Annotated in this window: 57 protein-coding genes (2 of these 57 running past the window's edge); 19 read left to right on the forward strand and 38 right to left on the reverse strand. The window is 43.0% G+C overall.

What is annotated here, in order from left to right:
• Nucleotides 1–72: the start of an inorganic diphosphatase gene (locus tag P0M28_RS00605; RefSeq protein ID WP_302207406.1), read on the reverse strand. 429 nt of this gene lie to the left of the window's left edge; only the first 72 of its 501 coding nucleotides appear in the window; it begins with the start codon at nucleotides 70–72; the stop codon falls past the left edge of the window.
• Nucleotides 73–208: 136 nt separating this feature from the next.
• Between P0M28_RS00605 and P0M28_RS00610 the strand changes: the two genes are divergently transcribed.
• From P0M28_RS00610 to P0M28_RS00625, 4 genes are all read left to right on the forward strand, one after another.
• Nucleotides 209–1,015, forward strand: a complete 807-nt coding sequence (locus tag P0M28_RS00610) for a hypothetical protein (RefSeq protein ID WP_302207407.1) — start codon at nucleotides 209–211, stop codon at nucleotides 1,013–1,015.
• Nucleotides 1,012–2,064 (forward strand): S41 family peptidase, encoded by a 1,053-nt coding sequence (locus tag P0M28_RS00615; protein ID WP_302207408.1) that lies wholly within the window; start codon nucleotides 1,012–1,014, stop codon nucleotides 2,062–2,064. The genes P0M28_RS00610 and P0M28_RS00615 overlap by 4 nt, the downstream gene beginning before the upstream one ends.
• A 39-nt stretch (nucleotides 2,065–2,103) precedes the next feature.
• On the forward strand, nucleotides 2,104–3,186 hold the full coding sequence (locus P0M28_RS00620) for an o-succinylbenzoate synthase (protein ID WP_302207409.1): 1,083 nt from the start codon (nucleotides 2,104–2,106) through the stop codon (nucleotides 3,184–3,186).
• A gap of 265 nt (nucleotides 3,187–3,451) precedes the next feature.
• Complete coding sequence (locus P0M28_RS00625) at nucleotides 3,452–4,822, forward strand: DUF6600 domain-containing protein (RefSeq protein ID WP_302207410.1); 1,371 nt, start codon at nucleotides 3,452–3,454, stop codon at nucleotides 4,820–4,822.
• Nucleotides 4,823–4,963: 141 nt separating this feature from the next.
• Here P0M28_RS00625 and P0M28_RS00630 read toward each other — a convergent pair whose 3' ends face one another.
• The 3 genes from P0M28_RS00630 to P0M28_RS00640 are packed head-to-tail and all read right to left on the reverse strand — an operon-like array spanning nucleotide 4,964 to nucleotide 7,524.
• The gene (locus tag P0M28_RS00630; RefSeq protein WP_302207412.1) at nucleotides 4,964–6,055 is read right to left on the reverse strand and encodes a cytochrome-c peroxidase; all 1,092 of its coding nucleotides are present in this window, start codon (nucleotides 6,053–6,055) and stop codon (nucleotides 4,964–4,966) included.
• Between the two features lie 4 nt (nucleotides 6,056–6,059).
• Nucleotides 6,060–6,599, reverse strand: a complete 540-nt coding sequence (locus P0M28_RS00635) for a hypothetical protein (RefSeq protein ID WP_302207413.1) — start codon at nucleotides 6,597–6,599, stop codon at nucleotides 6,060–6,062.
• Nucleotides 6,600–6,654: 55 nt separating this feature from the next.
• Nucleotides 6,655–7,524, reverse strand: a complete 870-nt coding sequence (locus P0M28_RS00640) for a helix-turn-helix domain-containing protein (protein ID WP_302207414.1) — start codon at nucleotides 7,522–7,524, stop codon at nucleotides 6,655–6,657.
• 309 nt (nucleotides 7,525–7,833) lie between these two features.
• Between P0M28_RS00640 and P0M28_RS00645 the strand changes: the two genes are divergently transcribed.
• Nucleotides 7,834–8,880 carry a DUF2157 domain-containing protein gene (locus tag P0M28_RS00645; RefSeq protein WP_302207415.1) on the forward strand — a complete coding sequence of 349 codons (1,047 nt, stop codon included), beginning with the start codon at nucleotides 7,834–7,836 and terminating at the stop codon, nucleotides 8,878–8,880.
• Nucleotides 8,881–8,884: 4 nt separating this feature from the next.
• Here the strand turns inward: P0M28_RS00645 and P0M28_RS00650 are convergent, their stop codons facing one another.
• Entirely contained in the window at nucleotides 8,885–11,161 is a 2,277-nt protein-coding gene (locus tag P0M28_RS00650) for a sodium-translocating pyrophosphatase (RefSeq protein ID WP_302207416.1), read from the reverse strand.
• Nucleotides 11,162–11,333: 172 nt separating this feature from the next.
• Here P0M28_RS00650 and P0M28_RS00655 point away from each other — a divergent pair, with 172 nt between their 5' ends.
• The gene (locus P0M28_RS00655; RefSeq protein ID WP_302207418.1) at nucleotides 11,334–11,480 is read left to right on the forward strand and encodes a hypothetical protein; all 147 of its coding nucleotides are present in this window, start codon (nucleotides 11,334–11,336) and stop codon (nucleotides 11,478–11,480) included.
• On the opposite strand, the gene P0M28_RS00660 is transcribed toward P0M28_RS00655, so the two are convergent.
• The 7 genes from P0M28_RS00660 to P0M28_RS00690 all read right to left on the reverse strand — a co-directional run bounded on the left by P0M28_RS00660 (nucleotide 11,481) and on the right by P0M28_RS00690 (nucleotide 16,517).
• Nucleotides 11,481–12,509, reverse strand: a complete 1,029-nt coding sequence (locus tag P0M28_RS00660; protein WP_302207419.1) for a ligase-associated DNA damage response exonuclease — start codon at nucleotides 12,507–12,509, stop codon at nucleotides 11,481–11,483.
• A 501-nt stretch (nucleotides 12,510–13,010) separates the two neighbouring features.
• Nucleotides 13,011–13,649, reverse strand: a complete 639-nt coding sequence (locus P0M28_RS00665) for a flavin reductase family protein (protein WP_302207420.1) — start codon at nucleotides 13,647–13,649, stop codon at nucleotides 13,011–13,013.
• 3 nt (nucleotides 13,650–13,652) lie between these two features.
• On the reverse strand, nucleotides 13,653–14,102 hold the full coding sequence (locus P0M28_RS00670) for a hypothetical protein (protein WP_302207421.1): 450 nt from the start codon (nucleotides 14,100–14,102) through the stop codon (nucleotides 13,653–13,655).
• Between the two features lie 28 nt (nucleotides 14,103–14,130).
• Complete coding sequence (locus P0M28_RS00675; protein WP_367281891.1) at nucleotides 14,131–14,406, reverse strand: hypothetical protein; 276 nt, start codon at nucleotides 14,404–14,406, stop codon at nucleotides 14,131–14,133.
• A gap of 258 nt (nucleotides 14,407–14,664) precedes the next feature.
• Nucleotides 14,665–15,375 carry an SDR family NAD(P)-dependent oxidoreductase gene (locus P0M28_RS00680; protein ID WP_302207423.1) on the reverse strand — a complete coding sequence of 237 codons (711 nt, stop codon included), beginning with the start codon at nucleotides 15,373–15,375 and terminating at the stop codon, nucleotides 14,665–14,667.
• The gene (gene folE, locus P0M28_RS00685; RefSeq protein ID WP_302207425.1) at nucleotides 15,365–16,096 is read right to left on the reverse strand and encodes a GTP cyclohydrolase I FolE; all 732 of its coding nucleotides are present in this window, start codon (nucleotides 16,094–16,096) and stop codon (nucleotides 15,365–15,367) included. The genes P0M28_RS00680 and folE overlap by 11 nt, the downstream gene beginning before the upstream one ends.
• 10 nt (nucleotides 16,097–16,106) lie before the next feature.
• Nucleotides 16,107–16,517 (reverse strand): 6-pyruvoyl trahydropterin synthase family protein, encoded by a 411-nt coding sequence (locus P0M28_RS00690; protein ID WP_302207427.1) that lies wholly within the window; start codon nucleotides 16,515–16,517, stop codon nucleotides 16,107–16,109.
• Nucleotides 16,518–16,751: 234 nt separating this feature from the next.
• On the opposite strand from P0M28_RS00690, the gene P0M28_RS00695 reads away from it, so the two are divergent.
• Nucleotides 16,752–17,153, forward strand: coding sequence for a DUF1987 domain-containing protein (locus P0M28_RS00695; RefSeq protein WP_302207429.1), 402 nt, complete (start codon nucleotides 16,752–16,754; stop codon nucleotides 17,151–17,153).
• 123 nt (nucleotides 17,154–17,276) lie between these two features.
• On the opposite strand, the gene P0M28_RS00700 is transcribed toward P0M28_RS00695, so the two are convergent.
• Complete coding sequence (locus tag P0M28_RS00700; RefSeq protein ID WP_302207430.1) at nucleotides 17,277–17,723, reverse strand: DUF2147 domain-containing protein; 447 nt, start codon at nucleotides 17,721–17,723, stop codon at nucleotides 17,277–17,279.
• Between the two features lie 70 nt (nucleotides 17,724–17,793).
• Here P0M28_RS00700 and pdeM point away from each other — a divergent pair, with 70 nt between their 5' ends.
• Nucleotides 17,794–18,522, forward strand: coding sequence for a ligase-associated DNA damage response endonuclease PdeM (gene pdeM / locus P0M28_RS00705; protein ID WP_302207431.1), 729 nt, complete (start codon nucleotides 17,794–17,796; stop codon nucleotides 18,520–18,522).
• A 26-nt stretch (nucleotides 18,523–18,548) separates the two neighbouring features.
• Here the strand turns inward: pdeM and P0M28_RS00710 are convergent, their stop codons facing one another.
• Nucleotides 18,549–19,136, reverse strand: a complete 588-nt coding sequence (locus P0M28_RS00710; protein WP_302207432.1) for a DUF6567 family protein — start codon at nucleotides 19,134–19,136, stop codon at nucleotides 18,549–18,551.
• 270 nt (nucleotides 19,137–19,406) lie between these two features.
• On the opposite strand from P0M28_RS00710, the gene P0M28_RS00715 reads away from it, so the two are divergent.
• A complete protein-coding gene (locus tag P0M28_RS00715) occupies nucleotides 19,407–20,735 on the forward strand; it encodes a GntP family permease (protein WP_302207433.1) in 1,329 nt (442 codons plus the stop codon).
• On the opposite strand, the gene P0M28_RS00720 is transcribed toward P0M28_RS00715, so the two are convergent.
• The 11 genes from P0M28_RS00720 to P0M28_RS00770 all read right to left on the reverse strand — a co-directional run bounded on the left by P0M28_RS00720 (nucleotide 20,728) and on the right by P0M28_RS00770 (nucleotide 32,478).
• Nucleotides 20,728–21,513, reverse strand: a complete 786-nt coding sequence (locus P0M28_RS00720) for an SDR family NAD(P)-dependent oxidoreductase (protein WP_302207435.1) — start codon at nucleotides 21,511–21,513, stop codon at nucleotides 20,728–20,730. The genes P0M28_RS00715 and P0M28_RS00720 overlap by 8 nt on opposite strands.
• 24 nt (nucleotides 21,514–21,537) lie before the next feature.
• Nucleotides 21,538–21,906: a phytanoyl-CoA dioxygenase family protein gene (locus P0M28_RS00725; protein WP_302207436.1), complete on the reverse strand. Its 369-nt coding sequence runs from the start codon at nucleotides 21,904–21,906 to the stop codon at nucleotides 21,538–21,540.
• A gap of 21 nt (nucleotides 21,907–21,927) precedes the next feature.
• Nucleotides 21,928–22,293: a phytanoyl-CoA dioxygenase family protein gene (locus tag P0M28_RS00730; protein ID WP_302207437.1), complete on the reverse strand. Its 366-nt coding sequence runs from the start codon at nucleotides 22,291–22,293 to the stop codon at nucleotides 21,928–21,930.
• 608 nt (nucleotides 22,294–22,901) lie between these two features.
• Entirely contained in the window at nucleotides 22,902–25,124 is a 2,223-nt protein-coding gene (locus P0M28_RS00735) for an alpha/beta hydrolase (RefSeq protein ID WP_302207438.1), read from the reverse strand.
• Nucleotides 25,125–25,148: 24 nt separating this feature from the next.
• Nucleotides 25,149–25,571 carry an iron-sulfur cluster assembly scaffold protein gene (locus P0M28_RS00740; RefSeq protein ID WP_302207439.1) on the reverse strand — a complete coding sequence of 141 codons (423 nt, stop codon included), beginning with the start codon at nucleotides 25,569–25,571 and terminating at the stop codon, nucleotides 25,149–25,151.
• Entirely contained in the window at nucleotides 25,568–26,797 is a 1,230-nt protein-coding gene (locus tag P0M28_RS00745; RefSeq protein WP_302207440.1) for an aminotransferase class V-fold PLP-dependent enzyme, read from the reverse strand. The genes P0M28_RS00740 and P0M28_RS00745 overlap by 4 nt, the downstream gene beginning before the upstream one ends.
• Before the next feature lie 118 nt (nucleotides 26,798–26,915).
• Nucleotides 26,916–27,518 carry an HD domain-containing protein gene (locus P0M28_RS00750; protein WP_302207442.1) on the reverse strand — a complete coding sequence of 201 codons (603 nt, stop codon included), beginning with the start codon at nucleotides 27,516–27,518 and terminating at the stop codon, nucleotides 26,916–26,918.
• 104 nt (nucleotides 27,519–27,622) lie between these two features.
• Nucleotides 27,623–28,711 carry a WD40 repeat domain-containing protein gene (locus P0M28_RS00755; protein WP_302207443.1) on the reverse strand — a complete coding sequence of 363 codons (1,089 nt, stop codon included), beginning with the start codon at nucleotides 28,709–28,711 and terminating at the stop codon, nucleotides 27,623–27,625.
• Between the two features lie 92 nt (nucleotides 28,712–28,803).
• Nucleotides 28,804–29,268, reverse strand: coding sequence for a CBS domain-containing protein (locus P0M28_RS00760; protein ID WP_302207444.1), 465 nt, complete (start codon nucleotides 29,266–29,268; stop codon nucleotides 28,804–28,806).
• Nucleotides 29,269–29,389: 121 nt separating this feature from the next.
• On the reverse strand, nucleotides 29,390–31,510 hold the full coding sequence (locus tag P0M28_RS00765) for an ATP-binding protein (protein ID WP_302207445.1): 2,121 nt from the start codon (nucleotides 31,508–31,510) through the stop codon (nucleotides 29,390–29,392).
• Nucleotides 31,511–31,815: 305 nt separating this feature from the next.
• Nucleotides 31,816–32,478 carry a protein-L-isoaspartate(D-aspartate) O-methyltransferase gene (locus tag P0M28_RS00770; protein WP_302207447.1) on the reverse strand — a complete coding sequence of 221 codons (663 nt, stop codon included), beginning with the start codon at nucleotides 32,476–32,478 and terminating at the stop codon, nucleotides 31,816–31,818.
• 214 nt (nucleotides 32,479–32,692) lie between these two features.
• Between P0M28_RS00770 and P0M28_RS00775 the strand changes: the two genes are divergently transcribed.
• The 3 genes from P0M28_RS00775 (at nucleotide 32,693) to P0M28_RS00785 (ending at nucleotide 35,877) form a co-directional block, all read left to right on the forward strand.
• Nucleotides 32,693–34,018, forward strand: a complete 1,326-nt coding sequence (locus P0M28_RS00775) for an FAD-binding oxidoreductase (protein ID WP_302207449.1) — start codon at nucleotides 32,693–32,695, stop codon at nucleotides 34,016–34,018.
• Complete coding sequence (locus tag P0M28_RS00780) at nucleotides 34,015–34,749, forward strand: SDR family oxidoreductase (protein WP_302207450.1); 735 nt, start codon at nucleotides 34,015–34,017, stop codon at nucleotides 34,747–34,749. The genes P0M28_RS00775 and P0M28_RS00780 overlap by 4 nt, the downstream gene beginning before the upstream one ends.
• A gap of 129 nt (nucleotides 34,750–34,878) precedes the next feature.
• Complete coding sequence (locus P0M28_RS00785; protein WP_302207451.1) at nucleotides 34,879–35,877, forward strand: bestrophin family protein; 999 nt, start codon at nucleotides 34,879–34,881, stop codon at nucleotides 35,875–35,877.
• Between the two features lie 5 nt (nucleotides 35,878–35,882).
• Here the strand turns inward: P0M28_RS00785 and P0M28_RS00790 are convergent, their stop codons facing one another.
• Together P0M28_RS00790 and P0M28_RS00795 are read right to left on the reverse strand one after the other, a co-directional pair.
• Nucleotides 35,883–36,677 (reverse strand): COG4315 family predicted lipoprotein, encoded by a 795-nt coding sequence (locus P0M28_RS00790; protein ID WP_302207452.1) that lies wholly within the window; start codon nucleotides 36,675–36,677, stop codon nucleotides 35,883–35,885.
• Nucleotides 36,678–37,073: 396 nt separating this feature from the next.
• Nucleotides 37,074–38,783, reverse strand: a complete 1,710-nt coding sequence (locus tag P0M28_RS00795) for a tetratricopeptide repeat protein (RefSeq protein ID WP_302207453.1) — start codon at nucleotides 38,781–38,783, stop codon at nucleotides 37,074–37,076.
• A 219-nt stretch (nucleotides 38,784–39,002) separates the two neighbouring features.
• Between P0M28_RS00795 and P0M28_RS00800 the strand changes: the two genes are divergently transcribed.
• Both P0M28_RS00800 and P0M28_RS00805 read left to right on the forward strand, forming a co-directional pair.
• Entirely contained in the window at nucleotides 39,003–39,449 is a 447-nt protein-coding gene (locus P0M28_RS00800; RefSeq protein ID WP_302207454.1) for a ferritin-like domain-containing protein, read from the forward strand.
• A gap of 105 nt (nucleotides 39,450–39,554) precedes the next feature.
• On the forward strand, nucleotides 39,555–40,595 hold the full coding sequence (locus P0M28_RS00805; RefSeq protein ID WP_302207455.1) for a nucleoside hydrolase-like domain-containing protein: 1,041 nt from the start codon (nucleotides 39,555–39,557) through the stop codon (nucleotides 40,593–40,595).
• 8 nt (nucleotides 40,596–40,603) lie between these two features.
• On the opposite strand, the gene P0M28_RS00810 is transcribed toward P0M28_RS00805, so the two are convergent.
• Both P0M28_RS00810 and P0M28_RS00815 read right to left on the reverse strand, forming a co-directional pair.
• A complete protein-coding gene (locus tag P0M28_RS00810) occupies nucleotides 40,604–41,047 on the reverse strand; it encodes a GreA/GreB family elongation factor (RefSeq protein ID WP_302207456.1) in 444 nt (147 codons plus the stop codon).
• 27 nt (nucleotides 41,048–41,074) lie between these two features.
• Nucleotides 41,075–41,755, reverse strand: coding sequence for a glycoside hydrolase 64/thaumatin family protein (locus P0M28_RS00815; RefSeq protein WP_302207457.1), 681 nt, complete (start codon nucleotides 41,753–41,755; stop codon nucleotides 41,075–41,077).
• Nucleotides 41,756–42,007: 252 nt separating this feature from the next.
• Here P0M28_RS00815 and P0M28_RS00820 point away from each other — a divergent pair, with 252 nt between their 5' ends.
• The 5 genes from P0M28_RS00820 (at nucleotide 42,008) to P0M28_RS00840 (ending at nucleotide 49,286) form a co-directional block, all read left to right on the forward strand.
• Entirely contained in the window at nucleotides 42,008–42,568 is a 561-nt protein-coding gene (locus tag P0M28_RS00820; protein ID WP_302207458.1) for a Crp/Fnr family transcriptional regulator, read from the forward strand.
• A gap of 71 nt (nucleotides 42,569–42,639) precedes the next feature.
• Nucleotides 42,640–43,452, forward strand: a complete 813-nt coding sequence (locus P0M28_RS00825) for an alpha/beta fold hydrolase (protein WP_302207459.1) — start codon at nucleotides 42,640–42,642, stop codon at nucleotides 43,450–43,452.
• Nucleotides 43,453–43,563: 111 nt separating this feature from the next.
• Nucleotides 43,564–45,309: an arylsulfatase gene (locus P0M28_RS00830; RefSeq protein WP_302207460.1), complete on the forward strand. Its 1,746-nt coding sequence runs from the start codon at nucleotides 43,564–43,566 to the stop codon at nucleotides 45,307–45,309.
• A gap of 97 nt (nucleotides 45,310–45,406) precedes the next feature.
• Nucleotides 45,407–47,320, forward strand: coding sequence for a 3-keto-alpha-glucoside-1,2-lyase-like domain-containing protein (locus P0M28_RS00835; protein WP_302207461.1), 1,914 nt, complete (start codon nucleotides 45,407–45,409; stop codon nucleotides 47,318–47,320).
• Between the two features lie 13 nt (nucleotides 47,321–47,333).
• Entirely contained in the window at nucleotides 47,334–49,286 is a 1,953-nt protein-coding gene (locus P0M28_RS00840) for a c-type cytochrome (RefSeq protein ID WP_302207462.1), read from the forward strand.
• Nucleotides 49,287–49,471: 185 nt separating this feature from the next.
• Here P0M28_RS00840 and P0M28_RS00845 read toward each other — a convergent pair whose 3' ends face one another.
• The 9 genes from P0M28_RS00845 to P0M28_RS00885 form a co-directional block, all read right to left on the reverse strand.
• Nucleotides 49,472–50,194 (reverse strand): DNA alkylation repair protein, encoded by a 723-nt coding sequence (locus P0M28_RS00845; protein WP_302207464.1) that lies wholly within the window; start codon nucleotides 50,192–50,194, stop codon nucleotides 49,472–49,474.
• Nucleotides 50,195–50,518, reverse strand: a complete 324-nt coding sequence (locus tag P0M28_RS00850) for a DUF1801 domain-containing protein (protein ID WP_302207466.1) — start codon at nucleotides 50,516–50,518, stop codon at nucleotides 50,195–50,197.
• Nucleotides 50,519–50,688: 170 nt separating this feature from the next.
• Nucleotides 50,689–51,117 carry a DUF1801 domain-containing protein gene (locus tag P0M28_RS00855; protein WP_302207467.1) on the reverse strand — a complete coding sequence of 143 codons (429 nt, stop codon included), beginning with the start codon at nucleotides 51,115–51,117 and terminating at the stop codon, nucleotides 50,689–50,691.
• Complete coding sequence (locus P0M28_RS00860) at nucleotides 51,110–51,583, reverse strand: GyrI-like domain-containing protein (protein WP_302207468.1); 474 nt, start codon at nucleotides 51,581–51,583, stop codon at nucleotides 51,110–51,112. The genes P0M28_RS00855 and P0M28_RS00860 overlap by 8 nt, the downstream gene beginning before the upstream one ends.
• A gap of 4 nt (nucleotides 51,584–51,587) precedes the next feature.
• On the reverse strand, nucleotides 51,588–52,349 hold the full coding sequence (locus tag P0M28_RS00865; protein WP_302207469.1) for a helix-turn-helix transcriptional regulator: 762 nt from the start codon (nucleotides 52,347–52,349) through the stop codon (nucleotides 51,588–51,590).
• Nucleotides 52,350–52,503: 154 nt separating this feature from the next.
• Nucleotides 52,504–54,762: an amidohydrolase family protein gene (locus tag P0M28_RS00870; protein WP_302207470.1), complete on the reverse strand. Its 2,259-nt coding sequence runs from the start codon at nucleotides 54,760–54,762 to the stop codon at nucleotides 52,504–52,506.
• A gap of 146 nt (nucleotides 54,763–54,908) precedes the next feature.
• Nucleotides 54,909–55,574, reverse strand: coding sequence for an SH3 domain-containing protein (locus P0M28_RS00875; protein WP_302207472.1), 666 nt, complete (start codon nucleotides 55,572–55,574; stop codon nucleotides 54,909–54,911).
• A gap of 187 nt (nucleotides 55,575–55,761) precedes the next feature.
• A complete protein-coding gene (locus tag P0M28_RS00880) occupies nucleotides 55,762–56,859 on the reverse strand; it encodes a S41 family peptidase (protein WP_302207474.1) in 1,098 nt (365 codons plus the stop codon).
• A gap of 232 nt (nucleotides 56,860–57,091) precedes the next feature.
• Nucleotides 57,092–57,671, reverse strand: partial view of a DinB family protein gene (locus P0M28_RS00885; protein ID WP_302207475.1) — the 3' portion only. The gene runs 26 nt beyond the window's last position; the window shows 580 of its 606 coding nt (coding positions 27–606); its start codon lies off the right edge, out of view; it ends in the stop codon at nucleotides 57,092–57,094.

A 57,671-nucleotide genomic window follows, 5' to 3' on the forward strand; every position in this document is an offset into this window, starting at 1 on the left:
TTCGTATTTATTCCGACTTCCTTTCGGAATCTCTACAATCACATCAAAAGTAAAATTTTCAGTAGCTTCCATAAAGAGAAAAGTTATGGTGAAATGGTAAGCCAAAGCTACGAATAAAAACAAAAAATATAGTGGACTCGCTGCTTGCTTTTACCTAAAATAATTTAGTATTTACAGATGAACAGTTTGTATCTACCTACTATTTTTTATGATGAATATAGTACTACTCCTTGCTATTCTTTTATGCACCACCAGTGTGCATCTTTTTGCTCAAGAAGTTACCCCGTCGCCACCGCGCCATCAGTTTGAAATAGGCATAACCCAGGCATCCGGCTACTGGAAGGATATAGCTTATTCGCCATTAAACTACCGAGTTCAGCGTACATCTTACCAGATTAGCTACTGGCGGGAGAACCAACCCGAAACAGCCATCTTCCGGGCGGCTGCGTTTTTTGGAACCGGGCAAGTATCCCCCTCCCGTTCAGAGCTCAGCCTCTTCACTTCGGACTACACCGCTGGCAATATTGCCTTCGACTACCTAAAGCGGGTTCCCGAAAAAGTTGAACGCCTTCGTGTATTTGTAGGCCCCCAGTATCAGCTTTACGTAGGCTATTTTGACTTTCAGGGACAGGATAGTTTTTCGTTTATTGCTTCTCACACCCTAAATGCCGCAGCCCTACTCCAGTACTCCCTCGGCAACCGCCATACCATTGGTTTAGATGCTTCACTAGCACTGGCGGGGTGGCTGGTTCGCCCTCCTTACGCGGGCTATAACACCCGTCTACTAAATAATTTTGAGGAGCACCCAGTGCGACTCGTCTTTGATGGCGGCCGGTTTTCTTCACTGCACAACTACTACTTCACGCGTTGGAAAATAGATTATCAGTTTGCGCTTATTTCTAGGGTCAGCGTAGCCCTGAATTATACCTTTAACTACCAGCGGGTATCCGATCAATATCATCCTTTCACCCAAGCAACCAATCAGATTGGGGGCGGTTTAATCTTTACACTATGACCACCAAAAGCTATTGCACCTTATTCGTTATTGGGCTATTGTTTGTCTCCTGCGAAGAAGCATTCTTAGGCTCCGATGTAGCCAACAACCCCGAACAAAACTTTGAACTACTGTGGGATGACTTAGATCAGCACTATAGCTTATTTACGGTACGTAACCTTAATTGGGACAGCATCTACCAGGTATATCGACCTCAGGTCACTGCCCAAACTACCAATAAAGAGCTGTTCAGGATTATGGCTGATATGATAGAATACTTAGATGACTCTCATACCTGGATAAGAACGACTGATTGGAGCCTCTATCATAGTTCGGGGTACACAGAGAATGCAAAAGCCCACGGAGAATTTAGCGAACTACTGGTAAGGGATTTCTATTTGGAATACGCGACCTACCCTGACAGTAACCAAGCATTGTACTACGGAAAAATTATGGATAAAGACATCGGCTATATCTATCTGGCCGATATGAAGCGGGGAGCTAATGGCGCAGTGATTGATGCGATACTGGAAAATATTGGTCATTATCAGGCTATTATTTTTGATATCAGAAACAATGGTGGGGGTAGTACTACTTTACCCCAGCGAATAGCTGGTGCTTTTGCCGATGAGCGCCGCTTAGTGTTCACGCACCAAACCCGTAATGGCCCCGGACACGATGACTTTGAAGAAGCGGCTCAGCTTTATGCCGAACCGCTGGGTAGCCAAAATTATAGTAAGCCAGTGATAGTGCTGGCCAATCGGGCAACCATTAGTGCCAGTGAACAATTTGTTTTATATATGCGAGCCAGCCCCAACGTCACTTTATTGGGAGATACCACAGCAGGAGACTTTGGCTACCGCAGCAATTATCGCTTTTTGCCGAACGGCTGGATATACGCCTACTCCATTGGGCGGGTACTCCTTCCGGATGGTTCTAGCCTGGATGGAGTCGGGCACATCCCGGACATATACGCGAGAAATACACCAGAAGGTGTTTATCACGAATACAAAGATGGAGTACTAGAAACAGCCATTGAGCACCTTTCCCAAGAATATGGTATAGAATAGGCACAAACAATTGGCTACCATTAGCTTGTTTTCTATTTTATGCCACTTTCAACCAGTTTCACTAAGCACACGCTACAGTTTACCTTCCGAGCGGGCACTTCCCGAGGAACGCTCACTGAACACAACACCTATTTTCTGCTGCTGGCAAGCGGCGATACTGTCGGCATCGGGGAATGTGCTCCGCTGAAAGGGCTAAGCCCCGACTACCGCCCGGATTTGGAAAAAAAAATTCAGGATGTTTTAAGTAAGATAGAGGGCTCACCTTTACCAGAAGATGAAGAAGCGATTAGCAGTTTTATTGATAAGCACATTCCTCCCAACTTTCCCGCCCTTCGGTTTGGACTAGAAACCGCTCTACGCGATCTGCTCTACGGCGGTCAGCATAAAATCTTCCCTTCGGTCTTTCAAAACAATAGCTTCTACCCTATCCCGATCAATGGCTTGGTTTGGATGGGCGATCGAGAATTTATGAAGCAGCAGATTGATGAAAAACTGGCGCAGGGGTTCAACTGTATAAAACTAAAAATCGGAGCAATTGACTTTGCGACCGAACTGTCGTTGCTGGCTTATATTCGAGAGCACTATTCTGCCGAAGAAATAACGATTCGGGTAGATGCCAACGGAGCTTTTTCACCGGAGGAAGCCCCAGCAAAGCTTCAGCAGTTAGCTGAGTACGACTTACATTCTATTGAGCAACCTATCGCTTCTGGTCAGATTGAAGAAATGCGGCAGCTTTGTAAAGTCACCCCGTTGCCCATTGCCCTAGACGAAGAACTCATCGGGGTTTATGATCTTACTTCAAAAACTGAACTGCTCGACCAGATTCAGCCTCAGTACATTATTCTAAAACCTACCTTGCTGGGCGGACTAGCAGCTACCGCGCAGTGGATTCAACTCGCCGAAGCGCGAAGCATTGACTGGTGGATGACTTCTGCCTTGGAATCTAATATTGGATTAAATGCCATCGCCCAATTTGCCGCCTATAGACAAGTAACTATGCCTCAAGGGTTGGGCACTGGAAAACTCTACCATAATAACATCTCATCCCCACTTCACATCCAGCAGGGTAACCTGCATTACCTTCCCGATCAGCCCTGGGATTTATCCCCTATCATTTTGTAAGTTTTTGGTTTTAGGCGCCAGATACCTATCCTAATTTTTACCTTTTTTTGGTGGTTGGCAGTCTAATTTGAAAAAAGTATAGCTTTTTCTCAAAACTGTAACTTTCTGATATATAGCTATATACATTAGTCATTCATTTAGGTTTAACGAGCTTTCTTTAAAAATTCTTTAACACAGGCATGATTTTAGCCTCTGTATTAAGAGAATGTAAGTATTTACCGCTTTTTGGCAAAATACTTCAATGTGCAATATAAATTCTCTGATTATGAAAGCTCTCCATAGATTTTTCCGAATAAGTTTGATACTAGGGCTATTCAGTTTAGTAGCTCCCGTATCGGAAAGTAAAGCGCAAGGGCATGTTTCTTTCGATATTTTCTATAATGAGTTATCCCCCTACGGTGATTGGGTTTATAACAATCGCTACGGTCAGGTGTGGGTTCCTAATGTGCGACGAGGTTTTCGGCCTTACGTTACCCGAGGGCACTGGATTATGACCGATTATGGTAACACTTGGGTTTCTGATTACAGTTGGGGATGGGCGCCGTTTCACTACGGACGATGGTACCTGGATGACTTTTACGGCTGGGCTTGGGTTCCGGGTTATGATTGGGGACCAGCTTGGGTAGCTTGGCGTTCGGGCGGTAACCACTACGGCTGGGCACCACTTTCGCCCGGATTAAACATAAATGTTTCCATCAATATCGGTCGACGAATTCCTAGTAATTACTGGGCGTTTGTACCTCATCGTTACATTACCAGCCCTCGGATTTACGATTATTGTTTACCGCGTCGTCGGGTAAGAAATGTTTATCATCAGACGACGATTATCAATAATACCTACGTGTATAATGACCAGCACCACTACTATAGTGGCCCTCAGGTTCGGGAAATTGAGCGAGTAACTCGTCGTCGGGTGGCGGTTCGCCAAGTGCGACCCGCCCAGCGACCGGGTGCTCCAGCATTGCGAAGCAATTCAGTAACAATGTACCAACCACGCACTAGAAGTAGCCGTAGTTCTAACTCAAGAGTTAGTTCAGGGCGAATTCAGACAAACCGAAGTAGCTATCGAACTAGCTCGCCCAGTCGTTCTTCGTACGATCAGGCTACTCGATCCTCCGCGACCCGATCATCGTCACGATCATTGTCGACACCGAATACGCGCAGTCGGGCTGATTACTCTACTGTAAATCGGGCTAATAGATCAAGTAGTACTAGCACTCGGGACGCCAGTCGCTATTCTCGCTCTGGCAGTCGGGAAGCTCGTACCGAACAGAGTGCTCATAGTAGAACTACTGCGCCTCGGGAACGCTCTTCGGTTAATAGTCGGAGCCAGAGCAACCGTTCTTCAGCTCGGTACAACCGAAGTTCTACTCAGCGATCTCCGACGGTGCAGTCAGGTAGTTCAGCGAAGACGAACCGACGATCATCCGTTAGCTCAAGTCGTTCATCGGCACCATCGAGCCGAACGAATGTTAGTCGCTCTCGTTCGTCACAGAGCAGTAGCAATCGTTCAAGCGTAAACCGCTCTTCCTCTTCGCGAAGAAGTACCGGCTCTAGTGTTGGTCGTTCTAATTCTTCAACAAACAGAAGTTCTCGTTCAGCAACGACGCGTTCTAGCCGAAACCGACCGAAATAGAAAGGAGATCCCGGAATTCGCATTCGCTCATCCGGGGATGCCTTACTTTTCGCAAAATTGTTGTACACTCGTACGCTGACCCTATTGGTTGGCGTACTTTTTTAGTTTTGCGCTTAACCTTCTTCGCCAATACAAGCACGCTCATTCCACTGGTAAGCCACTGGGCACCTCTGCGGGAATAGATTGATCGAAAGTAGGATCATCCAGTGTTCTTAAAAACGCAATAATCTCATCTTTTCTAGACTGGTCAAAAGGGGTCATATTTAAATCTCTGAATTCAGCCGCTAATTCTTCATCCGACACAGCAGGGTTTTCACTATTCTTCTGCTCATAAAAAGTCATTACTTTCTCTAACGACTCGTGGGTGCCATTGTGCATGTAGGGTGCGGTAAATGATAGATTGCGGAGGGTGGTTGTTCTGAATTTATAGTTACCGTCCCCCTCATCTGGTAGTGCTAGTCCCGGATGTTCACCCACTCCTAAAGTGTGTAATTTAAAATCTGAAAACATAGGACCCGAGTGACAGGTATTACAACCAGCATCAATAAATGCTTCCAACCCTCGTATCTCTTTCGCATTGAGAGCCGTGTTATCGCCACGAGCAAACCGATCAAACGGGGAATTGGGAGTAATAAGTGTTCTTTCAAAAGAAGCCAAGGCTTTGGCAACCGTTTCAATGGTAATTATAGAGTCGCCGTACGCTTGATAGAAAAGCTGCTGATACGCTGGTATCGCGTTTACCTTTTCTTCTAAAACGCGTATGTATTCTTCTTCTGTAACATTAGGTCCCATCATTTCAATCGGACTCAGTAGAGGGCCAAAACACTGTTCCTCAAGTGATTGGGCTCGATTATCATAAAACATGGGTGCATCACTGGGAGCATATTTTCCGTCGGAATCCATGCCATTAAACGCCGCGTTGAGTACAGTAGGCGAATTACGACTGGTTTTCTGTGTTTCTCCAAACCCATTGGATAGTGCTAGTCCGTCGGCATACCCTTGGGATGGATGATGACACGATGAACAAGAAATCCTATTATTAGCCGAGAGCACCGGATCATAAAAAAGCAACTTACCTAAAGCGGCTCTTTCGGGTGTATTCTGATTGTTTTTTGGCGACATCACTTGCTTGGGGAGTGCCCCAAACCCAAAATCTTGGAGGGGTTCAACTTCAGCTTGCTGACAAGCAACTAATCCAATAATGATGAATATGATGTAAGTGAGTTTTTGCATAGCATTATCTTTTAAAGAAGGAATACGCTACTAAAAAGCCCAACGAGGTTCTTTTCTCAGGAATTACTTCCAGATAAAGACCGGCAGAGACATTTTTTGAAAAGCTTCGAGCAGCTTCTAAGGCGATTAGCACATCGAGGTTGTTGATTTCCCCGACGACTTTATTTTCGTTGAATTGGAAAGCATAGTTTTCCCAAGCGTATTCGCCTCCTAGAGAAAGAAGAGCGGTATACGGTGAACTTCCTTGCGTAAAACGGTGCTTCACGCCTAGCATTCCTTGTAGGCCACCTAGCTTAAAGTTACGGTTATACGGAGCAAGCAGATAAGCAATTGATGACGTTAGTGCCCAGGGTTGAGTGACCTGTCTTTGATACGTTAGTTGCAGCCGATGTATTCCGTTATAGGTAGCATTTTGCTCGCCCACTACTGCTTGAGCAGCTGTAGCACTTATTAAGAACTGATGGCTTTCTTGCGTTGGAGCTTCTTGTGCGTACCCCAGGGACACTAAACCGATGGCCAACACGAAGGTAATAATTAGTTTCATAGTACAAAGAAACCGAAGAATCTTCGTACAGTAGATACGAGATGAGTAGTGAAAACTACGACTTTAGTAGTTTACTGGCTTTACCTGGGGTATGCCCAAAGTGCTTGGTGTAGGCAGCGTTAAAGCTATTGGGATTGGAATAGCCTAGTAATTCCGCCACCTCAGTGACGGAGTAGTTTTTAGAAACTAACTTGGTTTGAGCGTAATTCATCCGAAACACAGTAATCCAAGTGTGCGGAGGTTGACTGAAAAGCTGTTTAAACCCTTGCTTCAGAGCAAATGTATTGAGGCCAATTTGCTTGCTTAATTGCTCAATAGTAGGCGGGGCATTGAAGTTTTTTGTTAAAATATCCCGGGCTAAGTACAGCTTATCAATAGTAGCTTTGTCTAGCGCAGCCGAAGTAGTAAGCTGCAACTGATGGAAGCAGAGTATTGACAATATTTCCAGACACTGCGCCTCCAGATACATTGTTCTAAACTCGCCTGCTAATTTGCACTCCAGAATTTTCATAATGGGGCTTAGCAACTCCTGAGTAACCGGAGATTGCTGCTGATTAACGTAGATATTATCGGGATAGACGAAGCGACGCAGTAACGAATTCTCAAGACTACTATCAGTCAATTTCTGTTGTAAGTATCCTATCGGCACCAGTACGGTCAGTTGAGATAGTTCAATACCTTTAGGCAGCTCTCGGTAAATACTACCAACCTCGGCAGAGGCGAAAAACACCGACCAATTCATACTAGTTTTTGTGCCGACTTCACGATCAGTACTGCTAATTATTCGCGCTTTTCCTTTTTCGTAAAAAGAGAAACCCAATACGCTCTGGGTGATTTTTCCTTGAATAACCTCCGGCTTAACCGTGTTGCCAAAGTTCTGAATAAGGGTGAACGAGCCTACCGTTTCTACTTTAGAACTTAGCATAAAATAAAACCTTACCGCGTTGACAGAAATACCAGCAACATTGAGTACTATTACTCAGATAATCGATCAAAATAGGAAATATGAGAGAAAAGAAAAAACGCTTGCTCCCGTACATGATGGCTTCGGTTACTGTCATCCGCTGGACAAGAATTTTTTACTAACATTTGGCTACGCATTTTTAAGTAAAATGAAACTGAATTACAAAATCGCAGTAGTCATAACTCACTCATGGTAAACCTAAAAATGTACTACCGCTTTGGTCGGCCATTGATGATTCTAAAATAATTCTTTCGGTTTGTATATTGCGGTATGCAATTTACTGAGGAGCAGCATCGGACGTTACAGCAGGCTATTCGGCAGTGGGAGGAACAACAGCTTATCAGTACCGCTACCGCTGAAGCCCTGCGACAGTCTTATCAAATTAAGGAAAGTACACCCCGCTTTGATTGGAAGAACTTATCGCTCATTGCTTTCTTTTTCGCTATTGCCTGTATTGTACTAGCCACTGCTCTATTTCTGGTAGATGACTGGTTGATGAGTGTGGTGAACCGGGTACTAGGGGCTTCGGCACTAACCAAGTGTGCCCTTTTCCTGATTTTATCGTTGGTAACATTCATGCTGGGCGTTCGGCGACGAAGAAAGTATCCGTCGCAAAAATACAGCAACGAAGCCCTCTTGATCTTTGGGGCTATTTTTATCGCTTTTTTCCTAACGTATCTTAGCGAAGCCCTCCAGATGGAAGAAGGTAATTTTCCGGTATTTGTTGGGTTGGCCACTATCGCTTACGGAGCTATCGCTATTTATTTGAAAAGCCACCTATTGTGGGGCATCAGTTTAACCGCATTGGCTACCTGGTACGGAATAGAAACATTTTATTTGAGCAACGAAGCGTCGTACTTCTTGGGCATGAACCTTCCGCTTCGTTATGTTTTCTTCGGATTGTTACTCATTGCGGGTAGCATATTCGTTAAGAAGGTTACTGCTACTCGAGCCTTCTTTTCGGTTACGTACTACTCAGGCATGTTAGTACTGTTTTCATCCCTTTGGCTGCTGTCCATCTTTGGCAATCAAACGGATTTGTCGGTTTGGGGCAATACTCCTCAGTATCAGTTTTGGTACGCTACGTTGCTGCTATCAGTTTTTTCGTTGGGAGCTATTTGGTGGGGTCTGAATCGGCAGGAGCGGCTTACCGCCGAAATCGGTATTCTGTTTTTTCTACTAAATATTTACACCCGCTACTTTGAGTACGGCTGGGACAGTCTACATCGGGTTATATTCTTCGGGTTACTCGCTCTTTCGTTCTGGTTTATAGGCAAAAAAGCCGAAAGTATCTGGAATCGGTTGGAGAAGGATTAAGCCACTATCGCACCTCAACCACTTGCTCAGTGTCACCCTTAATTTGCTCTAATGCACCGGTCTCTTCCATTTTCACAGTATTAATCTTAATTTCTACCGAATTCACTTCGGCTTGATCAGAACTTGTTTCGGCTTGGCTGGAGTGAACTCCATCTACCGCAATATGAGGGGCAATAATTAGGGCTACAATAGAAGTAAGTTTGATTAGGATATTCATTGATGGACCGGATGTATCTTTAAACGGATCGCCTACCGTATCTCCGGTTACTGAAGCTTTGTGAGGCTCCGATCCTTTATACTCCATCTTACCATCAATCTCAACTCCTTTTTCAAACGACTTTTTGGCATTATCCCAGGCTCCCCCCGCGTTGTTCTGAAACATTCCCATGAGTACCCCTGATACAGTGATACCTGCCAGCAAACCACCTAAAATTTCAGCTGAAGAGGTTTCAGCAAATACTCCTTTAAAGCCAAACCCAATCAGAATCGGTGTAAGCAAAGCAATGGCTCCCGGTAAGATCATCTCCCGAATAGAAGCTTGGGTCGATATTTCCACACACTTCTGATACTCCGGGGTAGCCTTGTGCTCCATAATACCCGGAATCTCCCGGAACTGACGGCGCACTTCCTGTACCATGTCCATCGCTGCTTTTCCTACCGCTGCAATCGCCAACGATGAAAAAATGAAAGGGATCATGGCTCCCACAAATAATGCCCCTAACACGGGGGCCTTATATAAATCAATAGAATCAATTCCAGCTACTCCCACAAAGGCTGCAAACAGGGCTAAAGCTGTTAAAGCTGCCGAAGCAATGGCAAAACCCTTTCCGGCAGCGGCGGTGGTGTTTCCTACGGCATCTAGGTTATCCGTTCGTCCCCTTACTTCTTCGGGTAGACCGCTCATTTCAGCAATTCCCCCGGCATTATCAGCAATTGGGCCGAAAGCATCGATAGCGAGTTGCATAGCCGTAGTGGCCATCATGCCCGCCGCAGCAATGGCTACTCCGTACAATCCGGCAAACGAATAGGAAAAAATAATTCCTAAGGCCAATACAATTGTGGGCATTACCGTAGATTCCATCCCAACGGAAAGACCACCAATAATGTTGGTAGCGTGACCAGTGGAAGACTGCTTAATGATGCTGTTCACCGGACGACGGCCCATTGCAGTGTAGTATTCGGTGATAATACTCATTAATGCCCCGACAATTAATCCGATGAAAATGGCCCAGAATACATCCAGGCTACTGAACGCTACTCCCCGAATCTCCAGATTATTGGGGAGTAAGTAATCTACTATAAAATACGAAGCAATAACGGTGAGAATAATAGAAGACCAGTTACCGATGTTCAGTGCTTTCTGTACGCTATCGGTTTCGTGGCTAATACGAACAAAGAATGAGCCGACAATTGAGAAGATCAGCCCCACCCCGGCGATAAGCATCGGTAGTAGTATTGGCGCAATTCCACCGAAAGCATCATCCGATACAATTTCCCGGCCCAGCACCATCGTTGCCAGAATAGTGGCTACGTACGAGCCAAATAAGTCAGCTCCCATACCAGCTACATCGCCTACGTTATCACCTACGTTATCGGCAATAGTAGCGGGGTTTCGCACATCATCTTCTGGAATACCGGCTTCTACTTTCCCTACTAAGTCAGCTCCAACATCAGCCGCTTTGGTGTAAATTCCTCCGCCAACGCGGGCAAACAATGCAATACTTTCCGCTCCAAGCGAAAAGCCCGCTAGTACTTCTAAGGCTTTCTCCATGGCTACCCCATTTACATCCGCTCCCGCTACATTTAAAACATATATCTGGTAGAAAACAATGAATAGTGATCCCAAACCTAGCACAGCTAATCCAGCTACTCCTAATCCCATCACCGTACCCCCGGCAAAAGATACTTTCAGTGCTTTAGCCAAACTGATGCGAGCTGCTTGGGTGGTACGTACATTAGCTTTGGTAGCTACCCGCATTCCGATGTATCCGGCAACTGCCGAAAAGACAGCACCGATAATGAATGATACTGCAATAATTGGACTGGAAGTTTCTACGGTAGTGCCCGACCAAGCCAGTAAAATTGCGGCGATAATGGCAAAATAAGTAAGTACTTTCCATTCTGCTTTCAAAAAAGCCATCGCTCCATCCGCAATGTAGCTCGCTAATTCTTTCATATTTTCTTCCCCAGCATCTTGCTTAGAAATCCAGGCTGACCGGATAAACATGAAGATTAATGCCACAACTCCAAATACTGGCACGAGGTAGACTAGACTATGCATAAATTGATTTTTTTGTACCTAGATAAATTGCGGTGCAAATATAGGGGTTGCTTTTTGTTTAAAAAACTCTTTTGGAGCTTTGTTCTAGGTGGCCAGTGCTGGTAACGTAATGCTATTCAGCGTACCAAACAATTCAAATGAAGGCGGGGTTAAGAAGGAAATAACCGTGACTATGAATACCTCAATACTTAGAATACTACTCAGTTTAGCCGCCAGTGTGATTGCCTTTCGGGTTATCACTGTAAAACCAATTCGTAACTACTTACTTACGGCTCTACTCAACGGAGCTGTTTTCTTGATAAAGCGCAAGCTTCGCTAATTACGACGATTCATTAGCTACTGCGGCTTCGTCACTTTCTTCGGTTTCTCCGCTGTATAGCGTTTCTACTTCGTAAGCTTGCTTGCCTTTTTCCCGCAGCCAGCGGCTGAATACTGAGGTGAAACCGTGGGTAACGTAAATAGTGTCGGCTCCGGTAGCCTCTACCGCTTGGTTTAATCCGGGCCAGTCGGCGTGGTCTGACATGACGAATCCCCGATCGGCGGCCCGGCGACGTTTTGCCCCGCGAACCATCATCCAGCCCGAAGCAATTCCAGTACTGAACGGACGAAAACGATTTACCCAAGGGCTATTCAATGCTGAAGAAGGGGCAATCACTAGTGATTTTCGTAAATCTTCCTTAGAGACTTCGGCTGATACCTTGGGTAATGTTGGCAACGGCGCGCCTCCAGCTATAAGCGCATTGTTCACATTGAAGACCGCTCCGTGCAAGTAAACCACACCGATAGAACGGTCTAATTGATGAATAATTCGCTGAGACTTACCCAATGAGTACGCAATTAGCAAGGAGGTTTTGTTCTGGGCTTGATTGCTTTGCCACCAAGCGTGAATTTCTTCCATTACCGTAGGTTGTGGTTTCCAAGCGTAAATAGGTAACCCAAATGTTGACTCGGTAACGAATGAGTGACAGCGCACTGGTTCAAACTGACCACTAAAACCGTCATCTTCCAGCTTGTAATCACCGGATACTACCGCAATTTGCCCCTTATGCTCTAAACGAATTTGAGCTGACCCAAAAATATGGCCAGCCGGATGTAGTGAAACTTTCACTCCCGAAATATCAATTGCTTCATTATACGCTACAGTTTCCAGTGAAATATCCTGCCCTAGCCTTAATCGAAGAATATTTTCTGAGTCGTGGTGAGCCAGGTAATGCTTCATACCCCAGCGAGCGTGGTCGGAGTGCGCATGCGTGATTATAGCCTTGTCTACCGGTTTCCAGGGATCGATGTAAACATTGGCCGGAGGGCAGTACAAACCGCGGTCGGTAAATTCAATAATGGGTTTCATCCAACCTTATGACTGCCCCCAGAGGAAATTGTTTAGAGAGCGGCCCCTTGATCAGGTTGTGGATTACTTAGTCAACTGCGATAACGTTCTGAAAGAATATGGTAACGCCAGTAACCAAATTGAAGCCAACGACCAGATTAAGCTAATCATCATTAGCTTGAAAAGATCGGTCTGATAATGATGGTAGATTATAGATACCATCCCTAAATAAAAGGTCAAGCAACCCAGAATTCCTGCAACCCAGCGATGGTTCATCTTTTTGTAGAATTTAGACGAGAGAATTGATATTGTCGGCACTAATACGAACCAAAACAAAAGTGATGAGAAAATATTCCACCCGATCAGTAAGGAGTATGGAATTAGCAAAACTACTAAGGATAGTAGTACCAGAAATACTGATAGTAGTAAATTGCTTCTAAGGCGGTTAACGTTGATCGTTCGCATAATTAGATTTAGTGGTTAGTTAAATCTAATATACTTACTGCGGAGCAGTAGATCAATTTAATTGTCAATTGTTACAACGGGTTGGCTTGCCTTAGCGTAGGCAAAACGAACCGGGCTTGCTACCTGATGGTAGGCATCTAAACCACTACAAGTAATGGTTTCTGCTTTTACTAAATCAATAAATCCGTCGGAGCCAACACAGTACTCGGGGAGAATAATCTTTTGAATTTCACCTACTAAAAACACCGTTTCGTTGCACCGCAATGTATGGTGCTCAACGTAAGAAAGCCCAACTTTAACCGAAGCTTCAGACACAAAGGGAGCCAAAAGATCGTCGGCATAATCAGGGGTAAGACCAGTACCTTCAAACTCGGAAATCTCCCAGCGAGCACTGGTATGGTGGGCTTTCTCAACGAAGTCTCTCCGAATATGATTGATTGAAAAGTGTTTCGTGGCTAATATATTTTCCAGTGTATGGCGAGCCACTGTATGAGGACGAAATAAAATGCCAATTAAAGGTGGATTAGCCCCAACATGAATAATTTGAGAGAATATTGCTAAGTTAGTACTACCTTCAGTGGACTGAGTGCCGATGAGCGCTACACTTTTAAATCCGGTAAGTGAGTTAATAAGATTGGTACGAAATCGCTTCTCCAGTGCGCTTAACTGAGCATTTGAGTAAGTTTGATTAGCCATACACTATATCTCAATGGCTTCTTCTATTGATTTGCAATAACGTATATCTAACTTATCAACAATGTTGTCAGGATAGTTCTGAACAATTTGACTTTTAGCAATTTCTACTGACTTTCGGAACCAAGGCTCGTCGGGTAGTATCTTGCGATGCACGCTCAGGCCGTACTGATACATTTCTTTCTTCCAAACAATGAAATACCACTCCATAGAAGGCTGGTGGAAGGCTCGCAATGCCCGCTTATCAAAGATAAACTTTTGACTCACTCCCTGTTTAACCAATTCCGATATTCTTAAGAAAATATCTTTAAAGTGCTCGATGGGAACATACTCTGACTTGAGTTCACAGACAATAATACCTGACCTTTCGTGATACGATACCCTAGCGAATCTAGCATCAAAGTGATCCTGAAACTGCGATATTTCAGGTGACTGGGTAAGCGTAGAATCTTTCATGATGTAAAAAATTAAAAATCACTCCAATTTAATGAAAACTTCCTTTTCTCCGCTTCTTGCCTTCTTCAATTTGACTATGAAGACCATTAATCTCACCTTCTAAACGGCTAGCGTAGTTTAAGGTTGTTTTTATCATTTGCTGTTGTGAAGTGATTTGTTCCTTAAGGTACGACAATTCTGAATTCATGTCCCGTAACTTCGCTTGATATTCTTCTTTCAAACGCTGCTTATCTAGCTCTGCTTTCTTGAGCTCTTCCTTAAATATTAGGTATGCCTCCGGAGGGGTTTTTATCAAATCTGCCATGTTAATAGTCACCTAAGCATTTACACTGTTTTTACTTACCTTAGCTCAGCAGCCATCTCGTATTTTCACTATTCTAATAGATATGCACACATGGCTTATCCTAGAATTAAACAGTAAGATACTTACTATAGTATTAGAACAACACGCTATTTGCCCTTAAAGTTTTTACTTTGTTTAATTTGATATAAACAAAAGTTAAATTCTGCCTACGTAGCGAGTAAGTTGTGAACGGTTTAAGAACAATCTTTAGACAGGATTCTATAAATGTTTTACCGATGATAACCCGCCGTCGATGTGAAGCACTTGTCCGGTTACCCAGCTACTGTCATCAGAAAGCAGGTAAATCACCGCCTGGGCAATATCGTCTGGTTTTCCGTAACGCCCGAGCGGATGTCTTTTATTAGAAGCCTCTTTTTTCTCCTCAGTAGACAGCAAATTATCGGCTAAGGGTGTATCCGTTAGAGAAGGGGCAACCACATTAACGCGTACATTTTTATTCGCTAATTCGGCCGCCAACGCCCGTCCCAGACCTTCTACAGCCCCTTTGGCCATAGCTACCGCGGTATGAAAATTTAAACCCAATTGAACGGCTACGGTGCTAAACATTACTACACTGGCTCCTTTGGCAGCCCGCAAATTTTTCAAGGCCGCCTGAATAACTTTTACTGCACCAATGGCGTTTAGTTCAATTTCTCGCTGAAAATCAGCGGGTTTTAACGACTGAAAAGGTTTTAATGTGATGGTGCCGGGCGTGTAAACCAATCCATGCAACTGTTCGGGTAACGAATTCAGTTCGTCGGTCATTTCTAACACATCTAATGAAATATGGGTAACATTATCGTGGGTGGGCGGTTCTTGCCGAGAGGCTACGGTTACTGATGCTCCTTCTTCTAAAAGAATATCCAGCGTAGCTTTCCCAATTCCTGAAGTGCCACCAATCAATAATATATTTTTTTCTTTAAATTTCATGTGTACTTTTTAAGCTGATATAGTTCAAAAACTCTTTTTTCTTTTCCTCATTTTCCTGGAACACCCCGCAGTATTGTGAAGTAACGGTCAGGCTATTGACATCTCGTACTCCCCGGGAGGCAACACACATGTGGGCGGCATCAATCACTACTGCAACGTCTTCCGTTTGTAGTACTTCTTTTAATTCGTTAGCAATTTGAACCGTCATACGCTCTTGCACCTGCGGACGCTTAGCATAGTACTGTACAATACGATTAATCTTCGATAAGCCAATCACATGGCCGTTAGAAATATAAGCCACGTGCGCTTTACCGTAAATAGGCACAAAATGATGTTCACAGTTAGAGTAAAATGTAATATTTTTCTCTACCAGCATTTCATTGTACTTGTATTTATTCTCAAACAGGGCAATATTAGGTTTATTTTCAGGTTTTAGTCCACTAAATATCTCCTGTACGTACATTTTACCTACCCGACGTGGAGTCCCTTTTAAGCTATCATCTTCCAGGTCTAGCCCTAAAATGAGCATGATTTCCTTAAAGTGCTTAGCAATCAGTTCTATCTTCAAGTCATCATCTTTCTCGAAGGCGTCTGGACGCAGTGGAGTATCGTAAGAAGTACCTACGTGGTTTTCACCTATTTCATCGGAGAGTTGATGTCCGTTATTACTGTGCCCATTAAGATGAACTCCATTATTGTTTTTTGTGGTATCGTTAATCATTAGTCTTTAATTAAGCGGGGTATTCAACAAAATTTCTTTCTGTCTCAAATAGTACAACTTTTAAATCACATTCTTCATTTATCCGGGGACGGATTAGATTCCAGATTACTACCGCAATATTTTCGGCCGTAGGGTTTACCTTTCTGAATTCTTCAGTATCTAAGTTTAAATTCTTATGATCGAAGCGTGAAGTCACTTCTTCCCGAATTATATCTTTAAGCTTTTTCATATCGTACACATAGCCTGTCTGAGGATCGGGATAGCCACTTACCTTCACAATTAAATCATAATTATGTCCGTGGTAATTCGGTAGGTTACACTTTCCAAATACTTGCTCGTTTTGCTCATTAGACCACTCAGGATTATGAAGACGATGGGCGGCGTTGAAATGCTCTTTTCTACAGACTGTAACTTTATTCATAAAATATTCTTGAAGTTTTTTTGTTTAAGTTTTTGTTAGAAATAATTTAACACAGTAAAGGCAATGGATTAACGCGCTTATCTCTTAAAAGTTATCAGTTGGAAATATTATTAAAAAAAATTAGATTACTGTTTACGTTTTACCTTTTGCTTACACTAAGGATAAAAGATACGTAGTGGGTTTACGCTATGGCAACGTTTTTGTTCACTCCTATTCTATTATCCTATGCTTGTGATGACAAATCTATATATTCCTCGTACCACTAAGACCCCAGATATTTTTTTCGATCTGGAAATGGGGAACTTCGAGATTAAAGGACGATCTATACCCGAAAACTCGGTAGATTTTTATTCTCAGGTGATGCAGTGGCTAGATGAGTACGAGATAAACCCCAGCAATACTACCAACCTTAGCGTGAAGCTAGAGTATTTCAACACTTCTTCTTCCAAGTGCTTGATTGACATTTTCCGCCGTCTGGAGAAGCTGCACAACATTAGTACCCAAGTTGAAGTGCACTGGTACTACGAAACTGAAGACGACGATATGCGAGAATCCGGCGAAGATTTTCGTGATTTAGTTAGAATGCCCGTTATCCTCCACGAAATAGCTAATGACATTTCTGAGCAGATAAGTTGAGGCAGGGTGCAAATTTCTTTTCTTTCTTATCTCCCAACAAACTGATATGTTTTCTTCTAAACCACCCAACCTTATACTTCCTATCTTTTCATATTTTATATCTCACATCTCACATCTCATATTTCATTTTGCTCTTATCCACTTTTCTGAGCGGCCGACTAGCGAGATGCCAACGTAACCCCGTACTTCAAGTTCGTTGCCACCTTTTTTGAGGCGCATTAAGCAGCTGTAGGTTTTGCCTGATTCAGGATCGTAAATCTCACCGTCTTCGTATTCCCCCTCACCTTCATAGGTTAGATCTTCCAAAATATTAATTCCAACAATAGTGCGCTCTCGTAAACTTTCGTTGGGATTTCCTTTGTCAAGTATAGGAGTACCATCCGTATTTTCTGGCTCTTTCAACCATACTATTTTACCGCAGAAGGTATCACCGCAGGGGTAGACTTCTACTTTTCCTCGCTGGTCGGTCGTATACCAAGTACCCACCACCGCTTCCGCCGACTGAGCTAGAGAGACTGCATAAGCATTGAATGCTAAAAAAATTCCTATCAGGATTGATTTACTAATCATATGCGTTGTATTTTCAAGGTTTATTTAAAATAAATTGCTTGCAGGAATAATTGTTTTCTAGTTTATCCGAATGCCTAACACCGCCCCTACCCGCAAATTACCTACTCAAATCAGAATCAGCTTGCGGGAACAGCAACTTATCCTGTTACCCCAACGAGCTATCTGGTGGGAGGAGCAACGCTTTTTATTACTGGCTGACTTGCATTTAGGCAAAGCCGGACACTTCCGAAAAAATGGTTCACCCATTCCGGCAGCAGTTCACTGGCAAGACTTGGTGGTGCTAGGCACGCTCATCGAAACTTATCAACCCGAGAAAGTAGTGCTACTGGGCGACTTGTTCCATAGTGACCTAAATAATGAGTGGCTGGATTTTGCTCAGTGGATGCAGCAGTATCATCCGCTTCCGTTTGTGCTAGTGAAAGGCAACCACGACGTGCTACCCGATGCGGCTTATGACCTACCTCAACTAGAGGTAATTCCCGAGCAATGGCAAGTAGCCCCATTTCTATTTTCCCACAAACCCATTATTGAACCAAAAAACCAACGAGGTGGCTGGGCATTCCCATCATTGCCCAAGCCAGAGACTGATTTTTACAATCTGGCCGGGCATATTCATCCAGGAACTACGGTACGTTTGGGATTGGGACAGAGCCAGCGAATGCCCTGCTTTTTTTTCGGCTCAACAATAGGTTTACTTCCGGCCTTCGGGCAGTTTACGGGCTGTGTGCGAATGAACATCCAATCTCAATATCAGGTTTACGGGGTTGTAAGTGAGCGAAGTATTACTCGGGTAAGGTAGTAGTTAACCCAATAAGTTCTATCTGGTTAAGGGTTACTTGAAGGTGCCCCTTGGTTTGCCCTGAGTTTTTTCAAGGGTATGCTCTTGGTTCTGAATTTGCCTCTTAGGTCTATATATCCCACAATTGCCTTTCCCTTTTTGAGTACAATAATTTCGGCTTTCACTACCCGACTTTCAGTGTCATCAAAAAACTCAATGTCCTGCCCCAACACAAAACCGATATACTCCGAATTTGCCTCCTTCTTAAGCTCTGCCAGAAAATCAGAATCACCTGCCCCAACTACTTCGGCCGTGATGATTGCGGTAGTAGTATAGATTCCCGGAAAGTAGAAAGCATCCTTCATGTCTAGTGTGTAATTAGTAAAATATTGACCTTCCTCGAGAGGATATTTTGCAAGCAAATTCCTTCTAGCATCAGCAACTAAGGCATCCGTACTATTTCCGCCCAAAAACCAGAATCTGCTAACTTTTGCGTAGCCATGAACAATGTCCACAATGTTTGAGTCACTATCCATTTTGGTACCTTCGGTGAGTAGACCATGATGATAGGCGGTGCACGCGTTGAGTAGTAAAAATACTGATAGAGCCAGTTTAATTCTAAAAAAATACTTCATGATAAGGTTATGGTTAAGTGATTACTTAAATATAGTTAATATCGCTTGAGAAAGTCATCTATTTTGAAGTTTGGCGGGTGGAAAATCAGGCTTTTCCCCAAAGTTAACGAGGATTGTCAATCGCCTTGGGTAAGCAGACTCCAGCCAATTCGTTGCTTGGTTCACTTGAAATAGCGTATACTTTGGTTTTAAAGAAATAATCCGCTATTTACCAGATAAATTATATCGCTAACTGCTAACCACCAACTAACCGCTACCGAACCAACCTCTATGCTCACTATTCTGATTATTTTACTCACCCTGGCACTCATCATTGTTGCCATTATTAAGTTTGATATTCATCCGTTTCTGGCGTTGCTAGTCGGAGCCATTCTGTACGGATTATTAGCCGGAATGTCGCCTGAACTGATTGTGCAGTCTATCTCTGAGGGTTTTGGAGGGGTGTTGGGAAGTATTGGCTTACTGATTCTGCTAGGAGTGATTATTGGTACTTTTCTAGAGAAAACAAGTGGAGCATTTGTCATTGCCCAAAAAATACTGGCTTGGATCGGAGAGAAATCAGTGATGCTAGCCATGATGATCACGGGCTATATTTTGTCTATTCCGGTATTTGGGGACAGCACCTTCATCATGCTCAACCCCATTAACAAATCACTTTCATTTAAGGGTAAACTACCGTTTGCTGCCACCACTATCGCCCTAACAATGGGTATCACCGCGAGTCACTCGCTAGTCCCTCCTACCCCGGGGCCCATTGCTGCTGCCGGAATTTTAGATGCTGACTTAGGAATGGTTATCTTTTGGGGACTGATTATTAGCTTGTCCTCACTTATTCCTTGTTTCTTATATGCCAAATACGTTGCTTCCCGCATCAAGCTAACCCCTCAGTTTGCCGAAGAAGAAAAAACGACCCAAGAAAAGAAGTACCCCTCTCTCGGAAAATGTTTTTTGCCAATTATTGTTCCCCTCTTACTCATTGTTTTGAATTCTATTGCGAAGTATCCCACTCAGCCTTTTGGGGAGAATACTTTTACTACAATTCTGTCCTTTTTAGGTAGCCCCGTGATTGCGTTGTTGATCGGAGCGTTTCTTTCGTTTATGCTTCCGGCAAAATTTGATAAATCGCTACTATCAGCCAGCGGTTGGTTTGGTGAAGCAATCATTATTGCCGCTCCGGTCATTCTAATTACCGGAGCCGGAGGGGTTTTTGGTAAGATGCTACAGAACTCCGGCATTGCCGATTTGGTAAGTGATGGTATTAGCGGAGGTAATCTCAGCTTATTCTTACCTTTCGTGATGGCTCTGGCATTAAAGGGAGCCCAAGGCTCTTCTACGGTTGCTTTGGTTACTACCGCTTCTATCGTCGCTCCGCTGCTACCGTCTTTAGGATTAGATACGCCAACGCTTCGGGTGTTTACCGTACTGGCTACCGGAGCCGGGGCAACGGCACCCTCTCATGCCAACGACAGCTTTTTCTGGGCGATGACCCAGCTCACCGGAATGAATATTAAGCAAGGGTACCAATCGCATAGTGTAGGCACACTTATTCTGGCTACTACGGCAATTAGTCTCATTTTTCTGATTACTACCTTTATCTAGCCGTCCAACCCCCATCAACGGTCAGCATCGAGCCGACCATGTAACTGGCAGCATCGCTGGCGAGAAAGATAGCCGCTCCCTGAACCTCCTTTAGTTTGCCCCAGCGGCCTAAGGCGGTAGCCCCTACAATAAACTGCTTGGCTTCTTCGGTTTCGGCAATGGATACATTCATTTCGGTGAGAAAGGGACCAGGGCAAATAGCATTGACGTTGATGTTAAACGATGCCAGCTCCAGTGCCAAAGCACGAGTCATTTGCACCACTGCTCCTTTACTGGCGGTGTAGGGTGTTCGGTTGGCTAAACCCACTAGTCCTAGCGTACTCGCCAGATTGATAATACTACCCCGCTGCTGCTTTTTCATATAAGGTGTCACCGCCCGACAGCAAAGCCAGGTACCGGTAACATTCACGTCCATCACCTGCTTAAACTCACTCTCCGTCAACTCATCAATAGCTCCCCGAATATTAATTCCTGCGCTATTAATCAGAATGTCTATCCGCCCAAAAGCATCTAAGGCAGCCTGCGCCATTGCTTCGGTTTGATCTTTAACCGTTACATCAGCCGAGAAAAAGGTTGCTTTGGTTTCATATGTATCGTTGAGTTGTTTGGCAGCCTGTTCACCTTCCTCAGGGTTACGATTGACCAACATAACGTTGGCTCCGGCAGAGGTCAGTCCGGCTGCCATTGCAAAGCCCAGCCCTTTTGAACCTCCGGTAATGATAGCGGACCTTCCGCTCAAATCGAATTGACTAATTCCAGGAAGTTTTTTCTCACTCATTTTTGATTATTTTTTTGTAGAAACTCAGCGATTTGCCAGGGTAGCCCGCACCTCACAATTACCCGTATGATCGTAACCCTGCTCGCGCTCCAAAGCGATCATAGCCTTGGGACGAAAGTTGGTAATAAATACTCGGCGACGCAGATCAGTACTATTCCCCCTACTGTAGTGGAGGGTGCCACCGTGGTGCAGAACGCATTCACCCGGCTGAAGTTCTACCGCTACTCCTTCTTCCTCAGTAGCTTGACATTCCAGGGCACCACCACCTTTGCCCGCTGGTTGGTGCGGGCGCACTGGCTGAAGATGGGAGCCCGGCACATACCACATACAACCATTGTCCAGTCTAGCTTTGTCTAAGGATACCCAACAGCTCACCGCCCGCTTATCTGGCATATCAATCCAGTAGGCACAGTCCTAATGCCAGGGAGTTGGTGTATTAGAGAAAGGGGCTTTATCAATCAGCATATCAAAGTCCAGAGCCATATCGTCGCCCATCAATTGTTTGGCTAAAGCATCCGTTTTAAGGTGCAACGCCTTACTCAATAAATCCGGTAAAACACGGGAAGGTACTATAATCTGAGTAATACGCTCAGTAGCCGTGGACGTATTATCATTGGTGTGACCACCTAAATCCGAACGATAACGGCTGGCGTCAATCCGGTTAGATAGAAAATCTTCATAGAGGTTTTGATAATAAATTACCTCTTCATCGGTAAGGAGATTCGAGATTTTCAGATAACCGTTTTCCTCAAAGAATTGGCGTTGCTCAGGAGTAATCATTAGGTTATGTTTAGGTTTATAACAAAAATAGGGAGTACGGGTGATTTGATAAGTAGGAAAATGGTTAGTGAGCCTTTTGCGCTACCCTTCGGGTGAACGACTGTTTTGCAAAAAGTAAGGTATCCCGCGCCCCGGCGAAGATCAGATCGCCGAAGCGACTGCACGCACCCGGCGTTGGGCGGGGTTTCCTTCTTACGATGTGGAAGATTCCACGCCACGGTGGCTGGAATTCACCGAGCGTCGGGCGCAAAGTATTATCCGGCAAGGCAATACGCGAAATTGTCGTACACCCCCACCCTTCCTCTGTTGGAAATTTATAGTATAAGTTTTGTGGTTTGTATTGTTAGTGCTCTGCCAAGCCTAAAACTTTGGGTAAATTTTAAATACTGACAGAGTACTATCTCTGTTTCTTAAGAAGCAAAGGTTCTAGATAATTTTATGTGGTTACAGAAAAAGATCGCTTTACTGGCTGTGGGAGACCTTCGAAGTTTCGATCTCTGCTAAAAAGGCACTTCGTTACTCAAACCTTCTGAAGTCTTTTCCGATATTACCGACCGCCAACCACATAGATGCACTTAGAAGCCAACAGCACAAAAAATGGTGACAAATTACGGCTGACGGCTAAACCCGATATCATCAACTACCAAAACTCCTGAAGTATTCTGATCAAATACCAGGGAAATTGCACGAAGCTGCTGGACATCAAAGGCAGAACTATCTGTTTGAAACGATTCCAGTGGAAAATAAAAAGTTTCGGGTTGCACCTCCCATTCGGTTCCGATCATTTCTCGGTCTAGCAAAGCTAGTTTGGTGAAGCGGGTTTTAAGTCGGGGCGCAATAGGTTTAGTATCGCTAATACGCAACTGCGCGCTATGCCCATTTCGGTCGGTCAACTTAATGGTAGCATCGGGCGGTAGCTCTTCCCGAGCTTCCTCATCAGGCTGTTGGCTTTCTTTCTGGTTCAGCCACTGAGGGTTCCCCGATGCTAAGGTAATTACCATACTACCTAAACTATCTACATCTACTGAATCAGAAAACACCACCTTAAAGGAAGCCAGAGAGTCAGCATTAATGTCCTCTCCGTAATTCCAACCTAGTATTACTACATTATTTTCCTGACTGCCTTGGTCGCGGGTGCCCAGGTTTTCTTCCCGCCAAGTGGTCAAATTTTTTGCTTGAATAACTCCTTTATTGCCGGCTGTCGTCAAATTAATATCTTCTTCAAAATCCACCAAAATATCGGTCTGAGCACTCTGAAAGTGGGTGAGATAATAATTATCCGGAAGCCAGTCGCGCGCGGCAGCTATGTTTTTAAACAGGGGAAGGTATTGTTGATTTTGGTGTAGCGTTGCTTCAGCAAAAGCAGTGATGAACACCTGGGTGGCTTGCTGTTGCTCTTTACCCGATAGCAGGGGCGCGGTATTAAGTAGCCAGGCCATCGTTCCGCCAAAGTCAGTTCTTCCCCAGGTGGTATTAAACTGTCCGTGGTTGGCCCGGTGCAGATAAACTCCGGCCTTAAACGCTTTACTATCCAGGCTAAAAATCAGGCGACGGTAGGGTCGCATTCCCCAAAAGCTTACCTCGTCTGAGTCGTAGGAGCCTTGCAACGACAGATAACTAATGTCTTTTAGCGTGATTTGGCGATTGTAGCGATAATCAGTAGGAGCTAAGGTAACTATCCCTTTTATTCCGAAATTGAAGTCGAAAACTTCTTGGGCATCGTCAGGGAAGCGGGGCAGCTGGTTGAAGGCCGCCGCAATAGAAACAGCTTCACCACCCCGAGAATGACCCATCAGCAGCACCTTGTTCAAATCAGCTTTTCCGGCTAACGGATGCGTGGTCGTTTGATTCCAGCTTCGCCACTGTTCGAGGTGCTTGAGCAACAGCCATCCTCGTACCGGCATCTCTTTCCCCCGAAAATCCCCCGACCAGTGCCCATTAATAAAGTTCTCATCAACTGATACGGTGATAAAACCTCGCGAGGCTAATAGCTCACCCAAGTATCCGTAGCCATCATCCGAATAATCAAGCATGCTATGGTTGCCATGTACTACCAGAATAACCGGGAATGGCCCGGTACCTTCCGGCATATACACCCGTCCGTTCAGTGGAAAATTCGCTACCCCAAACCCCCAGTAGCGTTCCCGCCACTTTTTCTTCTTCCCTTTCCAGTCGGGCAGCAACCGGGAAGCATCTACTGTTTGAGTTTGGTAGACAACTCCTTCGGCATACTCTTGGCGTTGCTGATCGTGTCCGCTGCCGTAGGTAAACGTAATTACTTCATAGTTTCCTGGAGTGGTGGGATCAACCAACCCCTGGCTGCTTAGCGTAGCAACATTGGTTGAGGAAAAAAGCGGTGGCAGGTTTTCAGTAAAGGGATCGCGACCTTCTTGTTGTAGCCAGAAAAAGCTACCAGCCAAAAATACCAGGGTGACTGCGATACCCAACCAAGCCCAACTACTTTTAGGAGAGAGGGTGACTTGTTTAACGCTAAAATACAGCAGCATTGAAAATAGAATGGTTAGAAGTGCAGCAGGATAGAAGACCAAATCAGGCCAACGAAACGCGGTGAATTTCACCAGCACCAACGCAGCTATAGTTCCCAATACGGCAGCATTAAATTTCAACGGCAGTTTATTAACTAGCTTCCCTAATAGTCGAAAAAGAACATAAAACAGCCAAGCTGCCCCTGCCCCCAACGAAGCTCCAATAAGCATCATCAGTACCGGAGGAATAAACGTTTGAAAATGATAGCCCGCAGTGCCGGATACCACGGCGCATAAAATGAGAAAAAAAGGAAGCGGCGTGGCGGTAAAGAAGCGTTGACGCATGATAGGCAGTTTTGCAAAGAATTTTTAATTGGTATTCGTACGCTCTTTAAAATAATCGAGCAGAGCTTTCCAGGGAAGCGTGATACAGTCCATTCGTCCTTCAAAGTGCTTTAGGGCAGCCAGTACGGCTAACTCATCGTCTGGCACTGGCTCATCTTGAGCTAAGGCTTGCAGAAATTGTTGGCAATAATCGGCCATCTCAGCGTCAGACATTCCCTCAATTCGCTGAAGCAATACTGAGGTGGAAGCCTGAGAAATAGCGCAGCCAATTCCCTGAAAGTAGCCTTGCTGATCCCCACTAATTTGAATATGGTATTTGTCCCCACAAAAGGGGTTGTAAGCTAGCACTTCGTGCCTATGCTTTTCAATACTTTGAAAATGATAGGGATTGCGCTGATGAGGCACAATCTTTTCTTTAAATAGTTGCCTGAGTTCTTCCTTAGTCATGTCCAAAAAGATTTCATTGCCTGCATTGAACCAACTAATTTATCAATATCGGACGGAGTATTATAAATGGACAGCGAAACGCGCACGGTAGCGGGTACACCCAAATGGTCTAACAGTGGCTGAGTGCAGTGTTGCCCCGCTCGTACCGCAATATGGTCTTCATTCAGAAAACTAGCAATATCGTGCGGATGCATTCCGTCCAGGCTAAATGACAGAAGGCTGCTGCTCAGAGCTGGGTTTCCGAGCAACGAAAGCCCTTCAACGCTAGCTAGCTTCTGGCGGGCATCGTTGGTAAGCTGGTGGAGTTGCTTCACAAGGCTCGTTCGATCTAGTGTTTCAATGAAGCGGATGGCTTCGGCCAAACCAATTACTCCGGCTACGTTGGGGGTACCTGCTTCCAGAAGATACGGATAGGATAAGAACTCCGTCTCCTTCACGGTTACCGAACGGATAATTCCTCCGCCGTAGTTGTAGGGCTGTACCTGCCGATGGTAGCGTGGGTGCACGTATAAAATTCCTACTCCGAACGATCCAAACATTTTATGAGCAGAACATACCATAAAATCACAATCCAAATTTGTGAGATCAATTGGGTAAAGGGCTGCACTTTGCGCTGCATCTACCAGTACCGGAACTTCTCGTTGGTGGGCCGCTGCGATAATTTTCTCAACGGGGTTGATGGTACCCAGGGTGTTGGAAATATGCACCACGGCCACTATCGCGGTGCGAGCATCAATCAGCGTATCTAATTCGCTCAAATCAAGATCACCCAACTCGCTTACCGGAATTATGCGAAGCTCAGCACCATTAGCCTGACACAGCATTTGCCAAGGAATAAGATTGGCATGGTGTTCCATTAGGCTCACCACTACATTATCGCCGGGTTTGAGCGTTGCTTCAATAATGGAGCGAGCGACTATATTCACCGATTCGGTAGCTCCCTGCGTGAAGGCAATACAATTTTCTTGTGGAGCACGGAAAAATTTTGCCACCGCTGACCGAGCCGCTTCAAACTCTTGGGCAGCCCGAGCCGAAAGCCGATAGACTCCCCGACGGATGCTGGCATTCTCTCGCTGATGAAAGTTATTGACTCTATTGATGACCGACTGGGGTCGCTGAGTGGTAGCAGCATTATCCAAATAGACCAGTTCTGGGAATTCCGAGAAAATCGAAAACTGCTGTTTTATGTCAGTAGGATCGTTTAGTAACTTTTTGCTTTCTACCACAACCAATATTCTTTAATAACTGATGAGTAATGATTGATGAAGTTACTATTAGTCTCTAATCTTCCACCTTTTCCTTTCACTTCTCACCATTCATCAATCATTAATTGTTATACATTATTCATCGCACTTCTGCTTGGTGCTGAATAACAAACGTGATTAGCTCGGTGAGGTCAACTCCGGCTCGTTGGCTGGCATCTTGAATATCTTCCCGAGAAACCTGAGCAGCAAATGATTTATCTTTTAATCGCTTCTTCACACCTTTAGGCTGCATACCTTCGTAACCCGTAGGCCGCATTAGTGAGTAGGCATGAATGAGACCCGACAGTTCGTCGAAGGCATACAACATCTTATCCATCTTGCTTTTTGGCTCTACTCCGAAGTAGCTTGGCCCGTGGGAGGCAATTGCTCGGATTATGCTGGGAGCTACCTGTCGGTTTTCTAGTTCCTCAATAATTTTACGACAATGCTGGTCGGGCCACTGATCCCAATCGGCATCGTGCAGTAGTCCAGCTACCTCCCACTTTTGTTGCTCTTCCGGAGACACGTTCTCTTTCTCCTCAGCCCACGCTCTCATTAGGGTACCAACTTGGCGCATATGCCGTTTCAAGCTATCATTCTTTATCCAGTCATTTAATAATTCCTCCGCCTCTGCTTTGCTAGGTACGTTGTTTTCATTAGCCGGATTACCAAACTCCGTTCGGTTAAGAGATAGTAGATTCATAGAACAATAATTAATGGACGCTTAATCGTATGCAATGGACTATCATCCGTGGACTGTGGACTAATAACCAATTAGACAATTTAACCGTTGAGTCATTTAGTCTTTCACTTCGGCTTTAGGTCTCGATTATTCAGTTGTTGATCGGCTATCTCGTGGTAATTGCCTCGTTGTTGAGTATTCGATAGCATCATGTACAGCGATAGCAAGCCACTATCCTCGTGGGAGGTAAGCAGCAATCGTCCGTCGGCGGAGAAGTCCAGGTACTCAGTGCGAGGAGCGGGTAATTCGTAGGCTAGTTGCCCGTCGTTTAATCGGTAAAATGAGATTTTTAGCTGATGTCCACCCGTAGTCAAATACTGTCCGTCGCCGGTAAAAGCTACTGCTTCTACCCGCAAAGGTTCTTTAAAAGCATGAAGCAGCTCACCCGTTTCAACGTTAAAAACCCGAGCGGTGCTATCGAAGCTTCCTGTGGCAATCATGGTTTCGTCAGGTGATATCCGGACAGACTTGACCGAAGCAGCATGATCGCCATAGCTACGGATTACTTTTTGTTGAGCTACGTCAACCAGTTTGGCAAAACCTGTGTAAACTGTTTTACCCGTTTCAGCATCGGGGGTCTGGATATTCCCCCCCACTAGCAGCAGAGAATCGTTTTTAGTAAAATGAAGGGAGTTGATGGTAGAACCAGTGTTGATTTTGCCCAGCATCTCGTAACTACTAGCATCCCAAAGAAAAGCATCGCCTGCTTCGGAACCAGTAGCTAATATCTGCCCATTATGCGACCAAGTGATTCCGTCTAATCCACTGTCGTGTTCCCAGCTAGCAAGCTCTTTTCCAGTATCCACATCCCAAATTCGGACATAATAATCTTCTCCTCCGGTAGCAATTCGCTTACCATCGGGAGAAAAAACCACACACTCCACTTCTGATTCGTGAGCTGCTTCCCACAGTAATGCTCCGTCGGCAATACGCCATAGCATTACCTGATAACCAAACTTAGCACCAGATACGGCTAATCGGCCATCGGGAGAAATTTCGGCAGCTTCTACCGAACGAAGTACGGGTGAATAGTCAGCCACTCGGTGCCAGAGCGGAATAATTTCGGGTTGTTCACTGTTATAAATATTGGTTTGCCCGTAGCCATACGCTGAGAGCAGAAGAAAAGCCGAGAAAATGAAATGAAAGTATTTCACAGGTAAGAAGTTAGGTTAAACCAGTAAATTACGGATAATATTTATCCGAAAATAACCTTCTTCCTAAAAACATAAAACTTTGGAGGTTGCTTCTAGCGCCAGGTAGCGCTTTTTAGCTTTAAAACCGCCTTCATCACATCTTTTTGGCTTACTTGGCCGACCAGCTTTCCCTCCCTGAGTACGGGAAACCTTCGGATATGGCGATTCAGAAACATGTTGGCCGCTTCAAAAATATTGGTGTCAGCATTGATGCTCACCACTCTCGACGACATGTGATCACGGACTTTACCCGAAAAAATGGGGAGATTATCGTACTTTCCCTTTACCACTTCCTTGAGGCAGTCACCCTCCGAGATTACTCCAATCAGTTCTCGTTGCTCGTTCACTACCGGTGCCCCGGATATCCGCTTTGCCAGCAGAGTACGAACAACTTCTTGGATTGTCTGGTCGGGAGTGAAGGTTATGAGATGAGTAGCCATGTAATCAGCCACCACTAGAGAGGGTAATTTTGGAACAGTCGCTGTATCTTGAGCAATGCCCCGGTAACTTTTAACCATAGTAGTTTAAGATTGTTGGTTACTTAATGTAGTGATTTATAACCAATTAAACAAACACGCAAATCTAAGCTAGCGACAGAAGAGGTTTCCGGGCATTTGAATATTCTCAGCGCACAGATAGTTAGATTATATTAGGTGCGGCTTGGGAAACAGCATTTGGCTGAGGGTATGACTTAGGGAAAGTAATGATAAATTCGCTTCCCCGGTTAGGTTCGCTGATTAGCTCAATGGACGCTTGTAGCCGAATTGAAAGAACTTTGACGATCGATAAACCTAGTCCGTGAGAACTTTCTCCGTTAGTGGGACGAGCACTTAATTTCTTAAATTTCTGGTAGAGGTTCCTCTTATCTTCATCGCTAAACCCTGGCCCTTCGTCTTTTACCGAAATATGAATCACCTTCTGGCTTTCGGTTGTGGCCAGTAAGTGGACATTAGACCCGTTTGGAGCGTACTTAATAGCATTAGAAACCAAGTTGGTAATTATCTGACCCAGCACCAACGGGTCTGTTTCAAGCGTTGTTGATGATTCTACATTCAGATGCAATGCAATTGATTTACTGATTGCTTCATTTTCAAAACTATTAAGTAATTGCCCTAGCAGCGACGACAGGTTTACCTCCTCTAAGTTCAGTTTATCTTGCTTCTCTATCAGGCTGTTATTCAGCAGATTGTTCACCAGAGAACTCCCCGATTGAGAAGTGTTTTTAATCAGATTAATGTATTTTTTAGTTTCTGAAGGGTCTACACTTAAATTCATCGTCAAAATCTCGGCTAGGCCACTAATCCGCTGAAAAGGTGCTTTCAGATCATGGGTCACCATGCTCATTAGAGTCTCTCTTTCATCACCAATTTCCTCCAGACGGGCATTTTTCTCACTAAGTTCTTTGTTTTGCTGAATGATTTGGGTGTTCTGAGAAATGATTTTCTCATTTTGCTCCTCAATCTGCCGCTGCTGCTGTTCAAGAAACCGGTTCTTCTGACGAACTCGGTAGTAAAATGCCAGCAGCGTTAGCAATAGAAGAAAAACCAGCAACAAAATAATATTTTTAGCAGCAATCTTTATTCTGGCCTGCTCCAGCACCTCCCGATTACGAGCTTCGTCAGCTTTTAGTAGCTCGTACTCCTTTTCTTTTTCTTCAATCCGAAGCCTATTTTCCAGCCGCTCAACGGTAATAGCTTTGTCTACATTGTATAAAGAATCTTTAGCCGCTACAAACTGCTGATATCGCTTTAGTGCCAAAGCATGCTCACCATTCATCTCGTTGATCTTTGCCAAGTAATAGTAAGCCTCTTTTTTCTGCTTTAGGCCATTTTCGGTAGAATTATCAACAATATCTTGCAGGTATAATCGGGCTTTATTGTACTGACGGCGCGCGTAATAATTCTTAGCCAGCAGTAGATTAACTGACGAAATAAACCGTACGTTTTCAAAGACATCGGTAGCACTGATTGCTCTACGTAGGTACTGCATAGAGCGAGAATAATCAGTTTGCCCGTAGGCAAGGTTCGCTAAAGAAAGATTAATCTCAGCAATAGTCATTTCATCTTTTATCTGCTGACTTAAACCCATAGCAATTTGTAAATAGTGGTAGGCTTTGTTATACGGCCCACCTTCCTGATAAAAAGCCGCTAACTCCTGGTAAGTTGATATTTGCCCGCGTATATCATCTATTTCCTGACGAATTTTTAGGGCTTCGTGTAGCAGAGCAAGCATTCTGGTAGTATCGTTCTGCAGGGTGTAGAGCTGTACTAAACTTTTATAGCAATAAGCCACTCCGGTTTTATCATCTAGATCTTTAAAGATAGCTAGGGCTTGGTTGATATAAGTATGCGCCTTCAGACGATCTCCCTGCGAAAGTAATAGCCTGCCCAAATTATTATACGAATAAGCCAGTTGGATAGAATCTTGAGCATGTTGAGCAGTATCCAGAGCCTGGCGATGACTTGCAAAAGCGTCGGCATAATTTCCTTTGTATACCAAGGCAATTCCTTGAAAGTTAAGGGCTTTAGCCTTCTGATGGGAAGAAGCTACCGAATTCAGCACTAGGCGGCTGTAGTAAATAGTGCTATCAGGATACGACAGACGATAAGCCCACCCTATTTCATTGTATATATTCCACACATGATCGTCTTCGGCAGCTTCTAGTGCAGTATGCAAACTATCTATTTGCTGGTAATTCTGAGCCGAAAGATTTCCGAAAAGCGGTAGAATAATTAGGAAAGCGACAATCCTAAATTTCATAGCTAAAGGCTGTTATATTGTTGGGTTCGGTTGATTAAGAATTTCTTAGTATGATTTAAAACTGAGTACAGCTAATTTTAGACTAAATAGCGATCCAATAGTACTTAATCTAAATATACTAAGGCAGTAACTATGTATTCTCATACTGCACTTACTGAGATGGTCGACCACAGTAGGTGATTTTGACTAGGAAGTTACGGATTTTTACGGGACTTACCGAGTAGAAGGCCGGAATGATAGGAATACTACGATAAATTGTAGGGATAGTGAAATAAACCTTCGTCTTCCTGTAACTTAATGGCATTTTAAGGTTGCACCCAACCGTCTTGGCCTAACAAAGGCACAAAACTGAACAGCTCGTAAGCAGACCGCTGAATTGTTTCATCATCGCCTTTTTCTAACAACAGCATTTCTTGACGATTACGATCTCCTACGGGAATGACTAAGCGACCATTTGTGGCCAATTGTTCAATGAGCGCAGTAGGAACGCGAGGTGCCCCAGCGGTAACTACAATACGATCGTACGGAGCATGAAGCGCCCAACCTTCGGTACCGTCGCCACACGTAAGTTGGGCGGTATAACCCAGCTTGTTTAGTAGCTCTTTCGCCCGGCTGTGAAGTATCTGGTTGTATTCAATTGAATAAACCTGACCTCCCATTACCGAAAGCACCGCACACTGGTAACCCGAGCCAGTACCAATTTCCAGTACCTTCATCCCCGGCTCAAGCTGAAGCAATTCCGACTGAAAGGCGACGGTATACGGCTGAGAAATTGTTTGCCCTTCTCCAATCTGAAAGGCTTTGTCCTGGTAAGCATGATTAACGAAGGCAGAATCCATGAAGGCGTGTCGAGGTATTTGCTCCATGGCCCGAAGCACCCGTTCATCCCTAATCCCCTTATGATAAAGCTGTTGTATTAGTGCCCTACGCATTCCCCGATGCTTGTACCCTTCAATGAAACTACTCATCCGTTCTAATTTGCCCCAAATTTGGCAGAATATGGGATATTTACCAATCTTATTGGGCAAATTAGGTCACTCTTCAGGTAGAATAAATGACGTAGCACTACAAATTTTTTTGAAGTAGTAGCATGAACTGAAAATTTCTATTCTTAAAATAATTAAATTTTTCCGATATAAATTATTAAATTGCATTGATATTCAGTACTTCTTACTTGTTATAATGAAAACTACCGTTTCGAACTGGAGCAACTATCCGGTGAAAGATACTACACTAACTCACTGGCGAGGAGAAAGTATACCTGCCGATCGCAAAAATTGGATTGCCCGAGGCCTAGGCCGTTGCTACGGTGATGCCGCACTTTCTGACCAGATACTCTCGACGGTAAAACATAACCATATACTAGAATTCAACCCCGAATCAGGGGTAATTTGCTGCCAGTCGGGCGTTAGCCTGCACAATTTACTGGAAGTTTTCGTACCAAAAGGTTGGTTTTTACCAGTTACGCCCGGTACCAAGTTCATTACCGTAGGCGGAGCATTAGCCTCAGATATTCACGGTAAAAACCACCATATAGCCGGATGCTTCGGCGACCACGTGAGTTCCTGTACATTACTACTCGCCGATGGGAAAAGAATACGCTGCTCACCTACCGAAAACAGCGAGGTGTTCAATGCCACTCGTGGCGGAATGGGGCTCACCGGAATGATTGATACGGTAACGTTTCAGCTAAAAAAAATTGAGAGCAGCTACATCAAACAACGTCAGATTAAAGCTCAGAATTTAAACGAGGTTCTAGCACTGTTTGACAAGTATAAATCGTACACCTACTCCATGGCCTGGATTGACTGCTTAAAAGGAGGAAAAAACTTCGGCAGAAGCATTATGATGATGGGCGAACACGCTACGCTAGATGAACTCACTAGCAAACAGCAACAAACTCCGTTAATTAGCAAAGTTGGGCATGACATCAATATGCCGATTAACCTTCCAGGCTTTGTACTAAACTCCCTCTCCGTGAAGGCTTTCAACTGGCTGTATTTTCATAAAAACGTAAAAAAGGTTATTGAAAATACGGTTCACTACGACCCATTTTTCTATCCCCTAGACTCAATACTTCACTGGAACCGCATGTACGGTAAAAAGGGATTTGTGCAGTATCAGTTCGTGCTTCCGATTAGTAACAGCAAAGAGGGGTTGGTAAAAATCATGGATCGGATTCGGCAAAAAGGTTGGGGTTCCTTTTTATCAGTACTAAAACTCTTCGGAAAACAAGAAAGCCTAATTTCATTCCCAATGGAAGGCTATACCTTAGCGCTTGATTTTCCTCTCAAAAAGGGTTTATTCAACTTTTTGGATGAATTGGATGAGCTGGTTCTGGATTTGGGCGGAAGAATTTATCTTACGAAAGATGCCCGCATGAAAGCCGATACTTTTATGAATAGTTATCCTGGTAGCCGGGAGTTTCTCCAGATACTAAAGCAAATCAATCCTGACCTAACCGTACAATCTGATTTAGCCAAACGATTGTCTATTCTTCCCTCATGAACCAACGTGTATTACTTATTGGGGCAACCAGCGATGTTGCGAAAGCCTGTGCGTACATCTACGCCGAAAAGCAGTACAATTTAGTATTAGCCGGACGAAAGCCCGATGAATTACAGATACTCGCTAACGATATAAAGATTCGCCACAATGTTGCTTGCGATTATCTTAAAATTGATCTGATGGACAGCAATACTCATGCTGAAGCTATCAATTCCCTCCCGACCATTCCCGACATTACGCTCTGTTTTGCCGGGTATCTAGGCGATCATGCATTAGCTATCAACAATTGGGCGGAAGCAGAGCGAATTATTCAAACGAACTACACGGGAGTTGTTTCCCTTATCAATCTCGTTGCCAACCACTACGAGAAGCAAAAAAAAGGCACTATCGCAATCTTAAGCTCGGTAGCTGGCGAGCGCGGGCGGCAGAGCAACTATTTGTACGGCAGTGCCAAAGCCGGGTTAACGGCCTACCTTTCGGGATTACGTAATCGATTAGCCTCTCAAGGTGTTCACGTAATAAGTGTAATTCCGGGGTTCATTGATACTCGGATGACGGAAGGGTTGAAGTTACCCAAACCACTTACAGCTTCCCCCCATCAAGTAGCCCAAGCTGTTTTTAAGGCGGTTAAAAAGAAAAAGAATATTGTCTACGTGCTTTGGATGTGGCGTTATATTATGCTCATTATTAAGGCGATACCCGAGCCACTATTCAAAAAGCTAAAGCTTTAGTCGCACTTCAATTCCTCAGCGAGTAGTATTTCTCGTTCTACTACAGAAGAACCATCAATTAGCTTTTGCCTTCTTGGTCGCTATCTCTATCTTCATGCATTCTATTCTACTAACCTAATCAGCGCTACCATGTACGTAAGACGAAATATTCGTTGGAGCATAGTCTGGAAATTTGCCTGGAAAAACATTCTATTCTTCATCGCTTGGTCATTCATTGTCACTGCGGCTTATGTTACCTTGCTTAAGCAAGGTATAGACGTTAGTATTCCTTTTCTACCGCTCAGCACCATTGGTATTGCGGTGGCCTTTTACATTGGCTTCAAAAACAGCCAATCCTACGACCGATTTTGGGAAGGACGTAAAATCTGGGGCGGTGTTGTCAACTACAGCCGTACATGGGCCAATCAAGTGCTGAGCTATTTGCCGGACTTAACTACTAATTCCTCTATTTCGTCATTACATACCGAACTAATCTATCGTCACTTGGCCTGGATTAACGCATTGCGTATTCAGCTACGTCGCACCACCATGCTAGATCGGCAAAACCTTAGTTACATGCCGGATCTAAGACTGAAAAATGACCGAGAGTGTCAGGATTATATCCGCACATTTCTGTCGGATGATGAATACGTTGAGGTGATGCAACAAGCCAACACGGCCACTCACTTGGTGAAAAACCAGGGTAAAGCACTACGCGCATTAGCGAGAGAGAACGAACTAGATGCTTATCGGCAGGTAAATATGATGCAAACGCTGGAAGAACTCTATAACCTACAAGGCAAATGTGAACGCATTAAAAACACACCCTTCCCTCGCCAGTACGCTTTTTTCAGCACGGTTTTCGTCTGGATTTTCGTGATTTTACTACCGTTCGGCTTGGTGAGCGAATTTGGGAAAATGAGCAACAGTTCGATCATCTGGCTTACGGTTCCGTTTTCAGCCCTCATTTCCTGGATATTTGCCACTATTGAAACGGTGGGCGACAATAGTGAAGATCCTTTTGAGAACTACATTAACGATGTACCGATGACAGCCCTATGTCGAACTATTGAAATTGATCTGAGGCAATTGCTGGGGGAAACTGAAATACCACCTAAGATTGAACCGGTAAACGATATTCTACTCTGAGCCTACTAACCTCTCGGCCTAGCCCAGGAAACCCGGGCTACAGTCCACTCTGGAAAGATGGTTTTACGACTCAGTGTTGTACCCCGAATATCGTCCAAAATATAAAAGTACATAGGCCGTTGCTTGTAACTGCTTTGCGTAGTACCATCGCCGCGGATAATCTCGCTAAATTCGTCGGCTCCCAGACCAGAAGGAAGCACTAAATTTTCACCCACAAAAAACACTGGTCGCTCCTCAACACATCCGGCACCACAGTTGCTGATATCCTTTTCATCCGGCACGTGGTAGTAAAGCGTTCTGCCTCTTGGGTCAACAATGTACTCACTTAAGGTATCACCCAAACCTTCTATTACTTGATGGGCTAACATTACGCTATAATCAGGCTTGGCAACAAACCAATGGTTATTCTGCCCATCACCGTTAATCACATTTGGCTGGCTATCCCCCTGGAAGCGATACAGTGGCCAACCTTTGTAGGTACTCTGGCGTTCGCCATCTTCTCGAGTAATGGTATCAAAATCACTTTCCTCAAGACCTTCCTCCACAACTAGTGTTTCGGTATAAAATACTGGCCAGGCGGCTGCACAACCACCGTTACAAACGCTATTGCCGCTTACATCCCGACTGAAGAAATAAAGTGCGCGACCATCTTGATCCGTTAAATACTGCCCGAAAGTATCGCTCATGGCCAGTTGTACCTGTGGGGTAGCCGGAACGTTACTGGTATCATCATCCTGACAAGCGACAAGCAATCCGCTTATGATTGCTACAAAAAGAGCTAGATATTGCTGGGTGTTCATCGTTACTTTTTTTAGTGTGAAATAAATATATCTATCAGCTAGTGATTGATACAAATGTAAGGGGTAAAAGTGATAATAAGCTAGTTTTGTAGGTATACAAGAGGTGTACAAAAGACTAAAAACCAGCAATGAATAGCATTTAGGCTACGAAAATGGGTATACACGGCTTGATAATCATTACAGAGTGATTGCCTAATTGCTAAGTACAATACGAACTATATTCTTGTATATTTTTCGTGTCGTCATTGCGAGCCGCGAAGAATGAGCGGCGTGTCGGATGGTCGATGCCACAATCTCACAACCCGCCCACCGTAACGTTAGATGGCTTCGCGGACTCGCCATGACGAAATATAGAGTAAGTTAGTTACAGTATACTTAATACTTAGAAGGAAAGAGTCAGGAGACGGTAGCAGAATCAGATGCTTCAAAGTTTTGCATAAAATCTATGAGGTCATCTTCTTTGTTAAGTTCTAGTTTCTTTCGTAATCGGTAACGAGCGGTCTTTACACTCTCCGGAGAAATACCTAAAATACTAGCCGCTTCCTTGAGGTTCATTTTAAGTTTCAGCAGCGCGCATAGTTTCAACTCACCTTGCGTAAGGTCAGGATAGGTTTCCCGAAGTTTCTCTAGAAAATCCTGGTGAACATCTTCAAAAAACCGCCTAAACTCTTCCCAATCGCGGTCAATATTGGTGTGTTGATCTACCAAGCGGGTGAGGCTACTAACCTTTTTACTCACTTCGTCCGAACGGGCTTGCCTGAGTTGTTTAAGGCCGACCTTCAGTTCCTCAAAGAGTTCGCTCTTTTGGATGAAGTTAACCGTATACGAAGTGAGCTCCTTACTTTTAAAGGTAAGCTTCTGCGCTAGTTCAGCTTCTTTTAACTTGGCGTTTTCCAGTTCAGCCCGGGTTAGTGCCTGTTGGGCAGAATAGATTTCCCGGTTCTTTCTAATCCGTAGCCGTTGCCGACTTAGAATGAGGTAGGCAACAGTTCCCAACACTATCAATCCCAAAATCAATCCGTAGCGGAGCAAGCTATCGGTACGGGCTTTCTGATTAAGAGTCTGGATGCGTTCATTTTGTAGGGCAATCTCCTGCTCTTTCTGCTGAGTTTCGTACACAGTTTGTAGCTCAGCTATCTGCCGGGCTTTTTCTTCGTTGAATAAGGTGTCTTTTAGTGCAATGTATTGCTCAAAATAACGAATTGCCTGTTTATAGTTACCTCGGGCATTTTCCAATTCCTTAAGCTCCAAATAAATATCCTGAAGCTGTTTCTGATCATTTACTTGCCTAGCTACATCCATACTTTGCATCAGGTACTCCTCTGCTTGAATAAATTTCTGCTGTTCTCGATACATTTTTCCTACATGATATAGGGTAATTGCTATACCATGCAAATCCCCTATCTCACGACTTAGCTCTAGTGACTGTTGATAATACATAAGTGCTTGGTTATACTGTCCAGTCACCGTGCTTATATCGCCCAAACTACCATAAGATAGTGCTATACTGTAGGGGTCTTTTACTTTTTTATATAATTCCAAAGCTTCGCGGAAACTAGAATCTGCCCGATTGTATTCGCTCATATCAAAATAAACATTACCGATATTACCAAGCGCAGTCGCAACGTTGATAGCGTCACCAAACACCAGATACTTACTTAATGCTTCCTGAAAAAATTGTAGAGCTAGCTCAAGATCTTTTTGCTCGTAATAGATTAGCCCAATATTTAACATAGTATTAGCAGCATAGAGAGTATGGCCTAATCGTTGATAAGATGTTAAAGCGTTAATTAAATAATCAAGGGCAGTAGTATATTTACCCTGCGTCCAGTGAGCCACTCCAATTACGTCGTAAGCGTAAGCAACGCCCGAAGTGTAAGATAGGCTATCGGCTAACGTTAGGGCTTGCTGACCATAGTATTCTGATTCTTTCGGGTCGACTACCCAATACTCGACTCCAAGCTCATTAAGCAGGTTTACCCGAATTGTATCGGCTTCAGTATGCTGGGACAGTAGCTGATTTAAGCTATCAATTGCCGGATCACCTTGACTAAATAAATTGAAGGGAAGAAAAAGCAGGGCGAATAGCCGCAACTTACTATTCATAACGTGAGAAATTGTTTCAGAAAGGTACAAAAGTGGTAAAAGGCAGGCAAATTACCCTTTATTGGTGTATTAATATTCGGAAAGTCATCCAACAGCCCTAAAATTATAGTCTAAACAGAAACAACTACCATCAGATGCATTTAAAAAAAGAGCAAACAGATAGGGCTGTCACTAGTTACAACAATGTGTTATATTTTTTAATCCTAATTTATTTTTACTATGGACACTAAACATGTTATTGATGAGTTAAACGATTTGGTTGAGAAAAACCACGATGCAGTGGATGGTTTTCAGAATGCTGCCGAGAAGGTACAAGATCATGATCTGAAAAACTATCTGATGGAGCACGTTCACCAGCGCAACCAATTTAATTCAGAACTACGCCAAGAGATTACTTCGCTGGGTGGCACCCCAAAGGAAACCAAAGAAGGTTCAGCCAGTTTGCACCAAACCTGGATGGATATTAAAACTGCCCTCAGCAGCAACAAAGAAGAAGCCGTACTAGAAGAATGTATCCGAGGCGATAAGAATGCTTTAGACGAATATCGGGATGTGCTAGAAGAAACTGAAGTTCCCGCCAACGTGAAAACTACCGTTCGGAAGCAGATGGAGCAAATTGAAAGCTCTCTCCGAGAATTGGAACGACTAGAAGAGCGTTACGACTAATACGCTGTTAAGCGTTTCAGAACTAGCCCTTGTCTTCCAAGCCAGGGGCTTTTTTTCTTTCTCGGAGAAAGGTTATTTTTCGCTTTCGTTAAAAACGCTGGTTCAATGAAAGTATCATTTCTACCAATTGCCCTTTTTCTACTTACACTCAGTCCATTATCTGCCCAAGAAATCCCTCGGGTATTTATCTTCACGGATATTAATATTGATCAAGGCGATCCCGACGATCGTCAATCGCTGATTCATCTAATGTGGTACGCTAATGAGCTTCAGATTGAAGGAATTGTACCCGACCGCTGGGAAGCCGATGGCTATCAAGCCTGCAAATTAGTCATCGACGCTTACGCTCAAGATTTCCAACAAAACAGCTTTCAGCAAAAAGGCTACCCAGCACCGGAGAATATCCAGAAACAAATTGCTACGGATACGGCTCATGCGTTTCAGCTTTTTCGGCAGGCTGCAAGTGTAGAAACATCTCCGCTCTACGTCTTAGTTTGGGGCAATATGAGACTCTTTAGTCAGGCATTGGGGCAAAATCCTGAACTAAGCCAAAACATAAGAGTAATCACCATCGGCACAGGACTAATGCTCGAGGAAGATATTCCGCAACTGCCCAAAAACTGGGAAAAATCAGCACCTTGTGTGCAATTGAATTGGAATGGCTTTGGGCGAAACGCTATTTACAATAATCCGCAGTACGACGATTTGTGGTGGCTGGAGATTAATTGGACGTACAACGGCATGTTTACGGGTGAAGAGCCTAAACAGATGTTTTCTCAATTAGCCGAATACGGAAACTTAGGAAAACACATGCAGGGAGTAGTGAAAAACCAGCCCTGGGCACGCTACTTTCGGGTAGGCGATACCCCTTCGGTGCTCTATGTTATTGATAAAGCGCATGATCTAGATGACCCTACCAAAGCTAGTTGGGCGGGACAGTTTACTCAGCCCTTTCCCAAAGAAAAGCCTAACTACTACACCGACCAATCGGGTGATGTTGATTGGAATTACGAAGACCCTTGCAAAACTTGGGAGAATCATCAGACAGTGAAGGATTTTGCTAAAGGAACTCTGGAGAAGCAACGAAGCGATATGTACCATTCTCTTTTAGAAAAGTTAGACGAATTGTATCAACCTAAAAGATAAACCCTAAACTAGACGATATTTAAAATCTTCCACATTCGCTGCTGAAAAGAAATCTCCTCTCCTACTTTCCGGTTCACCAATGCTTGCCCGACGGGCGACTTGAGAGAAACACAATAGACGCTTAGATCATCAACTTTCACTTGTCCTAAACCTACAGCAAAATAGAAATGCCCTTGATTGGTTTCTACCAAACTACCCGGCAGTACTTTAGTATATTTCTGAGTCGGTTCTAACGATGCCAGTAAGTTGTAGAGCCGCTCAGCTTCAGTTAATTGCTTAAATAATCGCTCCTGTTCTAGGTGTAGCATTGCCCGTCCGGTTTCGTATTTGTCGCCCACTGAGCTCTTAGTTTCTTCCGAAACGGCTGATTTATACTGCTGTAGCTCAGTTTGCAGTCCGGAGATTTGTTTCTCCAGGCGGTCTTTACAATTTTCAAAAATCTGTCTCTTCAAATTCATTCTACTGGAAATCTCACGCACCTATCTGATAGGATTGGGGTGCTTAGATACGTAAAGCAGCGCATCAAAGCAGCAGACTAGGGTATTGTCTTCCGGATTATGCTGGTCGCCCGATGCGGCTACGTACACCCTATCGTTTTGATCGACATACACATCGTGGAAGTAATGTTTAAAGGGTACGTCCACCGGACTAGAAAACGCTCCGTCTGACCGAAGCAAGTCTGAAGGATTTACATAATTATCAGTCACATTCTTCCTCAATTCGTAAACGATACCCTGAGAGGTAGTGTCGGTGTCCATTTGCTTAATGTACTGATTAACGTAATCATCATGATACGAATGCCAAGTCTGACCTGTATCCAATGAGTAATGTTGCGCTAACACTGCTGATTTATTGCCTAATGAGTCCGTTCTGGTAGCATGTAGGGCAAAGAGCGTATCATTATTCATAAGTAAGCCTACCACACTTCCCTGAAAATCATGAGACATCTTCCAAGTGTTTCCTCTATCTCGTGTGAAGTAGCTTTCCGTCCATGTAGTAACTGTAAGCGTGCGATCAATGTCGCCGAATACAGCAAAAGCCTCTCTTTCATCCGGAATTGTCAACTTTATCCAATCTTCGTAAGTATCGGAATCATCAACTTTGACCTCCTCCTTTTCCTCACAGCTCAGGCATAGCAGGGCAATGAGTACAACGGACAAAAATCTATTACAAACTTGGTTCAACATACAAAAGATCATGATTACTTCTTTTCTTTGAAGATACGTAAAATTGCTTTCTTTTCTGTAATTGGATGCTCTCAAATATCATCGTATTTTAACGACAACTCTCAGCATGTCGGGTACGCTACTCATAAAAGCTTATGCTTACGATTCGTATCGGTTTACTTTAAGACAATACATCCAACTACTCTCCTTATAGATCACAAACTGAAAATAAGCTTCTGAATTGAGATGAAGATAGAGGAATATATCAAGAATAATGTTGACAAACGTTTTGATGGCAACCTACCATTCAAGACTGTGAATAAAACTGTGAAAAAGAAATCAATTCTAACCAACTTTGGTCAATTTGAAAGCAAAGTTTATTTTTTGAACAAAGGAATTATACAAGTTGAAATTGATTCATCAAAAGAGATTAGAATCTTAGATTTTTTCTTCGAAAATTCATTTTTTTCATCGTACAGCTCTCTTCTCAATCAAACAGCGTCTGATGTTAGAATAAGAGCCATAACTGAATGTGATATAGAAATCATTGAATATGCTGATTTGCAACAATCTTACGAAAGCTCTCTAATTGCAAATAAGTTAGGACGCTTTGAAACTGAAAAATTATATTTAAAAAGAGTTCTTAGAGAAAAAATGTTGCTCACAGAAAATGCAAAAGACAATTATCTGCTGCTTACAACCAAATACCCCGAAGTCATCAAACGTATTCCGCTGAAAGATATAGCAAAATACCTCGGAATTACCCCAGAAAGCTTGAGTAGAATTAGAAAAACCCTCATTTCTTAACATAGGGTCAAGTCAAAGTACTGCATGTTGTTATATATTTCAAAATTATAACATCATAGTACTCAGCCATAATGAAAAAAGCGCTAGTCAAAATAGTATCAGGTCTTTTCCCCAACCTTCTCACCGCTTTTGCATACAATCAGTTGACAAACCCACAAGTTCGTAAACTACGAGACAATGAATTAAAGACATTAGACAAGGCGGAGAAAGAAAGTTTCCTCTTTAAGGGTTTTGATATTAAGCTTTATACCTGGAAAGGTGAAGGCAAAAAAATTCTTTTAATCCACGGATGGGAAGGGCAAGCTGGAAATTTTTCAGATCTAATTGAAAGTCTTATTCAAGTTGGCTACACGGTCTACGCTTTTGATGGCCCTTCACACGGATATAGCTCAAGAGGAAGAACCAGTCTTTTTGAATTTACTGAACTAGTTGGGGTTTTAATCAGAAAATTTGAAGTTCGTGATTTGGTAAGTCATTCTTTTGGTGGCGTTGCTACTACGTATGCCCTTTTCAATAATAAGGACTTAGAAATTGACAAATATGTCTTACTGACAACACCTGATAAATTTACGGAGCGCATAGACGATGTATCTGAAATGGTTGGAATAAGCAACAACGTAAAGAATAAGCTGATTCAAAGGTTAGAAAAAGAGACTAATATTGATGTAGCAAGCCTTAATGTTAGTGAATTTGTAAAATCAATAAATGTCAAGCATTCCATGATTATCCACGACAAAAATGACAAGGTAATACCTATATCTCGTTCAAGGAATGTACACAAGAATTGGAGCGTATCAGAATTTAAAGAAATTAACGGGACAGGACATTTTAGAATTCTGAGAACGAATGATGTGATTGCTGATGTAGTGGACTACTTCAAATAAAAAAGTGGTCAATGCGCTTAAACGAATTTGAGGCTCAGAAGGCTACAAGGTAAAAATATTTTAAGGATTGAGATAGATGCTTATCTTGCTTACGCAACCTATTTCTATTCTATGAGATTCTTCTTCCCATTTTTATTTCTATCCTTTAGTTTTACCAGTTTTGCCCAAACGGCCGATCGGCCCAACGTATTACTCATTATCACCGATGATCAGGGCTACGGAGATTTAGGATTCACCGGAAATCCACATATCAAAACTCCGGTACTGGATCAACTTGCTGAGGAAAGTACTCGACTTACCAATTTTTATGTTTCTCCCGTTTGTGCCCCTACCCGATCCAGTCTGATGACCGGGCGCTACTCACTACGAACTGGAGTACACGATACCTACAACGGTGGTGCCACCATGGCTACCTCAGAAGTTACGATTGCCGAAATGCTAAAGAATGTGAACTATCGCACGGGAATCTTTGGCAAATGGCACTTGGGCGATAACTACCCGAGCCGACCTAACGATCAAGGTTTCGATGAATCGGTTATTCATCTGTCGGGTGGTATGGGACAAGTCGGTGATTTTACAACCCATTTCCAAAAAGATAGCAGCTACTTTGATCCGGTGCTCTGGCACAACGGTAAACAGCAAGCCTACGACGGCTACTGTTCGGATATTTTCGCTGAGCAAGCCATTGAGTTTATTAAGCAAAATCAGTCTAGTCCGTTTTTCTGCTATCTGTCGTTCAATGCGCCCCACACTCCATTGCAAGTACCGGATAAGTACTATCAGATGTACAAAGATATTGATCCCACCGCTGGGTTTGATGATGGGAGACCATTCCCCGATATGAGCGAAAAAGATAAAGAAGATGCCCGCAAGGTATACGGAATGGTGACTAACATTGACGATAATCTCAGAAAGGTTTTTAGTACGCTAGACGAGTTGAATATTGCGGATAATACCATCGTAATTTTCATGACTGATAACGGCCCTCAACAGCGACGCTACGTAGCCGGAATGCGCGGACGCAAGGGTTCGGTGTACCGAGGTGGGGTACGAGTTCCGTTTTTTATGCGCTACCCAGCCCAATTTTCCGAAAGTAGAGAAATTGAGACCACTACGGCTCACCTGGATGTGCTGCCTACCTTGGCTGATCTTTGTAGTGCCCAACTTCCTAAAAACCGGATGATCGATGGAAAAAGCTGGTTACCTCTATTGCAGGGAAATACTGTTGATTGGGGCAACCGCCCTCTGTTCTTTTATTGGACCCGTAAATACCCTGAATTATACCATAACATAGCCCTTCAGCAAAGTGATTACAAGCTGGTAGGACAGACATCATATAACGCTGAGTTATCCGACTTTGAATTATTTAATGTAAATAAAGATCCTTACGAACAGCAAAACTTGGTAGACGAACAGCCCGAAGTAGCTCAATCGCTCAAACAGCAACTAGACCAACATTTTTACGAACTCATTCAATCGCCCAATTTAGCGAATCCTCCGGCGGTAGTCATTGGTAGCGATGCAGAAGATCCTACATTTCTAAACCGGAATGATGCCAGTGGTGAACGCGGTATCTGGGCGCAAGAAGAAGTCTTTGGCAAATGGAGGGTAGAAGTTGCCCAGGAAGGATATTACGACTTTAATTTTCGCTTCCTAAGTCCGGTGGAACCCGGTGGACAAATGATGTTGGAGACCGAAACGCTCGTCCATCGCCTGGAAAACTCTAACTCTACTGAGGAAACCCTGACGATGGAAAATGTGTACCTGCCCCAGATGAAGGGCGACCTGATTCCATTTTATGAGATAAAAGGTAGGCGCATCTTTCCTTTCTGGGTAGAAATCAAACAAACCCAATAATCAAATAGTACCTAGTGAAGATAGGTCTAGAAATGCTACCATTCTATTAGCTTCTTGACTATTTTTGATGCCGGTTTTCAAATTATTCACGGATACTATGAGACAATATTTTCTTACACTTCTTCTTTTAATCACATCTTTATCACTCTCAGCCCAGCAGGTTCCCTTGGAGCCGCTTTCGCTAGATGATTTATCAGCTTTCCAAGAGCAAGCAGGCAACTGGATGGTGGTAGGCTCGGTCACCGTAGATCCAAACACTGATGTTCATCCTCAAGAAGCTGAATCAGAAAAGCCTAAAAAACGAAGAAAGAAGTCCAAAAAATCCGAAGACTCCCCTTCCCAGCAAGGCCCGGTTCGCTACGAATCTGGAACTGGCATCTTGCTGAATATGAATGATGAAACCAAGAAAGATCACCTACTGACTACTTTTGAGCATGGCGATATTTTGCTAGAGTTGGAGGTAATGATGCCCAAAGGTTCTAACTCGGGCATTTACCTGCAAGGGCGTTACGAGATTCAACTCTTAGATAGCTGGGGAGTGAAGAATCCCCGCTACGGCGATATTGGTGGCATCTACCGCAACTGGGAAGAAGAACCCGGAAAAATATACATGGGCAAAGCTCCGCTCACCAATGCAGCTAAAGCCCCCGGTTTGTGGCAAAGTATGCAGATCGCTTTTCAAGCCCCTAAGTTTGATGAGAGCGGTAATAAAATCGCTAACGCCCGCTTTGTGTACGTTGACTTAAATGGCGAACGCATTCACGAAAATGTAGAAGTCCCACTGCCCACCGGTGGCCCAGTGGAAAACAATGAGGTGGCAAAGGGGCCTATCATGATTCAGGGTGACCACGGCCCAGTGGCTTTTCGTAATATCAGATATCGATTAATGGGAGAATCGGATGTACAGCTTACCGATATTAGTTATAAAGTCTACGAAACTGCTTTTGCTAAGGTAGATTCACTTACGAACGCTCAACCTACTCAAGAAGGTATACTGAATCAGTTAACTACTGACTTATCAGGGGTTGATGACGATTTTACCGTGGTGTACGAAGGTAATTTGAGTACTTCTGAAGCCAGCGAATACCAGTTTCAATTAAATTACGTTGGTCGGACTATGCTAGAAGTAGACGGCAAGGTGAAGGTCGAGCCCAATGGTTTTGATGGTCGGAACACCAAGAATCAAATGACGCTTAGTTTGCCGAAAGGCGAAACCCCGTTCCGACTTGTTTATTTCAAACAAACTCCCCAGTGGCCCACCCGAATCGGCTTCTTTAGCACCGACTCCTATCCGCGTCCACTGCATAATCCCAACTCCTATCAGCCCGATATTCCAGAGACTGGTCCAATCTACGTGAAAGTAGCCGATGAACCCCGAATGCTCCGGGCATTTCTGGATTACAAAGGCGATCAATCACAGCGACTGACCCACACTATCGGAGTAGGCGAACCCAGTGGGGCGCACTTTGTCTATAACCTAACTACGGGCACTCCGGTCTGTGTTTGGCGCGGAGAATTCTTAAACGCTACCCCAATGTGGTACCGACGGGGCGATGGATCGTTCCGCCCACGGGGAGCTGTGCAGTACCTTTTTCCCAGTACCTCTCTGGCGAATCTCTCCGATGCCAATACTCCCTTCCCTACTCAGCTAAACGAGGCCGGGGACTGGCAGAGCAATGGCTACCGGATTGATACTGAAACCGGCTTACCCATTTTCTTACATCAGCATGGCGGGAAAACACTCGAAGACCGTATCCGAGCCGACGAAAACGGGAAGATGCTAACCCGCACGCTCACTTTAACCGAAGGAGAAGCTACGGGCGAAACTTACGTGAAATTGGCGGAAGGCGATGAAATTCAATCCATGCCCGACGGAAGTTTTTCCATCGATCAGCAGTACTTTATCCGCCCTGTCTCTAGTGAATCGGTTACGGTTCGCACGGTTAATCAAAAACAAGAACTAGTTGCGCCGCTGCAAAGTTCTTCATTCGCTTATTCAATTATCTGGTAATATGCTATTCACTATGTCTTTCTATAAATTTCGTTTATTACTCATTGTTGGTCTTTTATTCGTAGGATTATTTTCAGTCAAAGCCCAGACTTCGGATATGCCTACCGAAGATGATTACTACCAAATCATCACGCTACCTACTCCTGAAGATGTACTACTGGAAGTAGGTGGACTCACAACCCTACCCGACGGACGGATTGCCCTTTGCACCCGCCGAGGCGACGTGTTCATTGTGGAAAATCCCAACATGTACGAAGGCACCTTGCCCCGCTACGTTCGTTTTGCTACCGGACTACACGAACCGCTGGGATTAACCTATCGTGATAATGCGCTGTATACCGCCCAACGAGGCGAGCTGACCAAACTCACCGACACCAATGGTGACGATAAGGCCGATCAGTACGAAACTATCTATCAATGGCCGCTGTCCGGGCACTACCACGAATATTCCTATGGACCCAAATTTCTACCCGATGGTAGTATGATGGTCACCGGAAATGTAGCTTTCGGTAGCGAAGAATGGTGGCGAGGAGAAAGTCGGGTTCCCTGGCGGGGCTGGACAATGAAGATTACCCCCGAAGGTGAGATGCAACCCTGGGCTACCGGAATGCGCTCCCCCTGCGGTTTAGGTGTGGTTGATGGTGAATTTTTCTACACTGAGAACCAGGGTGACTGGATGGGTTCGGGTGGAGTTTGGCATATCACCGAAGGAAGCTTTTCGGGGCATCCCGCCGGATTAGCCTGGGCAGAGAAAGATGGCTCTCCAGTTGATCTAACCGAGCAAGAGTTCTACGCCCAAATTGATATACGACAAGTTAAGAAGAACGGTCGCTACGTGAAGCCTGAAAATATAGCAGACGAAGAAGATCCCGATTTTCTTTACGAGGCTAGCGAGACTTTCCCCGAAATTAAGCTCCCCGCAGCCTGGTTACCCCACGGTATTCTAGGTATCTCTAACTCAGAAATTCTAGTAGATGAAAGTGAAGGCGAGTTTGGCCCATTCAGCGGTCAGTTGCTAGTTGGCGATCAGGGGCAAAGCAAAATTATGCGGGTTTCGCTAGAAAAAGTGAAAGGCGAATACCAGGGAGTTGCTTTTGACTTTCGTTCGGGCTTCCAGTCGGGCGTGCTGCGGATGACTTGGGGCGGAGATGGCTCGCTCTACGTAGGCGAAACTAACCGAGGCTGGGGTTCCGCCGGAACGCAAAATGCCGGACTGGAACGATTGATCTGGACGGGTAAAACTCCCTTTGAGATGCAAACTGTCCACGCTGAACCCGATGGCTTCACCATGCATTTCACCCAGCCAATTGACAAGGAATCAGCCGAGGATTTAAATGCTTACAGCGGGCGTAGCTTTATTTACAAGTACCACGCCGTGTACGGTAGCCCAACCGTAAACGATGAGCCGCTGAAAGTTGCCGGAGTGAAAGTTGCCGAAGATGGAAAATCGGTTAGGGTAAAAGTGGATAATCTCCGGCAGTACTATATTCATGAGATTATAGCGGCTGGAATAAAATCCGCCGAAAGTGACCACTCATTGTTGCACCCTACGGCTTACTATACCCTCAATAACATTCCTGACGGAGAGAAGCTACCCGCCAGCGAATGGGTCACTACCCGATTGAAGAAAACTAGTCAGTCCACTACAAAAAGAACAACATCCCAAGCCGCTATTACTACTCCTGACGATCCGAATGTGAGTGCGGCTGCTCCCACTTACGCCGATATTGAACCACTGCTGGTGAAAAATACTTGTACGGCCTGTCATCAGGCTGAGCAGCGTCAGGTTGGCCCGGCCTTTAAAGATGTTGCGAAACGGAAGTACAGCGACGAAAAGATCGTAGAGCTAATCTACAATCCGCAACCGCAAAACTGGCCGGATTACACCCCAATGGCACCCATGCCTCAGGTTCCCGAAGAAGAGGCTTTGCAGATTGCCAAATGGATTAATTCATTAGATGATTAATGTGATGTGCATGCTCAAGTCAGTGTATTACAGCATTTAGTTAATCTCACCATATCAAGTCAGCAGGATACAAACATAAGGTAACGGTCTTGTGTATGAGTAGTAGCGGATTTCTACTCACAAACTTTTCAGTTTAGCACTGACTGTTTTATATTTATACTTTAGTTTTATCACTTAAACCGCTATTACTTATACATTGTGTTAGCCACTGGATTTCTATATTCGGTTCTTGGATAATCCGACATTCTCAAATTATCTTTTTGTAATTCCGTTAAAGCATTTTTTGCAATCCACTTTGCAGATTTGCTCTCAAACTCCAATATTTCGTTGGCAGTTTCTATTGCTCTTTCATTAAGGTCAATATTTCGTTTTCCAATATTCCGCAATGACCAATTAACTGCTTTTTTAATGTACAATCTTTCGTCATTTGCCTCCCGCTTAATTATTGGAAAAAATTGTTCAAATAGTTCGTTTTCTGAAGTTTTATCTGCCATACAATATGAAGCCATGGTGGCAAATCCTGCTCTCTTTTCAAATTCAGGTTTTCTTTTAGTCCATTCCAATATTTTAGAAAGTGCAAAATCACTTTTAGCAAATAGCCCCATAGAAAAACTGTCACATATTTCCCAGTTCTCAAATGTCTTTACCCATTTTTCCATTAATAGTTCGGTAACATCTTTTGGTTTAAACATTTTACTACACAAAAGTCGTCCTTCGTAAATTCCGCTATCAAAAAGTTGTAAAGCAAGTTCATTATCGTGTCCAATTTCTTTGGCTATCATTTTCAGCTCCTTGTGGTAAATCCCTAAAGAATTATTTGATATTATTCCAAAGCTTTTTTCTTTGAAAACAACCTTTTCTGCATCTTTCAAGTCATAAAGACATTCTATGATTTCGTTATAAGTCAATTATTTTTTTGAGTTTATTTCGATAGCTTGCTTAACGTAGTATTCAACAGATTTTTTATTCAATTCTTTTTGTGGTAGAACTCTAATCGCTTTTCCTTTTCCTGTCAGTAAGCCTAATTTGTCTTCTATTTTGGCACCTTTCAGAAATCCGAAATCGATTCCATAAGGCATTGTTCGCATATGGCAAATTCCACCTTTCTCATTTGAATAAGTCGTGATTCGTTCTTTTTTTGTTTCAACCATTCCGTCAAAAGACAGTAAAAATCCTCTTGCATTTAGAAATAATTCTCTGTGTTCAGATTCCAAATCTTTGTCGTATTGCATTGTGTTTCTTTATCTTGTGGCTAACGTTAAGTATATGAAAAGTAGGCGATTTCGAAGTATTAAACTTTCAGTTAAGAACAAAGTTTGATACGAGCCAAAATCCTTTATTTTACTACTATTTCGCTCATTTTTTATATACATTGTTAGCCACTGGCTTTTTTATTCATTTCTCAAATTCCCAATGTAATCTGTTCCTTTACATTGTGATAAATCAAAGATGCTTTTATGCATTCTTTTAATGCTAATTCAGGGATTTTCTGGTTTAATTGAAAGACGATTGCTCGTTTCCCCTCGTACTGAAATTTGTGGTCAAAAACCAACCTAAAGGTATCAACTAATCTACTTGTACATTGGAAATACATTGCATATTGGTCAGGTGTTTTTTCTTTCCAATCTATTCGTAAAGTACTACCGTTTTTAGTGACAAAACTCGGTTCTCCCCATTTCAAAGTTTCTTCCAAAACAGTCACTCCTTCGGTTTCTTCGGCTGTTTCTACTACCAGTTCCCGAAGATGTTGCAATTTATCCCGAACAAAGTCGGGATAATTCGCAAAAACTTCATTTACTCTTGGGGCTGTCTTTAAGGTTAGTTTACCCATTCGTTTCTTGTTTTATACCTACATAAAAATCTACTTCCGCATCAGAAGGATTTTGTGCTTTTTCCCCGAAAATCTCAAAATCGGCATTATAGGTTCTGTCCAATTCCATTTCAAATATTTTAGACCATTGGTTAACGACCAAACCTTGCATTAAGTCTCCTTTTGCAGTTGTCTTGGTGTATGTTCCTCCACTAAATGATTTACCAACCATTCCGTTGGGAATGTTGTCCAAATTTTCAACTTTGCAACCAAGTATTGCCGTATAAGGTTTTGTATGGTCGCCTTCATAGTCCGTGTATAGCGAATAAATTTCAGTGCCAACTTTGTTTTGGATTTTTGTCAAAGTGTTCTCCGACATAAATTTTTGCCAAAGTTCGGCAATATCATTACTTGCTTTTCCATTCTCGTTTGTTGTTCTTATCGAGATTCCGATAATATTGAAAGGTTCAATTTTCACTTTTTGCATCTTTTTAAGTTTTATGATTCAATGCAAAGGTAGATTGACCTTGTGCCAAAGGTATGTCAGGGGTGTTTTTATATTTTTCGCTGCATTTTTCAAGATACTCTTGCAAACTCATTTTATGAGGTTCAAAATGATTTTCCAAGACTTGCATTTTTTGAATGCAATCAAGGCGGAATGCTCTAAAATCTTTTTTAAGTCTGCAAAAAGCGATAAGAACCCAATTTTCCTGTGTGGTGTACAATGCAAATGGTTCTATCTCTCTTTGGCTTTGTTTGTTTTCCAATGACAGATAGTTAATTTTTACTGTCTGGTAATTTGAAATGGTTGATTGAAGTTGAATGAGATATTCGCTTGTTTTTTCGTTTTCACGGTTGTTTCGAACTTGTATTCTGTTGGATAGTAATTCCGTTTTTTCTTTTTGGGTGTATTTTAAGACCGATTTGATTTTTGTTATGGCACTTTCATATTGTTCGGTCAGGGATTGGTCTTTGTTTTTTCGAATAAGCTGCTCTGCTGTTATTAATGCGTTCGCTTCCTCTTGGGTGAACATAACTGGCGGAATTTTATAACCGTCCATAACCGAATAGCCTTTTCCCTCTTCCGTCACGATTGGAATTCCCGATTTCTCAAGAGTTCGGATGTCACGATAAACCGTTCTAACACTTACGTTATGTTTTTCGGCAATATCCTTTGCTGTTACAATCCGTTTTGATTGTAATTGGATTAGGATTGCTGTCAATCTCGCAAGTCTGGGTTTTTCTTTGTCCATTTGTGTTTTTCAGCTTGTGGCTAACGGTCTTGTATAAGCGCAGTAGCGGTTTTCACGCACTAATTTTCCGCGTAGAACTAGACTTAAATCTAAACATTTTGTTTCGTTTCAGTACTTCCACCGCTATTGAGTTTATACTGTGTTACCTGCTGTTTTACTTTCTGTAATTCTCCAAAATTTTTGTGCTTACCCAGTATATATCTTGATTGCTCGTGTAAAAGAGGTATTTTCCATCTGCCGATACAAAAGGACATAATTCGTGCTTATCGGAATTAATTGATTCTCCCATATTTACTGCCTCAGTCCAATTTCCGTCTACGTCTTTAAAGCTGATGTACAAATCTCCTTGGCCAAGTCCATTTTTACGGATAGAACAGAATATCATATATGACTCATCTAGTGCAATAAACACATCGGCCTCATATCTATTGGTGTTTATGGATTCAGGTAAGATTTCGGGTTTTAAGAATTGTCCATTCTCATATTCAGAAAGATAGATGTCAAAAGCATAACGAGGTGCATCTTCGGTTTTATCTTTTGATGCAAAATAAAGCGTTCCTTCATCTGTAAAAGATGCATAATATTCATTCAAGGGACTGTTTACAGGCAACCCCAAATTTAACGGTTCAGACCACTCTGACTCTATGCTATCTCGCTCTACATACCAAATGTCTATGTCTTCTTTTTTTTTTCCATCAAGCGACCGATTAGATATAAAGTAAAGTCTTTTTTGGTCTGGTGAAAACATTGGGTCGTTATAGCTTATAGAATCTGATTCAAATAACTTACTCTGAGGTGACCAAACACCATCTGTTAAGTTTGAAAAATGTATTTCCATAACGCCATTATTATCGACACCAAAATAGAATTCAGTTCCATCCTTGGAAAAAGTACATCCAAACTCGTGCCTGTTCGGTTTTGAAATGATATTTGGCGCAAACAATTCTGGTTCATTAAAGGGTAGTTTTTGCCCAAAATAGGTCATTGAATTGTCTGTTTCTGAGCCCACATTATCCTTCACTGAATTAATTAGCTTCTTCGGGTCATATCCAATTCCATTTTTGAATACTGTTGCTACTTCTCTGATTGTCTTTGGGTTATTCTCTAAGTCGCCATTAAGTACCACCAAATTTGCAATTTTTCCTTCTTCAATCGTACCGATATCGTTTCGTTCTAGAAGCTTGGCACCGTTGGAAGTCATAACTTGAATAGCCTCCTCTGGCTTGAATCCTGCCTCAACAAATAATTCATAATTTTTTTGGTCACCAAAGCCTGGCATATTATGAAGGCCAGGGTCAAGACCTGCTACTAACAATCCTCCCATTTTAAAGAACTGAAGTTCGTATGCCATTGATTTGGTAAGCCATTCTTCTTTGAAATACCAAGCATCACCCTGTGCTTGTTTTCTTTGCTTACGAGTATTGTATGCCGCACGGTGATAAGGTGCCATTACCTCTAAATCCCTTTCGTCCGCTGCTACGTTTGCCTGAGCCTCAAAAATGGCTAATGTGGAACCTAAGGCTACTCCATTTTTAATCAGTTTTTGTTGAACCTCCTTAACTTCATCGCTCTCAATGGCCAAGTTTGTTCTAAAATCATTATTCCCAACACAAGTACCGATTTCCCGTTCGGATGCGTGGTCATAGCTATGTATGAAGCCGTGTTCAATGGCATCAATACCGATTTCGGCAGCTTCGGCATAGGTCGTAGCACAAAGATGCCCTGTGACTTTTAGATTATTTTTGTGTGCTTCATCAACAATTACTTTTAAATCTTGCGGTCTCGTTCCGGTATAAACTTTTAGCCATTTTACGCCTTTCTGTGCCCAGTATCGAATGGTATCTCTTACCATTTGTTCGCTTGTAGACCTTATAAAATTTTGCCTGCCGTCGGGTCCTGTGAAATAAGGTCCTGAATTTATGATTTCTGGCCCAGGCTGTTCTCCATTGGCTATGGATTTTGCTATGGCTAATTCTTCATAAGGGTTTCCAGTTCCGCAAGTTTCGATAGTCGTCACGCCAGCAGCCAGATATAATTTAGGTGATGTTGAGAGCATTGCAGACCTTGGAATTCTCATATGGTTGTGCATTCCTATAATTCCTGGAATGACCGTCTTGCCTGACAGATTCATTTGAAAGAACCCATCTGGAACTTGTAGAGTATCTGAGTTGCCAATCTGGAAGATTTTACCATCTTTAATTAAAATAGTTTGAGAATCTTTTGGTGGGTTGCCCTTTCCATCAAACATTTTGACATTTAGCAACGCTACTCTTGATGAGTCTAGTGAAACGAAACTTTGTGTATAGTCTGACAATTTAACTCTTGAAGTTTGTGCCACCTCCGTTTGTTTCTGTGCACAGCTTTGCAAGGAAAATAATATTGGAACAATCAAATTTTTAAGTATTCTTTTCATTTCTCAAATAGCAGGTAACGGCCAAGTGCAGCCGCAGGCTGGGCTTGTTGGCGTTGATCTTTTAATTACCAATATCGCTACTTAGAGCAACTAATGAACTAGCTCATCATTGCTAGGTTTGTGGCTGAACGATGTTAGCGAGCGTTTCACAATTCATTTATCATTTGTTTCAATTCCTCGTAATTATCAGGTTTCTGATTGTAAGTTACGTTTTCAAATCCAAATTCTAATTCCACCTTCAAGGAAGTAGATTGGGTGAGTTTGATCTGTTTAATTGTCCAATCTGGATTGCAAACATAGATTGCTCCCAATGCCCACATAGGTGCTTCATCTGCTGAGCCAGTGTCTAACTTCATGTTTGTCAGCAACAGCTTCAGCAATTCCTCATTTTTGGTCTGACAGATCAGTTCTTCAGTTATCTCAAGAATCGGATCATACTTTTTTTCATGATGGCTGATCCATTCTTCAGAGGTCTGCTCTCCAGCTTTTCTTGACTTAATGAAGCTTTGCTCTTTTTTGAAAATATCTCTAATTAAAGAAATTTTACTATCAGTAGTCAGTGTTTCAATAGATTGAATTCTGCTCCTATGTACGTAACCATATACGTTCCAAAATTTGTTAACAATTAGCCAATTCTCACCCGCTTCTGGATGAAAGTAGAACAATTCATTTTTGTATATTTTATCAATAATATTTGACTGGCTACTCTTACCATCTCTTACATTTGTATATCCATCAGCATCATTGATTATCGCCAGAGATGAATTTTCTCTGAGTTTATCTCTAAACGCTTTTGTGTCATCTTGCCCCAAAACTAGAATTGGAACAAGAACAAATGATATTATCAATCTTATCAAACTCTTCTTTTTAATGCCCGCTAACGGGACGGCTATGAGTAGTTGCGTGGGTTAGCACGAAACTTTACAAGTACACACCAAACCGAAAATCCGCGAGGATTTTCAGAAGTAGGCAAGGACAAGCAATTACTTATAGCCATTGTTAGCGGTTGTTTATTTCCGTCTTAACTTTTTCATATCTTTTTAATATAGGTCCAACGATTGTTTTTTTCTTCAGACTTTCGATTTGCTCATTCAATGCCTTGAGATGTGCTGTTTTTAAGGCTTCGTTCTTACTTGTAATTATGTTAGGTATTACACCAGTTCCTTCCCAGTCCAGTTCTGTAACAGGGTGGATACTACGGCTAACCGGAAGTTGTATTAGATAATGATCGTTTACTTCCATAAAATCAATTGCGTGAGCGGCTCCTGCACTAGTTTGTCCAATTATTATTGCCTTATCAAAATGTTTCATAGCATAAGCAAATTGTTCTGCTAGTGAGAAGGTACTCTCACTTACCAATATAAATACAGATTTATTTAAATAACGTTCTCCTCCAATTTCTTCAAAAGTAGAAGTAGATTCTCTCTCTTCCGAACGCCTTTCGTAGCTAGACATCCATAAGGTCGGCTTTTCATTAAAGAAATAACTCGCCAGATAACCATCGGTTGGGCTATATCCGCCTTGATTTTCAGTCAAATCAATGATTAACGCATCAGTGTTAGCTACGAACCCCATAGTGGCATCAATCGTTGGTTTAACCCAGTCTAATGGTTGCCAAAAATTTAGTTTTATGTAGCCAATATTTCCTCCCAGTATCGCAACTTTTTCAAAGCCAAAATTCTCTTTTTTTGCATACCATAAGTTCCAATCAATTTTTTCTTCAGAATTCTTTTCTATTTTCTCTTCGGTTGTCGTTTCTTGTTGTCGTTTCAAACCTTCACGTCTAGATTTTACCAATTCAGGATTATATTGGATTTTGAAATGTTTATCCTTCGTGATTTCTACAAGGTCATTGGTTAAAGCATCAGCAAAACTCATATAGTCAATTATGCCATCATATTTTCCGCTCAAGTTTAGACTGTCCAGAGAGTTGTTGAAATGTTTAGTAGGCTTTGCAAACACATAATTTGTATGTATTAGTTTTTTAATGCTCTCAATCGTGGTACTTTTTTCATTGTCAGATATGTTTTCTTGAGAAAAGGTTGTAACAGGTGCTATTATTAGCAAAAGGATTAAGATTTGTTGAATTCGCTTCATATTTTTTTATCAGTAAATTGTTTTTTTCAAAAAATCAGTTTTTATAATGACCGATAACGTTAAGTATAAGAAATCGTAGGGCAGTTAAAAAGCACTTACGTTTCGGTTTATTACTTAGCTAAATATAAATATTTTGCTTTTAACTTTTGTTCTATGAATGCCAAATTTTATATTTAGCGGACTTTGTTAATATTTACTGACCTTTCGGTTTAGCACAAACGCCCTATGTTTTTTATACATTGTTGTGCGTAGGCTTTTTTTCGTCCAGTATTTTATTCGCTTGTACAATATGTCGGTCATTATGATATATGACAACTCTGAATGTATCTCCAAGCTTTAATTTAATCCACTTGGATATGCTAATCGCTGTTTTGGTTTTGTTCAAATCTATTTCTTTTGACTTGTCCAAAAGATTTAATAATTGCTCTTGTTGATTAATAAAACGCACAATAGTCCTTTTGTCCAACCCACTACCAATAGGGTTTTTGTCCTTAAACGTTTTCATTTTATTCAGTTTTTCCTTTGGCAACATACTTTTTGCAAAATAATTACCTAAAAATCCAGGTTTGAAGCTTTCTTTCGGAAGTGTTTTTGAACTTTCTATTCTGTTCTTGATTTCTGGAATATAAAAATCTCCGTACAAATTCAAATGCTCGAAACATTCTAAAATACTCCAACTTCCTTGTTCAATCCTCCAATTCAGCTTTTCGGTTGAAAGGGAATTGAATTTTTCGGCTTGGTTGATATTTATTCGAGTTCTTTCTATCAAGTCCTGTATTAATTGTTCTGATTTTATTGTCATTGTTTTTTTA

Origin of the sequence: Tunicatimonas pelagia, assembly GCF_030506325.1 — a bacterium.
Lineage (GTDB): Bacteria > Bacteroidota > Bacteroidia > Cytophagales > Cyclobacteriaceae > Tunicatimonas > Tunicatimonas pelagia.

Coding starts and splice junctions, on each gene's coding strand:
- P0M28_RS00660 (WP_302207419.1), bottom strand. CDS start 12,509: ATGAAACCCATTATTGAATTTACCGACCGCGGTTTGTACTGCCCTCCG.
- P0M28_RS00790 (WP_302207452.1), bottom strand. CDS start 36,677: ATGAACACCCAGCAATATCTAGCTCTTTTTGTAGCAATCATAAGCGGA.
- P0M28_RS00820 (WP_302207458.1), top strand. CDS start 42,008: ATGAAGATAGAGGAATATATCAAGAATAATGTTGACAAACGTTTTGAT.
- P0M28_RS00670 (WP_302207421.1), bottom strand. CDS start 14,102: ATGAAAGATTCTACGCTTACCCAGTCACCTGAAATATCGCAGTTTCAG.
- P0M28_RS00680 (WP_302207423.1), bottom strand. CDS start 15,375: ATGAAATTTAAAGAAAAAAATATATTATTGATTGGTGGCACTTCAGGA.
- P0M28_RS00780 (WP_302207450.1), top strand. CDS start 34,015: ATGAACCAACGTGTATTACTTATTGGGGCAACCAGCGATGTTGCGAAA.
- P0M28_RS00765 (WP_302207445.1), bottom strand. CDS start 31,510: ATGAAATTTAGGATTGTCGCTTTCCTAATTATTCTACCGCTTTTCGGA.
- P0M28_RS00630 (WP_302207412.1), bottom strand. CDS start 6,055: ATGCAAAAACTCACTTACATCATATTCATCATTATTGGATTAGTTGCT.
- P0M28_RS00775 (WP_302207449.1), top strand. CDS start 32,693: ATGAAAACTACCGTTTCGAACTGGAGCAACTATCCGGTGAAAGATACT.
- P0M28_RS00855 (WP_302207467.1), bottom strand. CDS start 51,117: ATGGGTAAACTAACCTTAAAGACAGCCCCAAGAGTAAATGAAGTTTTT.
- P0M28_RS00720 (WP_302207435.1), bottom strand. CDS start 21,513: ATGAGTGAGAAAAAACTTCCTGGAATTAGTCAATTCGATTTGAGCGGA.
- P0M28_RS00635 (WP_302207413.1), bottom strand. CDS start 6,599: ATGAAACTAATTATTACCTTCGTGTTGGCCATCGGTTTAGTGTCCCTG.
- P0M28_RS00715 (WP_302207433.1), top strand. CDS start 19,407: ATGCTCACTATTCTGATTATTTTACTCACCCTGGCACTCATCATTGTT.
- P0M28_RS00615 (WP_302207408.1), top strand. CDS start 1,012: ATGACCACCAAAAGCTATTGCACCTTATTCGTTATTGGGCTATTGTTT.
- P0M28_RS00740 (WP_302207439.1), bottom strand. CDS start 25,571: ATGACTAAGGAAGAACTCAGGCAACTATTTAAAGAAAAGATTGTGCCT.
- P0M28_RS00865 (WP_302207469.1), bottom strand. CDS start 52,349: ATGGACAAAGAAAAACCCAGACTTGCGAGATTGACAGCAATCCTAATC.
- P0M28_RS00835 (WP_302207461.1), top strand. CDS start 45,407: ATGAGACAATATTTTCTTACACTTCTTCTTTTAATCACATCTTTATCA.
- pdeM (WP_302207431.1), top strand. CDS start 17,794: ATGCCTAACACCGCCCCTACCCGCAAATTACCTACTCAAATCAGAATC.
- P0M28_RS00725 (WP_302207436.1), bottom strand. CDS start 21,906: ATGCCAGATAAGCGGGCGGTGAGCTGTTGGGTATCCTTAGACAAAGCT.
- P0M28_RS00805 (WP_302207455.1), top strand. CDS start 39,555: ATGAAAGTATCATTTCTACCAATTGCCCTTTTTCTACTTACACTCAGT.
- P0M28_RS00760 (WP_302207444.1), bottom strand. CDS start 29,268: ATGGTTAAAAGTTACCGGGGCATTGCTCAAGATACAGCGACTGTTCCA.
- P0M28_RS00700 (WP_302207430.1), bottom strand. CDS start 17,723: ATGATTAGTAAATCAATCCTGATAGGAATTTTTTTAGCATTCAATGCT.
- P0M28_RS00830 (WP_302207460.1), top strand. CDS start 43,564: ATGAGATTCTTCTTCCCATTTTTATTTCTATCCTTTAGTTTTACCAGT.
- P0M28_RS00770 (WP_302207447.1), bottom strand. CDS start 32,478: ATGAGTAGTTTCATTGAAGGGTACAAGCATCGGGGAATGCGTAGGGCA.
- P0M28_RS00735 (WP_302207438.1), bottom strand. CDS start 25,124: ATGCGTCAACGCTTCTTTACCGCCACGCCGCTTCCTTTTTTTCTCATT.
- P0M28_RS00730 (WP_302207437.1), bottom strand. CDS start 22,293: ATGATTACTCCTGAGCAACGCCAATTCTTTGAGGAAAACGGTTATCTG.
- P0M28_RS00880 (WP_302207474.1), bottom strand. CDS start 56,859: ATGAAGCGAATTCAACAAATCTTAATCCTTTTGCTAATAATAGCACCT.
- P0M28_RS00695 (WP_302207429.1), top strand. CDS start 16,752: ATGACAAATCTATATATTCCTCGTACCACTAAGACCCCAGATATTTTT.
- P0M28_RS00610 (WP_302207407.1), top strand. CDS start 209: ATGATGAATATAGTACTACTCCTTGCTATTCTTTTATGCACCACCAGT.
- P0M28_RS00750 (WP_302207442.1), bottom strand. CDS start 27,518: ATGAATCTACTATCTCTTAACCGAACGGAGTTTGGTAATCCGGCTAAT.
- P0M28_RS00795 (WP_302207453.1), bottom strand. CDS start 38,783: ATGAATAGTAAGTTGCGGCTATTCGCCCTGCTTTTTCTTCCCTTCAAT.
- P0M28_RS00625 (WP_302207410.1), top strand. CDS start 3,452: ATGAAAGCTCTCCATAGATTTTTCCGAATAAGTTTGATACTAGGGCTA.
- P0M28_RS00690 (WP_302207427.1), bottom strand. CDS start 16,517: ATGAATAAAGTTACAGTCTGTAGAAAAGAGCATTTCAACGCCGCCCAT.
- P0M28_RS00825 (WP_302207459.1), top strand. CDS start 42,640: ATGAAAAAAGCGCTAGTCAAAATAGTATCAGGTCTTTTCCCCAACCTT.
- P0M28_RS00655 (WP_302207418.1), top strand. CDS start 11,334: ATGAATACCTCAATACTTAGAATACTACTCAGTTTAGCCGCCAGTGTG.
- P0M28_RS00870 (WP_302207470.1), bottom strand. CDS start 54,762: ATGAAAAGAATACTTAAAAATTTGATTGTTCCAATATTATTTTCCTTG.
- P0M28_RS00620 (WP_302207409.1), top strand. CDS start 2,104: ATGCCACTTTCAACCAGTTTCACTAAGCACACGCTACAGTTTACCTTC.
- P0M28_RS00665 (WP_302207420.1), bottom strand. CDS start 13,649: ATGGCTAATCAAACTTACTCAAATGCTCAGTTAAGCGCACTGGAGAAG.
- P0M28_RS00710 (WP_302207432.1), bottom strand. CDS start 19,136: ATGAAGTATTTTTTTAGAATTAAACTGGCTCTATCAGTATTTTTACTA.
- P0M28_RS00800 (WP_302207454.1), top strand. CDS start 39,003: ATGGACACTAAACATGTTATTGATGAGTTAAACGATTTGGTTGAGAAA.
- P0M28_RS00840 (WP_302207462.1), top strand. CDS start 47,334: ATGTCTTTCTATAAATTTCGTTTATTACTCATTGTTGGTCTTTTATTC.
- P0M28_RS00645 (WP_302207415.1), top strand. CDS start 7,834: ATGCAATTTACTGAGGAGCAGCATCGGACGTTACAGCAGGCTATTCGG.
- P0M28_RS00640 (WP_302207414.1), bottom strand. CDS start 7,524: ATGCTAAGTTCTAAAGTAGAAACGGTAGGCTCGTTCACCCTTATTCAG.
- P0M28_RS00850 (WP_302207466.1), bottom strand. CDS start 50,518: ATGCAATACGACAAAGATTTGGAATCTGAACACAGAGAATTATTTCTA.
- P0M28_RS00860 (WP_302207468.1), bottom strand. CDS start 51,583: ATGCAAAAAGTGAAAATTGAACCTTTCAATATTATCGGAATCTCGATA.
- P0M28_RS00675 (WP_367281891.1), bottom strand. CDS start 14,406: ATGGCAGATTTGATAAAAACCCCTCCGGAGGCATACCTAATATTTAAG.
- P0M28_RS00785 (WP_302207451.1), top strand. CDS start 34,879: ATGTACGTAAGACGAAATATTCGTTGGAGCATAGTCTGGAAATTTGCC.
- folE (WP_302207425.1), bottom strand. CDS start 16,096: ATGATTAACGATACCACAAAAAACAATAATGGAGTTCATCTTAATGGG.
- P0M28_RS00650 (WP_302207416.1), bottom strand. CDS start 11,161: ATGCATAGTCTAGTCTACCTCGTGCCAGTATTTGGAGTTGTGGCATTA.